This is a genomic window from Ignavibacterium sp., from assembly GCF_025998815.1.
In the GTDB taxonomy this organism is placed as follows: Bacteria; Bacteroidota; Ignavibacteria; order Ignavibacteriales; family Ignavibacteriaceae; genus Ignavibacterium.
The window spans coordinates 3,171,932-3,212,500 of record NZ_AP026678.1 but is presented as its reverse complement, the minus strand read 5'-3'; the positions used below and the strand labels follow the sequence as shown (position 1 = coordinate 3,212,500).

Here is a 40,569-nt window from a genome sequence, read left to right as displayed (position 1 = left end):
AGTGACTAAAATTGTTTTCATATTAAAAAGAAAAAAATCCTCCAAATATTCCAAGTTGAATAAAAAATGATTTACTGTTAAGATTATCAGGTACATTACTAATTGCCTGATTATTATTTGCTTTCCAGTTGCCGCCAAAGGTAAAATGATATCCGGCTCCTAACCTTAAAGCAATAAATCTGTATATAGGATAATCAATGTTCAGAGTTGGTGATAACATCCACGAGGTTCTGGATATTCTTAAAAGATTATTTCCTGAGGCTATCGAGAAAATGTTATTCCAATCGTTTGATTGACTATTCTGAAAAATTTCCATAGTTAGTGAACTAGCACCGATAACAGCACCAAGTGAAACCCCAAAATCTTTAACAAAAGGCAAAGTATATTCAATTGTTACTCCACCTCCACCTATAGAATAATCGACCTGATAATTAGCTATTGAATTTGAAAATGAATTGCTAACCAAACCTCCAAATCCTAAGCCACCAATTCTTAGATATTTAATAAAACCTATATAAATATAACCACCACCACCTGTTGTAAATATTCCTTTGTCAGAGAATTCTGGAAAATTATTCTCAGTAAGTTTTGAGTTAATAGCATCAAAATTTGTAAAATAAAAAGATGGCGTAAATCCTCCTCCTCCTCCAAATGGTGCATCAAAAAATTTTTGCGACTGTGAGAATGATTTGCCAACTGATGCTATTACAAATAATAATATAAAAATCTTTTTCATAATTATATCTTTATTATTCTTAAATTTACCAAAGTGATTTCAATTAGCAAAGAAACTAATTCTTCCATATCGCTAAATATTAAGTTTGAAAAATGAAGATATTCATTACCGGCGGAAGCGGATTTCTCGGACAATATCTGAACAGAGTTTTATCCGAAAAACATCAGATACTTACAACATTTTACAGTCATACTGGTAATTGTAAAAATTATAATTCTCTACAGTTAGATTTAAGAAACCTTGCAGAGTTAAGAAAAATTTTTATAAACTTTTTGCCAGATGTTGTTATTCACACTGCAGCAATTAGCGATACAATTTTGAATTCGAATGTTTCAACCAAAGAAGTTTATGAAATAAATGTTAATGTAACTGAAGAACTAGCAAAACTTTGCCAGGAGTTTAATGCTAAAATGGTTTACACTTCAACTGATTTGGTTTATGCCGGCTATCGTGGTTCATATCTGAAGGAAGATGCCAAGTTAATTCCGGTTTCTCTTTATGCCGAAACAAAGCTTATGGGCGAAGTAAAGATAAGACAGGTCTTTAATAACTACATAATATTACGAACAGCATTACTCTTTGGTTTTGGATTAAATCATTCACGTAGTCATTTTCAATATTTGTATGAACAACTTCGCAATAATAAACCGGTTAAGGTTTTTATTGATCAATTCCGATCACCGATTTCTGTGATTGAAGCTGCCAGATTGATAGATAATATGTTAGATAGAAATATTAACGGAGAAATAATAAACTTTGGAGGACCAGAGAGGGTTTCGAGATATGAGCTTGCTGAAAGATTATGTGACATTGCAGGATTTGATAAAAAGCTTCTTATTAAAATTAAATTAGATGATATGCCTGAACTTCCAAAGGTTGAAGATGTTTCAATGAATATTGATAAACTTAAATCATTCGATTTAATACCAAAACAACTTGATGAAATGATTAAGGAAGTGATTAAAAACCAAAATTAAATTTCATTAGCCCGCAGAACTATTATTCCTGTGTGCTTTTTGATTTTTTTAACATAACCTGAAATTGAATCCTCAGAAATTTGAACTTTGCTTCCAACCATTGGTGCATGCATAAAATGAATTTTTCCATCAGCCATTTTTACCGCGATACCAACATGTCCAATATCCAATCCTTTGTCACTTGTAGTCAGTGCAATTAAATCGCCATTCCGAATTTTGCTTTCCACTTTTGCAATTTCATTTTCAGGAATGTAATGATACTGACGACTATTGATTTCCTGTTCCTGCTTTTTTATTTCATTAACAAATTCAGGATTAGATTTTAGATGTTTATACAAATGTGGATTTTCAGACATAAAATTTACTTTGAAATTTATTGGTTTGCCGCCAATTTCTTTCGTTACATCTTTTATCAAACCTTTGTTAGTGTTATGGTAAATCCAATCAGAAAAGTAGTGAAGTCTTGAAGTATAATCGTTAATCTTTCCATCACGATATCTTATTAATTGTAATTCATTCCTAAAGTCTTCAAAAGATGTTTTGTTTTGTTTAATGCATCGTGCAAGACTGAAAGTAGTCTCCAGAAATGTTGTACAGTCTAACCCTGAAAAATTAATAACAAGTTGTTCTGTATCTGTAACTTCTAAAGTATGTGCTTCATAGGGAGTGTTTAAGAATGTTTTTCCAACTTCTGCAATTACATCACCAATTGGTTTCTGTGAAAGATTTTTTTCAATTGCAAAAGTGAATCTGCTTTTACATTCCGAAATATCTTTATCCGAAAAAACCTGAGCAAAAGTGATTTGTACTACGATAAAAATAAGCAAAATAATTTGGGAGTAATTTTTCATTTCAACTTTCAAAAAATATTTATCAAATAATATCTTCCTCTGGAATTGGAGAATATTCAGCTAACTGACGAGCGTGAGCCAGGTTTTCAAATCTCGCATACTCTTTTATGAATGCAAGTTTAACCGTACCGGTTGGACCATTTCTTTGTTTTCCTATTATCACTTCTGCGACGCCTTCCAAAGATTCACCGTTCTCATCTTTTTCAATACCATAATACTCCGGACGATTAAGAAACATAACAACATCCGCATCTTGTTCTATTGAACCTGATTCACGAAGATCTGAAAGTTGTGGTCTTTTATCAGAACGGGATTCAACTGCACGATTCAACTGAGCAAGAGCAATTACTGGTATATTTAATTCTTTTGCCAATGCTTTTAACGATCTTGAAATATGAGATATTTCTCTTTCACGACTTTCTGCTTTAGCCGGTCCTTGCATAAGTTGAAGATAATCTATAATTATCATTCCCACCTTCTTTTCTGCTTTAAGTCGTCTTGCTTTTGCACGAATTTCAAGAACAGTTTGTGAAGGAGAATCATCAACATAAATCGGAGCAGAAATTAGTTTATGAGCATTCTTACTAAGCTTAGCTCCTTCTGAGTGAGGGAGTTTACCTGTTCTAACAAGATGTGCATTTAATCTGCCTTCAGCACAAAGTAATCTGATTACCAACTGCATTGTTGACATTTCAAGACTGAAAATTCCGACAGGCACTTTATGATCTATTGCTGCATTTCTTGCAAGAGTGAGTGCGAATGCAGTTTTTCCCATAGAAGGTCTTGCAGCAATAATTATTAAATCTGATTTCTGAAAACCACCAAGTATTTCATCAAGTTCATAGAAACCGGTTGGTACAGCAAAATCGCGATGAGTTTGTGTGTGTATTGCTTCAATGTATTCAATCGCATTTTTAACTGCTACATCCATTCCCTGATAGTTTCTTTTCATCTGAAGTTCAGATATCTCGAATATCTTTCTTTCTGCTTCATCGAGTATTTCAAACGCATCCTGATTTCCATCATAAGCTTCTTTTGCAATCTGATGAGCACTTTGGATCAATGATCTAAGTATCTGTTTCTCAACAATTATTCTTGCGTGTGTTTCGATTAATGCTGCAGAGCCAATGTTTTGCGAAAGCTGACTTATATATGCTGCGCCACCAACTTGTTCAATCTGATTTCTCTTCTTTAATTCTTCATAAACAGTTACAACATCAACAGGTTCGCCAGCTTCAAAAAGTGAAATCATTGCTTCGTATATCAACTGATGTTCTCGCTTATAAAAGCTTTCTGTGTTAAGTATTGCGATCGCTTTAGCAATAGCTTCCTTCTCAATAAGCATTGCACCAAGAACTGCCTGTTCAACCTCTGGTGCAGATGGAGGAACATTTCCGGCAGGTATAATCTGCTGTGTTGAGTTGTTATTCTTTTTAGTTGTCTTTGCCATTTTTCAAAATCAATTTATTATTCATTGAACCATAACTTAAATCTATTAGAAAATATTTTATCAATCCTCTGCTGGAAAATCATAATTTGAAGTTTCATTGTCAATATTTTAAGTAAATTACTTTACAATTTCATCATACATTTTTCTGAATTTTTTAACATCCTCCCAGCAATCTTTTTTCCAGTTTGGATTTCTTAATAAAGCTGCTGGATGAAATGTTACCATTACTTTAATACCTTCATAATCAAAAAATTTTCCACGCAAAGCAGTAAGTGATTCTTTCTTTCGTAACAGACCTTTTGCCGCTGTTAATCCAAGACATAAAATCATCTTTGGCTGAATAAGAGATATTTGTTTTTTCAGATATGGAATACAGGTCTCCATTTCTTCGGGCAAAGGAGTTCTGTTTTCGGGAGGACGACATTTAACAATGTTTGCTATATAAACTTCATTACGTTCAAATTTTATTGCTTTCAAAATATCGGTTAACAGCTGTCCGGCTCTTCCAACAAATGGTAATCCTTGTTTGTCCTCTTCAGCTCCAGGACCTTCCCCAATAACCATTACTTCCGCATTTGGATTGCCAGAACCAAAAACGAAATTATTTCTGTTTTTGTGCAAAACACATTTAGTACAGTCTTTTATAAGTAAATTCAACTCATCAAGACTTTTTGCATTTTGCCAATCTTCAGATAGTTCAAAAAGATTTTCTGATTCATCAGCTGGTTCACGAACAACTTCAATCACTTCAGGAATTTCATCATAGCGCGTTTTTGGTTTTGGTAATTTTTCTTCAAACAGATAATCACCAAAAATACTTTGCTGATCTTTTAGTGCTTCAATTATTTTTTTCTTCGGGATAGATTTCATAATCATTTCAGAAAAATAAAAAGTCATCCTGCGCTTAATCGAGGATGACGATAAATTAAAAAGAACAAAATATTTTTTACTATTCAGTGATTATTTTGTTGTTTTATATCTGTACTCGATTTTTCCTTCGAGCAGTTCATTTAATGCCTGAAGATGCGGTTTTTCTCTCTTCTCAAGTTCGAGCGCAAGTTTCAATTGCTGTGGGTTTGTAACATCTTCAGCATCATCATCTGTTGATGACTGTGGTATTGAATTAATCAATGCATTGAATTCAATTTTATTTTCATCATTTAACTGACGAGCTCTTTTTGCAGCAACTATTATTGCTTCGTAAACATTCGATGCTCTTTGATCAATTTGTCTTAAATCAACGGGACTGATATTCATATTATTTCTCCTTTTTTAATATTTCATTTATTAAACTTTTTATTTGCGAAGTTACTTCTTCCAAATCTTTGTTAACGAAAATATAATCAAATTTATCTTTGTAGCTCAACTCCATTTTTGCTCTATCAATTCGCTTTTGAAGATCAGCTTCACTTTCTGTTCTTCGTTTTTTTAATCGGTTTACTAATTCTTCAAATGATGGTACATCTATAAAAATTAAAATAGAATCAGGAAACAATTTTTTTACCGACAGCGCACCTTTAACATCAATTTCAAGCAAAACCGTTTTCCCATTTTCAATATTATCCAATACGAAAGTTTTTAATGTTCCATAGTAATAATCATAAAACCTTTCCCACTCTATGAATTCATTATTTTTTATTTTCTCCTCAAATTCTTTCTCGGATAAGAAAAAATAATGAACACCATCAATTTCATCTGGTCTTTTGGGTCTTGTTGTAGCTGAAACCGAAAAAACAATCTCGGGAAATTCAGAAAGAATTCTTCTGACAATTGTAGTTTTTCCTCCTCCGCTGGGCGAAGAGATAACAATTATTTTTCCCTTTTTATCACTCACAACTATTCGATATTCTGAATTTGTTCTCTTATTCGCTCAATCTCTTCTTTAATAAACACTGTATTATGTGTAATGTTTACAGATAGAGTTTTTGAAGAGATTGTATTTGTTTCGCGATTCATTTCCTGACAAAGGAAATTCAATTTTCTTCCAGGTTCCTGTTCTTTATCAACAGCTTCGATGAAAAATTTCAGGTGACTTCTAAGTCTTACACATTCTTCAGTAATATCTGCTCGCTCAGCGAGTATAGCTAATTCCATCTGCATTCGGTCATCCAAAATTGACTGAGCTTTATCTTCCAACAACAGCTTTACTTTTTCCTGGTATTTTATAAAATGCTCATTAACACTGCCCTGACTCAACGATTCAATTTCATCTAATTTTTTTTCAATTAGTTTAATTCTTTTCTTTAAATCTTTTTCTAATTCTTTGCCTTCTTTTTTCTTCATCTCGAGAAGATTATCAATTGCGGAATTTAAAGCGTTAGTAACAACTTTAAATTCTTCTTCAGATATTTCCTCAATAGTTGATGTAAAAATATCTCTGCTATACAGAATGTGTTCTAATTTTATTTTATCAGAAATTTTTGCCGCTTTTTTTACCTGCTTAAGAAGCGATAAATAATTTTTAAGTTTATGTTCATCTAAAGCAATTTCATCTTCTGCGAGTCCGTTTTTCTTTAGAAGAATAACAACACTCAGTTTTCCTCTTTTGATTCTGTTCTTAATTAGTTCACGAAGTTCGTATTCTTTATTCTGAAGTAATTGAGGAAGTTTCAGAAATAACTCGAGATAGCGACTATTGATACTCTTTATTTCAACATCAACAACAAATTTTTTATTTCCGGCAGAAGCTCTGCCATAACCTGTCATACTTAAAATCATATAAACATCCTGATTAAGAGTGCCAAAAATAACTAATTATAATACCGCAGCCAAGATTTAAGTGATTAATAACTTAGAATGCCTCGCCAATACCGAAATGAAATTCCAGATTTTTCAAAAATTTCTTCTGAAAAACAGTTTTTTGATCATCAGGATTGTATAATTTGAATCCGAAATCCAACCTGAATGGGGCAATTGACGAGTAATATCTTATTCCAAATCCGGCAGCAACAGCAAACTGATTTATCACAACTTTTTCATATCCGTTCCAAACATTTCCATAATCAGCAAACAAAGCCAAGCCAAGACTCTCAGCAAACTTTCTTCTGAATTCAACTGAGCCCTCAATTAAAAAAGTTCCTCCACGAGGAGTATTATCACCTCTCGTTCTTATTCCGAAATATTCAACAGTGTCTTTTGGTAAAAGCTCTCTTGATCTCCAGCCACGGATTGAGTTACTACCACCGGCGAAGAAAGTTTTGTTAGGTGGAATCAAATCGTAAGAACCTGAGAGAGATTGAATGTATCCGGATTTTATTTTGAATCCAACAATTCCTTTTCTATCCCTCGAAATACTCTGAAAGAATGAAAATGATGTTTGAATTTTCCAGAATCTTCCTGTTTCATTTACTTCGCCTTGAACATTGTCTACTACCAGCTTTGCATCAGTTTCTGATTGAAAGATTTCAGGATAAAAATAAAGGTTATAACCTTCTGAGGGAAATAAAAAGTTATCGGTTTTGTAAGAACCAGTTTCAACACCAAATGCAGGTGTTATACTTTTCGCGTTGAAAGATATTGTTGATTGGTTATCTCTTGCCTCATAATCAGCAACTTCAATTGAAAATTGTGGTTTAAGTAGTGTAATAAATGTATAAACCGGCATTTCAAAATCGAATGCCTGATTTGCACCATAAATTCTTTCTGTCTCTCTTAGTAATGTTGATGCCCGATAATATGCTTTTGTTGTAGTCAATATCGGCTTTCCAAAAAGATAAGGTTGCTCTAATCTTAATTCGGTATCAAGCACTCCCTGATATGTTGAATCACGATTTTCGGATGATTTAAAAAGATTAGAGAAGTTAAAATTGAGAATATCAATTAATCTGAATGAAGTTGACAGAGTTAATTTTCTCGCATCACCGAATAAATTTTTTCTGATGAAATCAATTCCCAAACCTGTATTAAATGAACTGAATTCATTATCAGCTTTTATTTCAGGTGAAATTTCATTCAATGTTCCTATCTGAGTTGTAACTTCGATTGGAACCTGAAAGTTGGCTGTATCTTTTATAACCGGATTAATTGCAACAGAACTGAATAATCCTGTCCTTAATAACCTTATTTCACTTCGCTCCAATCGTGATTGATCATAATTTTCTCCTGAAGGAATGTTCACTATTTCTTTTATCAGTTCATCCGTTATCTCTTCGGCTCCAATTCCGGATTTGAAAATTCGCATTCCATCAATGTAATATTTATCACCGCTTTGCAAATAGATATTTACATTAGCAGAATGAGAAACGCTATCTTTCAGAACAACAGTGCTATCGTATTGAGCAAACAGGTATCCATTGTTTGCAAGATATTTCAACATTGAATTTATATTCGATTGCACTTCTGATTGAATATATCTTTTTTGTGGTTCAATAGTAACGGAGTTTATTACTAACTGATTCTGTTCTTCAGGTGAAAGTTTTTCCAATCCAAAAATTTTTATTTCGCCGAATACGGCTACTTTTCCTTCGTTAATTTTATAAATCAGAATTGCTGATTCAGCTGAAGTATCAAAGATAACTTCGTGTGTGACCTTTGTATGGAAAAATCCGTTGGCGAGATAAAAATCAACGATAGCTTGTTTATCGAGTGGTATTTTTAATGAATCGAAATACTGCTTCTCACTTCCGAGTGGTGTGAATGTATAAAGAAATTTCCACAACCAGAAAGGAGATTCCTTACTTTCAATCTGCGAAAGCAAATCTGTTTTGCTGAAAGAGTTATTCCCTTCAAAACGAATTTCTGCAAGTTCAAATGAGCTGCTTCTCTGTGCAAATGAGAATACAGATAAAATGAAAAATGAAATGATTATGGTAGTTCTGAAAAAAATCATTACAGCTCAGTTTAAAGAAAAAAGTTTGTCAATCAATTTTAATATCTTCTTCAACAATGCGTAGTTTCGGATAATCTCTTTTGAAGTAAGAATAGAAAAATTCCCTTATATACCTATCCTGTGTATTTGGTGATATGTAAAGTGAAGGAGGAATTTCGGGATCTGCAACAAGATGAGCGTAATAAATTTCTTTTTTACCAAAATCGATTATGTAAGAAATAACTTCTCCTCCACCGCTTCCCATAAAATAACCCTGGGAGTTATAATAAATCATCTCATAATTTCTCATTGGAAATTTTATTTTATCAACAAGACTTTCCTTGAATGAACCGTCGAGTGCTTTTGTTTCAAACTTTATTTCAAACTCATTATCTATTTGCTGTAGTTGATAAAATTTAATTCCCCATTCTGATTTATCATTTTTCTCTATTCCTGCAATAATCGTCTCTTTATCCGATTCATCGAATACTCCACCAAAAGCAACTGAAACATTTTCATCAAAAAATTTTTTAACAACATCAAGAACCTGCTTTTTGTCTTCGTAATTTATTACAGGAATTTTTTCACTTTTATCAGAGCAACTGATAAAAATTAGAATTAACATAAAAAACAGAAGTTTAAGATTTTTACCTGATAACAATTTTCGTCCCTACCTTTACTACTGATAATAGTTCATCTATGTTTTCATTACTTAAAGCTATTGAGCCATCCGTCCAGTTAAAAACAAACGGAAGGTTTTTAAAGAAAAAGTTTAATCTTCCAATTCCGTGAATGCCAATGTTTCCACCGAGTGCAGTATCATCACTAGTGCAATCACCGTAATAAAATTCAAATTTCAGTTTGTTGAATTCACGCTGTGATATTATTCCCTTTCTTAAAGCTTCTGCGGCATCATCAAGATTCGGATAATTTATCTTAATGAACTTATAATACTTATACTGTGGAATAATCTCGCATATTTTATATTCACCTACCGGAGTTGCGCCGTCATTTGCAAGTTTCTTTTTGTCTGAAAGATTTCTGCCAAAACTTGCTCTGTAACTCTTTATCAGCACATTACCTTCATAGAGTTCAAGTGTAAATTTCTTTCTATCAACAATAATACTCACATCATCCAAAGAGGTAAAACCCTTTTCAAGCATTGCCTGTTCGAGCGGAATCTCTCTCTGGTTTAGCAGAATTCCATAAGCAAGAACACCCGCCAGAAAAATAATTATTGTAACGATAGTAAGAATAATATTTCTTATCAAAATACCGTCAACAAATCCGAATATTTTTTTCTGTCCGTTCAGTTGTTCCAATTGCTAAAAACTTCACTAAAAATTATTTGGAAAAATAATTAAAATAAGATTAACAGTGGGTGATTAAATGAGGTGAGCGGTTCAATAAGGTGAGGCGAGGTTTACAGGAATAACGTATACGGATTTTAAATAAATTGTAGGGACTTGATATGGCAAGTTTCTTCATTTATTCATTCAATTTTACCTACAAAAGATAGGCACTCAGTCATTCAATTAATGTGTAAAGTTTTTCATTCAAACTATTTTGTCAATATCATCTTCTTCACTTCTGTAAACTCACCTATTGTCAGTTTGTAGAAATATACTCCGCTGCTAAGCGCTGACAGACTAAAAGTCTGTCCTACATTAAACTCAACCTCATAATTCCCTGCTTCTCGGTACTCATCTACTAATGTGGCTACTTCTCTTCCCAATACATCATAAACTTTTAGTGTTGTTCTTCCACTTACAGGTGACCGCCAGCTGATTTTGGTTGATGGGTTGAAGGGATTGGGATAATTATGGAAAAGTTGAAATGACTTTGATAAATTATTTACATCCTCATTCATTGAAGTAATTATATCAATTTCATACAGGCCTGTTCTTCGTGTTCCAAAAAATAATTTATTACTTGCATCTTCTTTAATATCTGATAAATAATTGTTTAGACCAATTTCCTTATCAATCCCTATCCAAGAATTACCAAAGTTCGTTGAAATGTAAACACTATCAGTTTGGCCCCCAAAACTTGCCCCATCTGTAATAACTAATCCATTATCTTTTGCAAATACAGAATAAGTATACTTATTAAAAAGAATTTGTTCAAAATTATTACCTCCATCAGTAGAGCGCAAAATGCCTTTCAGAAAAGGATCGGAAATAAAAACATAATTATTGTCAGTAATAGCTATAACATTATTTTCATCGGGCAAATTGAAGCCAGAAAATAATGAATCAAATGAATTCCCCAAATTTTTTGATTTATAAAGAGTCTCATTATTTGAAATAAAGTTAAAACCAGTACAAAACAAACTTTTATTTTTAATGATTAGAGTTCTTGAAAAAAAGTGTGTTATTATAGGAAGGATATTCCAAGAAATCCCTCCATCTGTTGATTTTCTTAATTTAAATTCAGTTGAAGCAAATAGTGTATCATCACTTGCAACTAAAACATTATAAACAGACATTAATGTATCGGCAGTAAGATTTGTTAGTTGCCAACTTTTTCCTAAATCAGTTGATTTAAACAAACCCTCATCAAAAGTTGCAGCATATAGATAATTAGAAGGTGACATTGAAATTGCTTCAACATTTTGAAGACCCATGTTTGTCCATCTTTTTGTTATCCGATTATATTTCTGAACTCCAGAAGGAGTTGAAGTAAAAATTAAGCTGTCACCACTAAATACAATATTTTTTACTCTCGAAATTGGCAAACCAATATGCTCAAAAGAATTACCATTATTTGTTGACCGGAAAACACCTTCATTTTCTGACCCAATAAAAATATCACCTTGTTTGTTGAGTTTAAGACGAAAAACTTGTTTTCTATAAAGTCCTCTTTTGTATTGTTCCCAGGTTTGACCTAAGTCTGTTGTTTTATATAATCCATCTTCTTTAGTCCCCGCATAAAGATCCCCTTTTGAATCAAATGCTAAGGATAAAACAATTTTTCCGGCTAATCCCAGTTGAGTCCAGTTTTGTCCTCCGTCTGTTGAATAAAAAACACCATTTCCATTATCATAATATCCGGTGCCACAATAAATATTATTAGCTGAATCAATAAGGATTGAGGAAACAGGAATAGTTGAGAGAAAATTATTCTGAGCCCAGGTTAAACCATTATCTGTTGTGGCAAATAAACCATTGTGTGTGCCAGCATACACTATATTATTTGAATCAGTTGCAAAAACCAATGGCCTGAGATTGGCAGAAAATATCCAATTATTGCCATAATCTGTTGAACGATATAACTTCCCATATTGACCATCTCCAGCAAACATTACTCCATCTTTGCTTTGTCCAAATGCCCAGCACTCGCCTGTATTATAACCGGTTCTTCTGTTCTCCCAGGTTTTGCCATTATCTGTTGAGAGGTATATTCTGCCTTGAAAATTTGTTCCCACCCAGATATGATCTTCCTTTGTTATATAAATTGCATAGACTTCAAAGTCTTCAAATTGTGTTTCAATCTTAAACCAGCTATTCCCATTATCGGTTGATTTATACAAACCGGAGTATACATTCCAATCAGGATATACTCCGGCATAAATTTCACCCAAGGAATTAATAGCCAAATCACCGACAATACCGCCCATTGGTCCGCCGGTATGTTTCCAAACCAACTGCTGTGAATTAGAATAATCCTTAAATAAACAAATAATAAAAACTAATGTAAGTATTCGCTTCATTTTCTATCCTCTTATTGTTAGTTAAAGTAAATTTTTTATTAACAATGACACATTAAATAAATTGACCTATGTAAAATCAGTTGTATAATCTTTATTTGTTTTGCAGCAGAAGAGATTGAGGAAGTTGTTTTTGTTGTGTTTGTTATCAGAAGCATTGTATGCTCCATAAAGCTCTGTGTTGTTCTGGATTGCATACTTTAGCCATTCCCGCTCCGCCCAACAGAGAGAGAGAGAGAGAGTAATCCGTCGGCTGACGGATCGTGCCAGAAGAATTTTTACTTTAATAATTTTCGTGCTAATTATTCCCACTGTCCACACAATAAAAATCTCTAACCCAAATAGCAAGAATTTTTTCTTAAAGTCAAGTTAAATTTTAATTAATAAGGGACGGAGGAATTAGATATGAGAAATATGGAAATAAGTGTAAATGTTTTGAATATTCGAAGCATCAATCTTTAAAATCAAAAAGGCGAGTTGATTAACCCGCCTTCAGTAAAATTTTATTTTCCGATTTATCAAACTTCCATAATTTCTTTTTCTTTGTGCTTCAGCAAATCATCAATCATCTTAATATGCTGATCCGTGAGTTTCTGAACTTCTTCCTCAGCAATTTTTAATTCATCTTCTGACATCTTTTTATCTTTTTGTTCTTTCTTTAAATGTTCATTTGCATCTCTTCTAACATTACGGATGGCAATCTTTGCATCTTCACCAAACTTTTTAACAATCTTAACAAAATCTTTTCTTCTCTCTTCAGTTAATGGCGGAACAGGAATTTTAATATTTGTTCCATCTGAGATTGGATTAAAACCTAGATTTGCTTCAAGAATAGCTTTTTCAATTACAGGGACCATGGATTTGTCCCAAGGAGTGATTGACAATGTATGCGCATCAAGTACAGTAAGATTTCCAACCTGATTTAATGGAGTCATATTACCATAATAGTCAACTTTAATTCCGTCAAGCAGTGCGGTTGTAGCTTTGCCTGTTCTCACCTTCGCTAATTCTGCTCGTAATGTTTCAAGAGTTTTGTCCATTCTGTTTTTGGCATCTTTAATTATCGGATGCATATATACCTCAAATTGTTATTAGCTTTTTTTAGAAAGAGAAGTTTCGGTATTGTTGATAAAAGTACCAACTGTCTCACCCAAAACAAGTTTCAGCAAATTATCCGGTTTATCCATATTGAACACCATCATCGGAAGATTATTTTCCTGACAAAGACTAACAGCAGTTAAATCCATTACACGAAGATTTTGTTTTAAAATTTCGAGATAAGAAATTTTATCAAACTTAAGTGCTTCAGGATTTTTTTCAGGGTCAGAATCGTACACACCATCAACGCGAGTTCCTTTAACAATTACATCAGCACCTATTTCCACTGCTCTTAATGATGCAGCCGTATCAGTAGAAAAATAAGGATGACCAGTGCCGGCACCAAAGATAACGACTCTACCTTTTTCAAGATGTCTGATTGCACGACGACGAATGTATGGCTCGGCAATTTCATCCATCTTAATAGCACTCATCAGTCTTGTATGAATTCCTCTTTTCTCAATTGCATTTTGCAATGCAAGAGAGTTAATCATAGTAGCAAGCATTCCCATCTGATCACCGGTTGCTCTGTCAATTCCCTGAGAGTGTGCACTTAACCCCCGATAAATATTCCCTCCACCAATTACAATTCCGAGTTGTACGCCGGCATCGTGAACTTTTTTAACTTCATCAGCAAAGAAATCTAGAACTTCAGCAGAGATACCAAAACCCTGCTCACCCATCAGTGATTCACCGCTAAGTTTAAGCAATACTCTTTTGAATTTTAATTCAGCCACGCTCAACCTACTATTATGTTAAACTTTACTTTCAAATATAAAAAAAGGTCTTAACTAAGTTAAGACCTTGTTAAAAGAATTATTTATTCTCGTCGCCGAGATGAAACCGTTTGAAGTGTGCAATTTTTATTTGACTGTTATACTTTTTATTATAATCATCAATTAAAGCTTTCACAGTTTTGGAATTGTCTTTAACAAATGCCTGCTCAAAAAGACAATTTTCCTGATAGAATTTATTCATTCTTCCCTGTGCAATTTTCTCAAGCATATTTTCAGGTTTACCTTCCTTGCGGGAAAGTTCCTTATAGATTTCCATTTCTTTTTCAATAATATCTTTTGGAACTTCTTCTCTGTAAACACAAATTGGATTCATTGCTGCGATCTGCATTGCAATATCTCTTGATAATGTTACTAACTCATCATTAACTGTTGCAACATTATCGAATGTAAGTAACACACCAAGCTTTGAACCGAAGTGAACATAATCCATTATAAAGCCATTTGGAGCTTCAACTTTGGCTAATCGTTTAATTTCAACTTTCTCACCTACTTTGCCCATAACATCAGTTACAAGCACATTCAATTGCGGTTCTTTTGAAAGAAGTTCATCGACAGAATTTGGTTTTTGCAGATAAGTTTTTTCAAGAACTTCCTGAGCTAATTTTACAAAGTCTTCACTCTTTGCAACAAAGTCAGTTTCGCAGTTGAGTTCAACTATAACACCATATTTATGATCTTCCGAAACTTTTGTTGCAACAATTCCTTCATTAGCACTTCTTTCAGCCCTTTTAGCTGCAACAGCAGCACCTTTTTTTCTTAAAATCTCTATTGCTTTTTCAAAATCGCCATTAGCTTCAGTCAGTGCCTTTTTGCAATCCATCATACCGGCACCGGTTTTCTGTCTTAATTCATTAACCTGAGCAGCAGTTATAGCCATAATAACTTTCCTTTCTGTTTCTTATTCCGATTTAGGGTTTTCGTTTTCTTGTTTAGCTTCAGCTTCCTGTTTTTTCTCTTTAGCTTCAGCTTTTTTCTTTTCTTCTCGTTTAGCTTCTTTTTCTTTTCTTAGTCTTTCCTTTTCAGCGTTTTCTTCAGCTTTCTTTTCTTTAAGTTTTGCTTCACCTTCAATAATCGAATCAGCAATTTGCTTGGTGATTATTTCAATCGTTTTAACTGCATCATCATTAGCTGGAATTACATAGTCAATTGGGTCAGGGTCACAGTTAGTGTCAACAATTGCAAATACAGGAATGTTCAATCTGTTTGCTTCTTTAACTGCGATATCTTCTTTCTTCACATCAACTACAAACAAAGCTCCGGGAAGTTTATTTAATGATTCAACACCTTCAAGAACTTTTTTAAGTTTATCTTTTTCTCTTGAAAGTATGAGTCTTTCTTTTTTGGTAATCTTATCGAAAGTTCCATCAGTTTCCTGTTTTTCGATGTTATTCAATCGCTTAACACTTTTACGAATTGTGGAAAAATTTGTAAGCATTCCACCGAGCCATCTTTCACTGACCCAGTTCTGTCCGGCTCTGCGAGCTTCGGTCTCAATAATATTTTTTGCCTGCTTTTTCGTTCCTACAAAAAGAACCTTTTTCCCATCAGCAGCAATTTTTGAAATTTCTTCACATGCAACTGTGAGTAGCTCCTGAGTTTTTTTAAGATCAATGATGTGAATCCCGTTCTTTTCCATAAAAATATATGGTTTCATTTTGGGATTCCAACGGCGGGTTAAATGCCCGAAGTGTGCACCAGCTTCTAAAAGCTGAGTAAGTTCAACTTTCTTCATATTATATCTCCTGTTTTTTCTTCTACTTTCTTCTTCTTTACCTTCCATCCCTTTTTATGATGGGACACAGGCGGTAAATCAGAAAGTATGATTATTTGATTAAGTTAAAGTTAAAGTTTAAGTTCAAGTTTAAGTTAAAGCTTAAGTTCAGGGTTAAAATTCAAATTTTTATTAAACTTTAACCTGAACTTAAACATAAAATATTATCTCTTCGAAAACTGGAATCTCTTTCTTGCTTTTGGTCTTCCGTATTTCTTTCTTTCAACCATTCGAGGATCTCTTCTGAGAAATCCTTCGGCTTTAAGAGCAGGTCTGAAATCAGGATTTATGTCAATTAATGCTCTCGAGATTCCAAGTCTTACTGCTTGGGCCTGACCAGTTGTTCCACCACCATCTACATTCACAAATACATCATACTTACCTTCAGTCTGAGTTACTTTGAATGGGGCGAGGATATCTTCGCGGCTTAAAAGCTGCGGGAAATAATCTTCGAACTCTCTGCCATTAACAGTTACTTTTCCACTTCCGTTTTTCAGTATAACTCTTGCAACTGAAGTTTTTCTTCTTCCGACATAAATTTTATCTGCCATTCAACTACTCCGTAAAACTAATTGGTTCAGGTTTCTGAGCACTGTGCGGATGAGATTCGCCAGTGTAAACTTTTAATTTTTTAATAAGCTTTCTTCCAAGACGATTTTTGGGTAGCATTCCTTTTACAGCATTTTCAACCAGAAATTCTGGTTTGGTTTGCTTTATTTCCCGGATTGATCTGATTTTTTGTCCGCCCGGATATCCAGAGTGACGAATATACTCTTTCATCTCAGGTCTTTTACCGGTAAGCTTAACTTTTTCAGCATTGATAACTACTACAAAATCGCCGGTATCCATATTGGGAGTAAAGGTTGGCTTGTTTTTGCCTCTGATAATTTTAGCAATCTGAGAAGCCAATCTACCCAAGACCTGGTCTTTAGCATCAACCAGATACCATTTTTTATCAGCGTCTTCTGACTTTATAAATTTAGTCATTTTTTCTTGTTTCACTTAAATTCCTCCGAATCCTATAAGTCATAAATAAAAAGAGTTTCAAAACTAAATTTTTATGTCTCAAAAGTCAAGAAAATCAGACCTTTAAATATTCAGGCAATATTATTATTGCTCAGAATCATTATTTTTTGGAGAAAAAGTCAAAAAATCCCTTTTCCAAACTCCAATGATTTTACAATAGCAAAGAACTTTGACTGAAATGCTCGGAATTGATCTTCCCCTTTCATGATGAGCTTGACTGAAAAATCTTCAGCGTCCTCCGTTTTTATATAAATTTCCTGCGAAATTTGTCCATCGAGGTTTACAGGATCGTTAAAATACCATTCGCAATTGAATTGCTTTACTTTGTATTTATAACGATTTGGGTTGAATAAATATTTTTCAACAACTTCCAGATGTATGTATGGCGGAGGATTATAAACTCCTTCAACAGACCAGAATGTTACTCCATCCAGTTTATTCTTTTTCGTCTGGTCAATAAAGGTCCATCCCTTTGGGTATTTAATTGAAAGATTCAAAGTTTTCTCGGAATATATCTGATCGATATCGGTTGTATCAGCAATTAAATCTTCAGGATTTACCAAGATTAAATTATTTTCAGTCTGGTCTTCGGTTGATTGATTATTTTGTTTTTTTATTTCACTTTCCTCAGCGATATTATCTTTTTGAATGTCAGAATTAACATCTTTATCAATCTGAATTGATTCGAGAGTTATTAACTGTCTGTTAATTTTAGGTATTTGATTATTACTTATGCCTGAAATTATAATCAAAGCAAAAAAAACAGTGTGCAGCAATAATGATGAAATCAAACTTAATATTCTTCTTCGTTTATCAGGTGTTAATTTTTTCATAAAAATAAATTCAAATCAAAATTGTAAGCCGCAGGCGAAATTACTAATTTTGTGCGTTAATTTTTTAATAAACTTCGGAGAAAAATGAAATACCTAATCACTGGAGGTTCCGGTTTTCTTGGAATTAATCTTATTCGTTATTTACATCAAAGAGGTCACGAAATTACTTCTCTCGACATAGCTGATTTCACTTATGCTGATATGAAAGATAAAATAAAAATCATTAAAGGAGATATTCGTGATAAAAAAATTGCTGAAGAATCAGTTAAAGGGATTGATATTGTAGTTCATACTGCAGCAGCTCTTCCGCTTTACAAACCTGAAGATATTTTTTCAACAGATGTTGACGGAACAAGAAATATGCTCGAAGCAGCATTCGGTGCTGATGTAAAAAGATTTATTCATATATCTTCAACTGCTGTGTATGGAATTCCTGATCACCACCCTTTGTATGAGGATGATGAACTGGATGGCGTTGGTCCCTATGGGAAAGCAAAAATTCTGGCTGAAGAAGAATGTTTGAAGTTCAGAGCAAAGGGCAAATGTGTCCCGATTATCAGACCAAAATCTTTCATCGGTCCTGAAAGACTTGGTGTGTTTGCTTTGTTTTACGACTGGGCAAAAGACGGTAAAGGATTTCCAATGATTGGTAGCGGAAAAAACAGATATCAACTGCTTGATGTTGAAGACTTATGCGAAGCAATTTATCTCTGTGCAACATTAGATGAACAAATTGTAAATGATACTTTCAACATTGGCGCAAAAGAATTCACTACAATGCGGGAAGATTATCAGGCAGTTTTGGATTATGCCGGTCACGGAAAGAAAATTGTTGGCTTACCTGAAAAACCGATTATCTGGACACTAAGAATTCTCGAAGCATTAAAACTTTCTCCACTTTATAAATGGGTTTATGAAACCGCTTCAAAAGATTCATTTGTTTCGATAGAGAAAGCTGAAAGAGTTTTAGGATTCAAACCAAAGTATTCTAATAAAGATGCTTTGATAAGAAATTATCAATGGTATCTTGATCATCTCGATGAATTTAAAGATCAGACCGGTATTTCACACAGAGTTCCATGGAAACAAGGAATATTGAAACTGGCAAAGATATTTTTCTGATTAGGCCTAATTATTTATTTCTTATTTATTGGATTGTGAATGGTTATCGATTGAAGGTCTTTAAAATCAGACACATTATTAGTCAGTAACACTAAATCCAATAATTTAGCTGAAGCAGCTATAATCGAATCTCCAACTGTCAGTTTATACTTTTTTCTGATTTCAATTGCTGTAGAAATGATTTCTGATGAAACTGGGATTATATTCATTAAAGAAAACGCTGCATGAAAATATCTTTCTTGTTCTTCTGTTATATTACTATATCCTAATACTTCCAATAAAGTAATTTCAGAAACGAACACATTTTTTTCTTTAAACATTTCCCTTAAATAGGAATATTCTTCAAGTGCAGAGTAGATAACAATATTACTGTCTATCAATTTCATAAAATTTTAATGGTCAGATTAATCTCCTATCCTTTCTAACTTTTCTTTGCCAACTAACCGGATCTCCATAGTTAGAAATATCCGCACCTTTACTAAGTACTTCTTCAAGTTTTTCTTTTTCAACATCAGATGGAGAGCTTTCAATTCTATATTTTATTTTTAATCTTTCTGCAAGTTCGGTAATCAGTAAAAGATCTTTTTTATTTTCAGATTCCAAAATTACTCTGGTCATATTTTCCTCATCAAATTAAATACTTTTTAATGTAAATCTATTTAAAAAAGATTATTTTATCTATCAAAAAAATAATAATTAATAGGGAGATAAAAATGGCAACAAAAAAAGATTACCTGAAAGAAGTAGTTAAACATATTGACATCAAAGAGCATAATGTAGTAAAACTTGTTGATGATATGGGCGAAATGGCTTTTTCTGCCCGCGACCTGAACCGTGCTGCAAAAATTTATGAAATGATGCTCAAAGATGATAACTGCGCTGTTATTCTTACTCTTGCAGGAAGTTTATTCAGTGCCGGATTAAAGAAAGTTGTTTACGATATGGTTATGAATAATATGGTTGATGCAATTGTTTCAACCGGTGCAATTATGGTTGATCAGGATTTCTTTGAAGCGCTTGGTTTCAAGCATTACAAAGGAACAAAATGGGTTGATGATAATGAATTGAGAGATTTGCACATTGACAGAATCTATGACACATTCATCGATGAGGATGAGCTTCGAATCTGCGATGATACTACAGCAAAGATTTTTGATAGTATGGAACCCAAAGCATATTCATCAAGAGAATTTATGTGGGAATTTGGTAAGTATCTCGAAGAAAACGGCGGACCGAAATGCGATGATTCCGTAGTATATGCTTGCTATAAAAAGAATGTTCCGATTTTCATTCCAGCTTTCTCAGATTGCTCTGCAGGATTCGGTTTAGTTATTCATCAGCATAACAATCCTGAAAAACATGTTGCAGTTGATTCCGGAAAAGATTTTTATGAACTGACAAAGATTAAACTTCACAGCAAAGAAACAGGAATATTTATGATTGGTGGCGGAGTTCCTAAAAACTTTACACAGGATATTGTGGTTGCAGCAGATATTTTGATGGAAGAAGCTGATATGCACAAATATGCAATTCAGATTACAGTTGCAGATGAAAGAGACGGCGCTCTTTCAGGTTCAACATTAAAAGAAGCAAGCTCGTGGGGAAAAGTTTCCACAACTTACGAGCAAATGGTTTATAGCGAAGCAACCATTGCAATGCCTTTAATTGTTGGATATGCTTATCATAAAGGAGTCTGGAAGAATCGTAAAGCGAGAGAATTCCAGAAAATTTATCAGAAAGAAAATGTAACTGCTTAATTCATAATTTGAACCTTACAGACCCTCTTGTTCTTATGAATGAGAGGGTTTTTCTTTTTTAGATAATCAAAGTATGGAATGTTCGTTTTCATAATAACCAACTTAGTTAATTTTAATAAACTTTGATTAAGGATTGGATTTTAGAAAGATTTCTCCTCCGATAAATGGGAGTCGAAATGATATTAAAGAATTCTCATTCAATCATTCAACCATCCATTCAATCATTCATTCAAAAGTTTTTTCGTTTTTGGTTCAGCTAATTTGTGTTGAAGGATTTCTCCTTCTGGTCGAAATGACATTAAAGAATTTTCATTCAGCCATTCAATTAAAAAGTCATTCATCCATTCCGCAAATCAATTTTTAATAATTCTGGTTTTAGTGTTATAATCATTAGTACATTCGACAATTCTAAGAATCGGAATAAATCAATTGTTTTTAATGTGTTGTTAATTAAATTTTGATTAACAAAGAAATAAATTTTGAAAATATATTATGCGAGTTATTATTGCAGGGATGGGTGATGTTGGTTATCAGTTAGCCAAACAATTATCAAGTGAAAATAATGATATAGTTGCAATCGATCTTGATCACGATCGACTTCACTATACTGATCAGATGGCAGATATTCTTACAATTGAAGGTTCATCAACTTCTATAGAAATACTTGAGCAAGCTCAGATTGAAAAAGCAGATCTTCTGGTTGCAGTCACTTCTTCTGAAGAGGTTAACATCGCAACAGCAATCATCGGAAAAAAACTTGGGGCTAAAAAAACTGTTGCCAGGATTTCAAATGCTGAATATCTGAATCCAAGACATGGTGTTAATTTTTCTGAGTTGGGAATTGATTTTATGATTTATCCGGAAGAACTAGCCGCACTCGAAACTGTAAATCTCATCAACAGAACCGCAGCTACTGACATCATTGAATTTGAAAATGGCAAACTTCAGGTGATCGGTTTAAAGTTAGATAAGAATGCGCCTGTAATTCACAAAACCCTTTCCGAGATAAGCAAACAATATGCTTCATTTGATTTTCGTGTAGTTGCTATTTACAGAAACTTCAGAACGATAATTCCTAAAGGAAATGATAAATTTCTGCCGAATGATCAGATATTCGTCATATCAAAATCAGAAGCTTTGGAAACTGTTCTTAAACTTGCGGGTAAAGAAAACATAAAATTCGATAACATAATGATCCTTGGTGGTGGAAAGATTGGTCGTCGTGTTGCGTCGCTTCTAAGTAATAAAATGACTGTAAAGCTTATTGATTCAAATCCTGAAAAGGCATTCGAACTTGCTGATGAACTTCCGAATACTTTAGTAATTCAAGGTGATGGAAGAGATATTGATTTACTTGCTCAGGAAGGAATTATTGATGTTGACGCATTCATTGCTGTTACAGAAGATGCGGAAACTAATATCATCACTTGTCTGATGGCTAAACATCTTGGTGTAAAAAAAGTTATTGCACTTGTTGATAAAGTAGAATATGTACCGCTTACACAAACTATCGGACTGGATTCACTGATAAATAAAAAACTTATTGCAGCAAATAATATTGTACGTTTCATAAAGAAAGGTGAAATAATTTCTTACTCATCATTGGAAGGAATTGATGCAGTAGTAATGGAATTTGTCGCTCAGCCCGGTTCAAAAATTACGGAAGAGACTATTGCGGATTCAGATTTTCCGAAAGATGCTTTAATCGGTGGCTACATCAGAAAAAACGAAAGCTTTATTGCTTTGGGAAATTCAAAGATTAATGCAGGTGATAAAGTTGTTGTGTTCTCTTTGCCCGAAGCTGTGAGTAAGATCGAGAAATTCTTCAAATAATTTCAGATAAGTTTTGAATTACAAACTAGTCTTTAACATAATCTCGTTTCTGCTCATCTTAACAGGTGTGTTTATGATGAGCGGAATTCCTTTCTCAATCTACTATCAGGATAATGATATCCTGGTGCTGTTACTTTCCGGAGTGATAACCTCTGCCATCGGATTATTAGGTTGGTTTATAACGAAAGATGCGGACAGAACTGATATCGGAAAAAGAGAAGGTTATCTGATTGTTAGTTTGGGTTGGGTTGTTATGTCATTGTTTGGTGCAATTCCATTTGTCATTCACGGTTCAATTACCTCTTATGTTGATGCTTTCTTTGAAGTGATGTCAGGTTTTACAACAACCGGTGCAACAATTCTTGTTGATATTGAATCATTGCCCCACGGCTTACTATTCTGGCGCTCAATCACTCAGTGGATTGGTGGTATGGGGATAATCGTTCTGTCCCTTGCAATACTTCCATTGTTGGGTATTGGCGGAATGCAACTTTATGCTGCTGAAGTACCTGGAATTACAAAAGATAAATTTCATCCGAGAGTTAAAGAAACTGCAAAACGGCTTTGGGGTATTTATGTGATATTCACAGCGCTTGAAACAATTTTGTTAGTGATTGCCGGAATGAATTTTTTCGATGCAATAAATCATTCATTTACAACATTGGCTACAGGAGGATTCTCAACTAAGAATTCAAGCACTGCATATTATTCAAGTCCATTCATACAATATATTTTTATTGTTTTTATGTTTCTTGCAGGAACAAATTTTACTCTGCACTATTTCGCTCTTCACAGAAATTTCAGCTTCCTTAAAACAAATGATGAGTTTAAAGCTTATTCTTTATTTATTCTTATTTCATCAATCCTAATCATGATAATACATCATCCTCATTTGAATCTTTCATTGGAAGAAAAGTTTCGTCAATCGTTATTTCATGTCGTTTCACTAGTTACAACAACTGGTTATGTCTCTTCCGATTATGAAAGCTGGGCAATCTTTTCCAGAATGATTTTCTTTGTTCTTCTGTTTATCGGTGGATGTGCTGGTTCAACCGGTGGCTCTATTAAAATTGTAAGACATTATCTCTTGTTTAAAAACGGATTTCTTGAATTAAAAAGATTAATTCATCCACGTGCAGTTATTCCTGTAAGAGTAAATGGCAAAGCGATTCTTCCTGAAATTATCTCGAATGTTCAGGCATTTTTCATTCTCTACATATTGATATTTGTACTTTCATCAATAATACTTTCAATATTGGGACTGGATTTTCTTACATCAATTGGAGCGAGTGCAACCTGTCTTGGAAATGTTGGTCCTGGAATCGGGACTGTTGGTCCGGTTGCAAATTTCTCTCACTTACCTGATTTAGCGAAAATTCTCCTATCGTTCCTGATGCTTATAGGAAGACTTGAACTTTTTACAGTTCTTGTAATTTTCTCTCCTTCTTTTTGGAAGAAATAATAAAATAACCGGTTAATTATTTTCTTTTCAAATAATGCTTGATGGCATCTGTTTTTCACCACAGTTTCTGCAAAGTATTTTATTTATATTTACAAACAGATGTGAAAGTAACTTTCTATGAATGCCAAAGAATTATTGAAAAAATACGGTAAACCAGAAAACTTTATTAACAGAGATTTAAGCTGGATTGAATTCAACAGAAGGGTTCTGCAGGAAGCTCTGAATCCTGATTTACCATTGCTTGAAAAAGTAAAGTTCGTTTCAATTTTCTCATCAAATCTTGATGAATTTTACATGATTCGTGTTTCAGGAATAAAAGAGCAAATTGCTGCAAATGTTCTTGAACCTTCTATTGATGGACTTACTCCAAGAGAGCAATTGCAGAAAATTGAAAAATGTCTTCAGCCATTACTGAAACAACTTTATGATCTCTGGACCAATAACATTGTTCCATCATTAAGAGAGAATAATATCATCCTTCACGATTATGATGAGCTTTCAAAAGAAGAACAAAAAATCCTGACCGAGTATTTTAAGAAAGAAATTTTCCCTGTTTTAACTCCGCTTGCTTTTGATCCTGGCAGACCTTTTCCATACATCTCAAACTTAAGTTTAAGTCTGGCTGTTCTGATCCGCAAACCAAACGGAGAAAATCATTTCGCCCGGGTAAAGGTTCCAAATATTCTTCCCCGTTTACTCCAGATTGATGATATACTTGAACCCAACAAGAGAAAATCTGTTAACGGCGGATTTAAAGCAAGGTTTGTATGGCTTGGTGATTTGATCAAAGCGAATATTCATCTTCTGTTTCCGGGAATGGAAATAATTGAAACTCATAAATTCAGAATTACACGGGATACGGATATCGAATTACAAGAAGATGAAGCAGATGATTTATTAAGTGTTATTGAGGAAAATATAAGACAAAGAAGATTTGGGAATGTGGTAAGATTGGAAGTTGAAGGAAAAATGCCTGACTTTATGGTTGAAACACTTATGGAAAACCTTCAGATTACAAAAGATGATGTTCATCAGTTTGACGGTCCGCTGGGTTTGAGTGATGTTATGATTCTTTATAAACTTCCTGTCCATCATCTTAAAGAAAAACCTTTCTATCCTGTTATACCAAAAGAGCTGAATGAAGAAGAAGATTTATTCTCAGTAATTCGTCAGCGTGATATATTGCTTCATCATCCTTTTCATTCTTTTACACCTGTGGTTGACTTCATAAAAAAAGCCGCTGAAGATCCGGATGTACTTGCAATCAAGCAAACTCTTTATCGTGTCGGAACTGATTCACCAATTGTTAAAGCTTTGATTGAAGCCGCTGACAGAGGTAAACAGGTTGCTGTGCTCGTAGAACTCAAAGCCAGATTTGATGAAGAGAATAATATTTATTGGGCTCGCGAATTGGAAAAAGTAGGTGTGCATGTTGTTTATGGTTTGGTTGGATTAAAAACTCACGCAAAAATGACTTTGATCGTAAGAAAAGAATTCGATGGAGTGAAAAGATATGTTCATCTTTCCACTGGCAACTACAATGTGGTTACAGCAAAATTATATACAGACATTGGACTGTTCACCTGTGACGAAGAAATCTGCAGTGATGTAACTGATGTTTTTAATTATCTGACAGGTTACTCACAACAAAAAGAATTCAGAAAACTTTTTGTATCTCCACTTAACACCCGTGAAAAAATTCTGAAACTCATTGCAAGAGAAATTGCGAATAAAAAGTCCGGGAAACCCGCGCACATAATAATGAAAATGAATTCGCTTGTCGATCCGCCAATTATTGCAGCTTTGTACGAAGCTTCTAATGCAGGAGTTAAAGTTGATCTGATTGTTCGTGGAGTTTGTAGTTTAGTTCCCGGTGTTAAAGGTTTAAGTGAAAATATTCAAGTAAGAAGTATTGTCGGACGATTTCTTGAACACAGCAGAATTTTTTATTTCAAAAATGATGGAAACGATGAAGTATATCTTAGCAGTGCTGATATGATGCAAAGAAATCTTGACAGAAGAATAGAAACAACTTTTCCCGTTGAAGATAAAAAACTAAAAGATGATATAATCAATAATGTTCTGTCTGTTTATCTGAAAGATAATGTGAAAGCCAGAGAGCTTCATTCGGATGGAAGTTATCATTTTGTAAAGCCACAAGATGGAGCTGCAAAAATAAACAGTCAGGAATGGTTAATGAATTATGCTACAAAAGAAACTACTCAGGTTAAGAAAGCAATACGAAATAAGTAATTGAACCAATTCTAATTTATAAAAGTTATATTGATTGAAAATTTTAATAAGGGATAATTAAATGAGTGATATTACAAAAAGTACAATTCTAAGTTCTCTAAAGAAATTAAATTTCGATGGATTCGATCCGAACATTCTAACACTCAATTCTATTCAATCTCTTGAAGTGAATGATGATGAATTAAACATCAAAATGTCTTTTGCTGCCCAAACGAATCAGGAACTGTTAAAGCAAAAGTTTGAAGAACAATTAAAAAAGGATTTTCCGTCGTTAAAGAAAGTAAAAATTGAATTGCAGACGAGAAGTATTTCTTCCAACATTTCCAAGCATAACGACCCTAAGAAAGATGCAATTCTGCCGGGCGTAAAAAACACTATTGCAGTTGCAAGTGGGAAAGGTGGGGTTGGTAAAAGTACAGTTGCCGTTAATCTTGCAGTCGCATTAGCTAAGGATGGCGCAAAGGTCGGATTAATTGATGCAGATATTTATGGACCAAGTGTTCCGTTGATGCTTGGTGTTAAAGACAAACCAAAAGTCTATCAGGCAGAAAATTCTGTTCGAATGCTTCCGCTTGAAAATTATGGTGTTAAATTTATTTCAATCGGCGTACTCGTTGATGATAAAGCGCCGATAATCTGGCGAGGTCCGATGGCAAGTGGTGCAATTAAACAATTCATGACTGATGTTGAATGGGGTGAACTTGATTATCTGATTTTTGATCTTCCTCCCGGAACCGGCGACATTCAATTGACTTTAGTTCAAACAATTCCTTTAACAGGAGCTGTTATTGTTACTACTCCGCAGGAAGTATCTTTAATTGATGCCCGCAAAGCTTTAATGATGTTCAACCGTGTTAATGTTCCGGTGCTTGGAGTAATTGAAAATATGAGTTACTTCATTGCACCAGACACCGGAAAAAAATATGATATTTTCGGGAGCGGTGGTGGAGAAAGAATTTCCAAAGAACTTAAAGTTGAATTTCTTGGCGGTATTCCAATTGACCCAAGAATCAGAGAAGGTGGAGATAACGGAACACCGATGGTTTATGATCAACCTGATTCTGAATATGCAAAAATTATGATGGATATTTCCAGAAAACTTACTGAACAAGTGAATATCCGTAATGCAAGTCAGGATGATAAGATTGAAATTATACTTTGAGTGACAGGTTAACCTTTAACCGGATTTAGCTATTTTTCGTATAAGAACAATTTATTTTTCAGAACATTTTCATTCATTACAATGATTTCGGAAAGCTCACTACAAAAAGCTCTCAATTCTATCAGACCATTTCTTCAGGCAGATAATGGAGATGTTGAATTGGTTGAAATCAGTCAGGATGGAATTGTCAAAGTCCGTTTAATCGGAGCTTGTGAACAATGTCCTCTTTCTGTTATGACATTAAGAGCAGGCATTGAAAGAGCTTTGATGCGTGAAGTTCCGGGCATAAAAAGAATTGAGGCTGTCTGATGTCTGAAACTGTTCTTAAAAAATTTTCAAGAACATTTCTTCTGATACTTGCAATTGGAATACTTCTTTATTTCGCTTATCTGATAATTGATATTTTCATAATTCTTGCGATATCAATTTTGCTTTCATTGATACTTGAACCATTTGTTCATCAGCTGGAAGAACAAGGTATTAACAGAACTTTTTCCACTTTGATTGTATTTATCGCCTTTGGTTTTATTATTTATCTTGCTCTGTCGGTAGTAATTCCGAAATTAATTTATCAGATGGATCAATTGATAACATCGTTAAGAGGATTCTCTTTCAATGAAGAATTAAAAGTTCTTGAAGCTAAAATTCTCAGAGTATTTCCATTCTTTAGTAAAGGCGAAATTTCGAACCGAATTCAGAATTTTATATCGTCTCAATTAGCAAATACTGTTTCTCATTTTTATGAATATGTAAGTGGATTGGTCTCCATTGTTGCCGTACTTGTTATAGTACCTTTTATTTCTTTCTTCTTATTAAAAGACAGCAATAAGATTAAGAGAGAATTAATTCACCTTGCACCAAATAAATTTTTTGAACCGGCTTACTGGATTTTGAAAAGAGTTACTTTGCAGTTGGGCAGATTTGTCCGCGGTTGGATTTTTGACGCTACTTTTGTCGGTGTTGTTTTGGGATTTGGTTTCTGGTTTATCGGAATTCCTAACGCTTTGCCTCTGGGTGTAATAGCCGGACTTGGTCATTTAATTCCTTACTTCGGCCCGGTTATCGGTGGTGTTCCGGCAATGATTATATCTGTTATTTACATAGGTGATCTATCTCAGATTCCGTTAATAATTCTTCTTGTGGCTCTGACTTATACAGTTGATAATGGCGTTGTTCAACCTTATGTTTTTTCAAAGAGTGTTGATATGCATCCTATCGCAATTATCCTTTTGATTATAGCAGGTAGTCAGTTATTTGGATTATTAGGAATGTTGCTTGCTGTTCCGACCGCAACAGTAATCAAAACTGCTGCTAAAGAAATTTATTTTGCTTTCAAAAATTATAAGCTCGCTAAATTATAATTTTTACTTTCTGTATTAATCCAATCATTCACCGATTCATCCATTCAATCAATCATTCAACAACTCATCAATTCACTCATTCAATCAATCATTCATTTAACCTTTCATTCTTTCAATCCGGAATTATTTCTGCAATTAGCATTGTAAGAACTGTTTTCTGATCCAGCGGACTTGTTTTAATAGTAAGATCTGCATTAAACAAAGCTCTGAAAGCATTTGTAATAGCATTGAGATCGTATCTTTTGCGGGCTTCAACATAATTTTTATAATAGAAAGGATGAGTACCAACAATTCTGGCTGCTTCCTGATCCGATATTTTTAATGCATTAAGTTCATCAATCTTAGCAAGCGCACTGAAGTAACGATTAAGCATTCCGATAATCTGAATCATATCAGTACCTGATTCATAAAGATTAAAAGCTATCTCCAGAGCTTTGGATTTTTCTTTTCTTCCAATTGAATTTATCAAATCAAAAATATTGAATTGTTTTAATTCAGTTGCAAGTTGTTGAATACTTTCAAGTGTAACTTCTTTTTTATCATTCAGGAAAAGAAAAATTTTCTCCAACTGTAATTCAATCAGAGAGCGATTTTCACCAACAATATCAATTAATAACTGAGCGTTCTCATCAGAAATATTTCTTTGATTTTCTTTAACATAAGATTTAACCCATTCAACTAAAGCATCACCTTTCATTTCTTTTGATTCAAATATCTCACCTAACTTGTTAAGAGTTTTATACGGCTCAGAATCAGGTTTTGTTATAGAACCTTCATGCAGAAGTAATATAACAGTGAACTCAGAAGGAGACGCAGCATATTCAGCAAGTTTGTCTTTGTCTTTTGGTTTCTCAGCATTTTTTACGATTAAAAATTTTTTACCATCTCCAAAAGGAAAAGTTGATGCAGCGGATAAAATTTCTGTAAAAGAATTTTTACTACCGTAGTAAGTTTCTTTGTCAAACTCTGAAGCAAGAAGCGGTGTTACTGCTTTTTCAATAACAGATTTAGCATAATCAAAACTGAATGTGTCTTCGCCAAAGACATAATAAATTGGTTTAAGACCGTTTGTCTTAATATCTTTTGGAATATCAAACACTGATAAGAATTTAGTCTTTGCCATTCAGTGATTTCTGTCTTTCATAAAATAATGCTCTGCGAATAAAATAAATCAATCCGCCCCAAACAATACTAAGTACAATAACTGCTGTGATGATAGTTTCAATTCTCATTTATTATTCTCAACGGTTTTATGATACATACGCTTATTAAAAATTAAAAAGACTGTTATAACAATCAACCATTGGAATAATGCTGTGCCAGCATTTTCTGTGTGGAAAGGATTCCACCATTCAGGGTCCCACGATACTGAAGAAACTAACCACCAGCTCACCAAGGCAATAACCTGCACTGGAACCAAATATTTTATAACAATATTATACCACTTACCAATTTTAACATCACTTCCGATTCCGTTAATAACTTCATTTCTGAATCTGTTTACTCCAAACTTAATTATTGCAAAAGCTATAAAAGCACCGCTCAATAAAAGTCCAACTCCCCAAACCCAATCCTGATTAATCAAAAAGTCCATATTTATTGCTGAAGGCAATCCAAATAAAAATGCAATTACTGAAACAAAGATGATTGCTTTTCTTCTTCCAACACCAAAATCAATTAGCGTTCTGGTTGCAAGTTCAACCATCGAAATAAGAGATGTGAGAGCTGCAAAAAACAAAGCAAGAAAAAATGCTGATGCAAAGATGGAATTGATAAAAACACTTTCTGATAATTGCCCGAATAATTTAGGAAGATAAATAAAAGTTAAACCTGTATTTGCTGGTCCGCTCTGAGAAATTTGTTGCAAAGCATTCGAATTTCCATCAACAGTACTAAGTGCAAAGACTGTAGAGAAAATTGTTATGCCTGCCACAAGTGAGATACTATTATTTCCAAAAGCAATTAATGAAGCATTCAGAGAAATATCTTCTTTATGCCGCATATAAATTGCATAAGTCATAATCAAACCCCAACCGGCACCTGTGTCCCAGGCATTTTGTGTCAGAGCATTCAACCAGACTTTATAATCGAGTATGATGTTTAAATCCGGAGTAAAAAAATATTTTATTCCTTCAATTGCACCGGGAAGTGTAATTGCACGAACAAATAATCCAAATAAAATAATCAGCAGAGTTGGAACAAGTACTTTGGAAAACTTTTCTATTCCGTTTGTGATTCCCCTGAATACCACAAAAGAGACAATTCCAATTGCAATCAGATGAAAAACCAAAGGAAGATAACCGGAAGCAAATTGATTCCAGTAATCAAGATGGTTATCCACCTGCATCAGATTTCCGGAAGCCGCAGAAAGGAAATATCTGAGACACCAACCGGTTACAACGGAATAATAAAACATTATTCCGGTTGCGACCATAACAATAAAGGCTCCCATCCAGGAAAAATTTTTTCCGGCAATTTTCCCCATCGCACCGATTGGACCTAGCCGACTATATTTTCCAATTGCAAACTCTGCAATTATTAAAGGCACTGACCAAAGCAACAGAAAAATTACCCACGGAATAAGAAATGAACCTCCGCCGTTCTGAGCAACAACTCTCGAGAAACGCCAGATATTACCTGTACCAACAGCGATTCCGAGAACAGAAATAATTAACGCCCATCGTGTTGAGAAAAATTCCTGTTGCTTCATTCTTACAATCTTTTTTAAGTATGATTATTTCTTTGGAGCTTGCTTCGGTCTTTTTTCAATCGTTACCTTTTCCATTACAACATCTTTCAACGGTCTGTCTTGCTGATTTCTCGGAACCTTACCAATTGCTTTTACTACATCCATTCCTTTAATTACTTTTCCAAATACGGTATGTCTGCCATCGAGCCAGGGAGTTGGAACAAGTGTGATGAAAAACTGACTACCATTTGTATTTGGTCCGGCATTAGCCATTGAAAGAATACCTTCGCTATCGTGTTTAAGTTCAGGAACAAACTCATCTTCAAATTTTCCGCCCCACAAACTTTGTCCGCCTCTTCCTGTTCCTGTTGGGTCACCGCCCTGAATCATAAAATTATCAATAACTCTGTGAAATATCACACCGTTGTAATAACCTTTATTTGCAAGACCAACAAAGTTCTCAACAGTTTTAGGAGTTTTATCCGCAAATAATTCAAGTTCAATTGTTCCCATATTAGTCTGAATAATTGCAACAGTCATTGAGTCAACCATTTTCTTTTTATCCTTTTTTTGTTGTGAAAATAAAATTTGATTTGCCACAAAAATTAAAACAAGAGCAAAAATTATTTTTTTCATCTGACCTCCTTATGGTTTAATTATATTTTGCGATATTAAGATTAAAATAGATATGCCTAAAATTATCCGGTAAATTATAAAAACCATTGTGGAATTTTTTTTAAGGAACTTTATTAAAAAATCTATTGCAATGTATCCGCTTACAGCACTTACAATTGTTGCAATTATCATATTTAAAATCATTGCATTATTAATAAAAGATGATGCTTCATATAATTGAAGTAAGCCACTTGCTAGCACAGCGGGCACACTTAATAAAAAAGAAAATCTGGCAGCAACATCACGCTTTAATCCAAGGAATAAACCGGCCGTAATGGTTGTTCCCGATCTTGATGAACCTGGAATCAAAGAAACTGCCTGCGCAATTCCTATCATAATAGAATCAAAGACTGTGACATCACTTATATCTTTTTTAAACCGCGAAATTTTTTCTGCAACAAATAAAATAAGAGCCAGAATAATCAGACTTGATGAAATTACATAAAGATTTTTTGTAAACGCACCTTCAATCTGATCTTTGAATAATAATCCAATTACTACAATCGGAATTGTTCCAACTATAATTAACCAACCTAACTTTGAATTTAAATTCTGACTGATAAATTTTTTTCTGTTAATAAGATTATCATTTACAAAATCCCTTACAATTGCAATCAGGTCATTAAAAAAATAAATCAATACAGCCAGCAATGTTCCTAATTGTATTACTGCAATAAAAGCTGTCCAATGTTCAGGATGTTCTTCTGAAATTAGATTAAGTAATTTTCCTGCAAGTGTTAAGTGCCCTGTTGAGCTGATTGGTAAAAATTCAGTTAAGCCCTGGATAAGCCCTAGAAAAGCTGCATCAAGAAAATTCAATAAAACCTCCTAAAAGAAATATGAAACTCCCAGTTTGATTCCAACTGAAAGCGAATTGAAATTTACATTTTCATTAAGAACATTATTACGCAGATTACCTGGATTTCCGCTTGGTTCTCCATTTAAATCATATCTTATATCAGCAATAACATTTGCATATACATTTCCACTCAGTAATGTATTTCCTTCTGCGCGAATTATTGCACCAAATCCTGTTGAAGTATATTTATCTGACCTTGCTGAAGCCGGTAATGTTTCATCAACTGAAATGAATCTTAAACCAGCACCACCACCAAATTTAAAGTTATAACCTCGCCCACTTAACACATAAAACGCAAGAACTGAAGGCATCATTAAATCATAAGAAATATCATATCTACCATTGATGTTACTTGCATTATAAGAATAAATCAGATAAGCCAGTTCAAATGAAAGCTGAAAGTTATCGTTTAGTAGTCTTCCATACTCTCCGGAAAAATTAACTGCGGTATTAAAAGTCGGTAACTGACTTCCATCAGAAGCAAAATTGCTTTGATTGATATAATCAATGAGAGAAGGAGTATTAATAAAATCAATTCCCATACTTGCACGAAGTTGGTTTTGCTGAGCACTGAGAAAAACATTTGAATAGAAAATTATTACAATAAAAAAAACTCTCTTTAATTTCATAATTCCTCAATCTGACTTTTCGAGATTTCTGCAAGCGAGTGGTTCTTTTTGTAAAACAGAAAGTATATGACCACTGATGTTAAGATAAATAAAATGTAAGATATGATGTGAGTTAAAAATGCATAAGCTGCACTTACTGTTTCGCTAAATCCATAAAGAAGAACTAAAGTTGATTTTGCCAATGTGTGATATGACCCTGTGCTGCCCGGAGTTGGGATTATTACTCCGATTGAACTGATACTCATCAGAACCCAACCCATTGTGAATGTAACCGGTTGAATATGTTGCATATTTAACATCAGCAATCCGACATAGGAAGTAAGAGCATAAACTATAATTATCAATGCTGAAAGCAGAAAAGTTATGTAATAATTTTTTCTTCCTTTAAGACTGAAAAACCCTTGTGTAAGCATAGAAAAGATATAAGCAACTTTGTCAGCCATTGAATGAGAAAACCGATTTAAAAGTTTTATTATCCATTTAGAAAATTTTTCTTCATACCTTAAAATGAAATAAAGAAATAAAATGAATATGAATATCAAAACGGCTGAAACATAAAGTGTTGTAAGAAGCCAAGGAAAACTTTCACGGATATTTTCCGTTGATATTATGATTGCAATCAAAACCGAAGAAGCTAAAGCTATTATATCAATAATTCTTTCAAGTATAACCGTTCCAAACATTGATGAACGGGAAAGACCTTCCCACCTTCCGAATAATACTGCTCTGGTTACTTCACCAAGTTTTGGCGTAATGCAGTTTACTCCATAACCAATCATAAGTGAACCGAAGAGATGAGAAAATTTTGTATCCGGTTTTACTGACAGAAGAATAAACTTCCATCTGTAGGCGCGAAGTAAATGGCCAAGATAGAATAGTGAGATAAAAATTATCATCCAGAAAAGATTTGCATTACTGGCAATCTCAAGAACTTCATCAAAATCAACATCGTGAAAAGCGATATAAAGAAAAATCACCGCAAGCAAAAATGAAAGGAAGTAATTAAGAAAACTTCTGAACGACAATATTTTTTTTGATTTATCTGAGGTCAATTATTTTGGTTCCTTCGGGTGGATTGAATGAGAATAAGGAATCAGAAATCTTTTGATTCAGCTTGTAGTTACTCAGATTGATTTCATTTGTATTATTGTTATAATCACTGAGAACAATTTTTTGAATAAGATTATCTGAGTTTATCCATAAATCAATCTTCCTGAACTGAAGATTTGTTGTTTTTGGTGTTAGCTCAAGTACCTTTACATTACCTTCACTTCGAGCCGAGAGAATGCACTCATTCGGTAACTGATAAACAAGATAGTTAATCGAGTATATTGAATTATTCTCACTGTCGTAATTCGTGATTACATATTTTTTCTGGGATGCGTTGTAATTCCAGGCAGAATTTCCATCACTTCCGATTACCTGATTTTTATTTTCAATACGGTATTTGTTTTCTTTCTTAAAAATTATTTTACCTGAAAGAATAACTTTTCCACCAGCGTTTTGTGAATAATCAACAGACAAATCTGATATTGAGTTATATTTATTCTGCAATTCTCTTAAAATAGAATTTGCATCTGATTGAGAATAACTTAACACGCTGAACACAGCTACAATAACCGCTACAACTATTTTTTTCATCATCATTCCTTTTTTAACTCTTTGGACTATAACGTTCTTAAAATTGTTTCAAGTTGTTCTTCATTTTCAACTAAAATTGTTCTTGCTTTACTACCGTCATTCGGACCAACAATTCCCGCTTCTTCAAGCTGATCCATTATTCTTGCTGCACGGGAATAGCCAAGTTGCAATTTTCTTTGGAGAAATGAAACTGAACCTTGCTGATATCTTACAATAATTCTTGCAGCTTCTTCAAATCTTTCATCAAGGTCATCAGCAAAACTTGAAGCAGCACTTTTCTTTTTATCATACAATGATGGCAATTGATATGGTTTTGAAAATGCCGGCTGCGAATAAATATAATTAGTGATTCGTTCTACTTCTTCCGTTGAGATAAATGCATTCTGAATTCTAATCGGTTTTGGAGAACCCGTTGGAAGAAACAACATATCACCTCTTCCAAGAAGTTGTTCGGCACCATTCATATCGAGAATAGTTCTTGAATCAATTTTAGTAGCAACCTGATAAGCGATTCGTGCTGAGAAATTTGCTTTAATAACACCAGTGATAACATTAACAGAAGGTCTTTGAGTTGCAAGCACAAGATGAATTCCTACTGCACGTGCCAATTGAGCTAAACGAGTAATTGGTTCTTCAACTTCTCTTCCTGCAGTAATCATCAAATCCGCAAGTTCATCTACAATAACAATGATATATGGCAATGGATAATGCTTCATCGTTTCAGTGTCTTTTGGTTTTGTTGCAGGATCGGAAACTTTCTTGTTATAATCAACAATGTTTCTTACTGCTGCTTTTGAAAGTTTATCATATCTTCTTTCCATTTCATATTCAACTGCTTTCAACATCAACACTGCATTTTGTGGTTCTGTTATTATTTCTTCGTTTAAGTCCGGTGAAGCAGCAAGATAATGTCTTCTTAATTTATTGTAGAATGAAAGCTCAATCTTTTTCGGATCGACAAGACAGAATTTAACTTCCGATGGATGTTTGGTATAAAGTAAACTTGTGATAATCATATTTATACCAACACTTTTACCGGAACCTGTGGATCCGGCAATTAACAAGTGTGGCATCTTTGACAAATCAGCAACATAAACATCACCGCTGATTGTTTTACCGAGCGCAATTGGTAATTCAGCTTTGGTATCACCGATTTTTCCAAGAACTGATCTTGCATTAACCATTGATGCCTGGGCATTTGGAATCTCAACTCCAATTGCACTTTTACCAGGAATAGGAGCAATAATTCTTATTCCTTTGGCAGCAAGTGCAAGTGCAATATCATTCTCAAGTCCAACGATACGGCTTATCTTAACTCCCGGAGCCGGAACAATTTCATAAAGAGTAACAACAGGTCCTGGAGTAACTGAAATATCTTTTATTTCGATGTCAAAAAGTTTCAGTTTGTCTTTTAGCAGTTCTGCATTTCGTGTAAGTTCTTCTTCAGCAACTTTGTAATTTTCTTCAGGAATCGGATCAAGTAAATCGAGTCCGGGCATTTTATATTCAATTTTTTCTTCCCACTGATTCGGAAGAGTTGATTCATCTGTCTGATTATCTTCTTTCTTCGGAAGTTCTCCGGTTTTTTCTATATCAACTTTTTTAACTTCTTCTTTAATAACTTCGTTTTCGGGAATTTGCTGTGGTGTTTCATCTTTCTTGATAATTCTTATTCTTGTTTGCTCTTCAGCTTCCTCTTCCATCAATTGTGCTGCAGTGACTTCTTCTTTTTCTTCTTTTACTTTTTTCTTTTTCTTTTCAGAGGTAATCTTTTTAATCTTTTCAAGATTATCATCTTTTAATTCAGGTTTTATTTCTGCTTCAGCTTCTTTTTCTTTTGTAAACAGATTGAACAGATAGATTGCAAGATTTTTTAATCTCCTTAAAAGTTCTTCAATCTTAACATCGAAAGCATAAATCAATAGCACTGATGATGCAAGAACGAGAATCAGAATGCTGCCCAACCCTCCGAAAGTTCTGCCAAGAAAAGCGCCGATAAAATCACCAACAAATCCCGACAATTCATAGATCCCCTGAATCATTTCATAATGTGACCTCAACAATCCAAAGAATGATGAAAGTATAATTGCGCTGATCAGAAGGAAATTAAAGATGTGAATAACTTTTTTCTTATCGTACTTTTTGAAATAAAGTGTGCCCCAAATAAAAAGTAATACAGGAAAAACTATTGAAAAATATCCCAGTGTGGCTTTGATAAGAAAAAGTGAAATGTGTGCTCCAACAACTCCAAGCCAGTTATGAATTTCTAAATTTTGTTCGAAAGAATTGTAAACATCATCAAAGAGAAAAGTAAGATTTGCTTCATCGGCTCTATTAAAAGTTACTATAGCAACTAAAAGAAAAACTGATAACAGCATAAGAAACAAGCCGAGAATTTTATTTTTCTTTTCCGGTGAAAAGGAAAAATACTCACGCTCCTTTGCATTACCGTTTGTTTCTTTTACTGATTTTTTCTTTTTCATTTTTTATGGACAATCGGATAAATAGAAAATCAAATTAATTCAGAAGTTCTAATCAATTTCTTTCATTAACTTAAGAACACCATTAACATAATACGGAATAGTGTTGTAAATATTTAATTGCGAACAGTAATTAATATCTTCTTCAAAACCATTTTCTAATAAAAGTTTGCCGTGATCACTTTCGTTTAACATTTTTAGCAAGTCGCTTCCATATTTATCATTCAATGCTAATGAAGCTGCAACTGAATCATTAATTTCTACTTCTGGCTCTAAAGACAAAATTTCCGAAACAAGCTTACCGGCACAAACAGTATCTTCTAGAGAAAAGAAATTATTTCTTCCTGCGCAGATAATTTCAACATTCTTTTTCAATGATACAAGATGTTTTGCAACAGTACTAAGATTAAGAAAAGAACAAACAAAAAGGTTCTCAGAAAATTTAGCTTTAGTAAGTGCTTTGGTTCCGTTTGTTGTATAAAATACAATTGATTTTCCGTTAACAATTTTTTCTTCGTACTCTAAAGGCGAATTACCAAGTGCGAAACCCTCAATTTTTTTTGTGTTACGTTCGCCACCGAGCAAAGTTTGTCCTCCAAACATTCCACCTGAAACTTTAACTGCAAATTCAATTGTACCAACCGGAACAACTTCTTTTGCACCATTATTCAAAGCCGTTATAATAGTTGATGAAGCACGCAAAACATCAATCACAACTGTGGTTTTGCCAGTAAAGTAAAGTTCATCAGCAACTATCGGAGAAAAAAGAACATTGACCTTCATAGAAAACTATTTTTTTACAAATGGAAGTTTAACAACTTTTGCAGGAAAATCTTTTCCTCTTACTACAAAATTAACTTCTGTATCTACTGCGGAAAAATCCTTTTCAACATATCCAAGAGCAATTGGTTTATCAAGAACCGGACTTACTGTTCCACTCGTTATATGTCCAATCTTTTTTCCGTTTGCCGAAATATCATATCCGTGTCTTGGAAATGTTTTTTCTTCTGAAATCATTGCAACAAGTTTTCTTGTAATATTTTCCTTTGCTTTTAATAATGCATTTTTACCCACGAAGTCAGATTTATTAAGTTTTGTTATCCAACCAAGTCCGGCTTCAAGTGGATTTGTAGTTTGATCAATGTCATTTCCATAAAGACAATAACCCATTTCTAATCTTAACGTATCGCGGGCACCTAATCCAACGGGCTGAATATTAAATTCTTTTCCGGCTTCAAATACTGCATTCCAGACTTTTTCGGCAATTGCTTCATCACCTTCAAAATAAAGTTCATAACCAAGCTCACCTGTGTAGCCGGTTCTTGAAACAATCATTTCAACTCCGGCGATTTTCATTTTTGTAAAATGATAATACTCGAGGTCAATTTCTATGTCAGCAATTTTCTGAAGTGTTTTAAGTGAATCAGGACCCTGAACTGCAAGCAGAGAAAAATCATCGCTGCGATTTATTATTTCAACACCGAACTTGTTATTCTTATTCATCCATTCAAAATCTTTCTGAATGTTCGATGCATTTACGACCAGAAGAAACTCGTCATCAGAAATTTTATAAACCAACAAATCATCAACTATTCCACCATCATCATAACACATTGCAGAATACTGAACTCTTCCAGGAAAAAGTTTTGAAGCATCATTAACAGTGATGTATTGAACGAAATCCAATGCCTGCTTTCCTCTTATAAAAATTTCACCCATATGTGAAACATCAAAAACTCCGACACTATGACGAACAGCTTTATGTTCCTGAATAATTGATGAATATTGAATTGGCATTTCGAATCCGGCAAACTCAACAATCTTCGCGTTAAGTTTTTTGTGAATGTTATAGAATTTTGTTCGTTTCATAAAAATTTCCTGAGATTATTTTTTGTTTTGAGTTTTTTTCCAATCGCTTAAAAACTTTTCAAGACCAATATCAGTTAAAGGATGATTGAAAAGTTTATCAATAACATTAAAAGGCATTGTACAAACATCTGCACCAATTAACGCGGCTTCAACCACATGCAATGGATGACGAATACTTGCAACAAGTACCTGAGTTTTATAATCGTAATTTCTGTAAATCTGAACTATCTGAGAAATCAGTTCCATTCCACTGGTACTAACATCATCAAGTCGTCCAACAAAAGGACTTATGTAAGTCGCACCTGCTTTCGCAGCAAGCAATGCCTGTGAAGGTGAGAAACATAAAGTTACATTCGTTTTGATTCCTTCGGCAGTAAGTGTTTTAACAGCTTTAAGCCCTTCTTTTATCAACGGAACTTTCACAACTATGTTGCGATGAATAGCAGCATACTCTCTGGCTTCTTTAAGAATTCCATCATAATCAGTTGAAATAACCTCTGCACTAACAGGACCATCAACAAGAGCAAGAATTTCATCAAGCAGTTTTCTGAAATCTTTTCCTTCTTTTGAAACAAGAGAAGGATTGGTTGTTACACCATCAAGAATTCCTAAGGCAGCGGCTTCTTTAATTTCATTAATATTGGCAGTGTCTATAAAAAATTTCATATCAAACTCCTTGTTTGTTATTTGAATAAATCTGTTAAATCATTGCCGGTTTTCTT

At 33.8% G+C, this 40,569-nt stretch carries 43 protein-coding genes (2 of these 43 only partly in view); 9 read left to right on the top strand and 34 right to left on the bottom strand.

Annotated features, from left to right (window positions below):
- Both rfbB and Q0X14_RS13920 read right to left on the bottom strand, forming a co-directional pair.
- Positions 1-21, bottom strand: the start of a protein-coding gene (rfbB, locus tag Q0X14_RS13925) for a dTDP-glucose 4,6-dehydratase (protein ID WP_297839873.1). The gene continues 993 nt to the left of window position 1, outside the view; the window shows 21 of its 1,014 coding nt (coding positions 1-21); it begins with the start codon at positions 19-21; the stop codon falls past the left edge of the window.
- A gap of 1 nt (position 22) precedes the next feature.
- Positions 23-736: a hypothetical protein gene (locus Q0X14_RS13920; protein ID WP_297839870.1), complete on the bottom strand. Its 714-nt coding sequence runs from the start codon at positions 734-736 to the stop codon at positions 23-25.
- Positions 737-828: 92 nt separating this feature from the next.
- Between Q0X14_RS13920 and Q0X14_RS13915 the strand changes: the two genes are divergently transcribed.
- The gene (locus Q0X14_RS13915) at positions 829-1,713 is read left to right on the top strand and encodes an NAD(P)-dependent oxidoreductase (protein WP_297839867.1); all 885 of its coding nucleotides are present in this window, start codon (positions 829-831) and stop codon (positions 1,711-1,713) included.
- Here Q0X14_RS13915 and Q0X14_RS13910 read toward each other — a convergent pair.
- The 17 genes from Q0X14_RS13910 to Q0X14_RS13830 all read right to left on the bottom strand — a co-directional run bounded on the left by Q0X14_RS13910 (position 1,710) and on the right by Q0X14_RS13830 (position 18,055).
- Positions 1,710-2,564 carry an N-acetylmuramoyl-L-alanine amidase-like domain-containing protein gene (locus Q0X14_RS13910; RefSeq protein WP_297839866.1) on the bottom strand — a complete coding sequence of 285 codons (855 nt, stop codon included), beginning with the start codon at positions 2,562-2,564 and terminating at the stop codon, positions 1,710-1,712. The two genes, Q0X14_RS13915 and Q0X14_RS13910, sit on opposite strands and share 4 nt — an antisense overlap.
- A gap of 22 nt (positions 2,565-2,586) precedes the next feature.
- Positions 2,587-4,014 (bottom strand): replicative DNA helicase, encoded by a 1,428-nt coding sequence (gene dnaB, locus Q0X14_RS13905; protein ID WP_297839864.1) that lies wholly within the window; start codon positions 4,012-4,014, stop codon positions 2,587-2,589.
- Between the two features lie 117 nt (positions 4,015-4,131).
- On the bottom strand, positions 4,132-4,884 hold the full coding sequence (locus Q0X14_RS13900) for a uracil-DNA glycosylase (RefSeq protein WP_297839861.1): 753 nt from the start codon (positions 4,882-4,884) through the stop codon (positions 4,132-4,134).
- Between the two features lie 90 nt (positions 4,885-4,974).
- A complete protein-coding gene (gene rpoZ / locus Q0X14_RS13895; protein WP_297839858.1) occupies positions 4,975-5,271 on the bottom strand; it encodes a DNA-directed RNA polymerase subunit omega in 297 nt (98 codons plus the stop codon).
- Position 5,272: 1 nt separating this feature from the next.
- Complete coding sequence (gene gmk / locus Q0X14_RS13890) at positions 5,273-5,848, bottom strand: guanylate kinase (RefSeq protein WP_297839855.1); 576 nt, start codon at positions 5,846-5,848, stop codon at positions 5,273-5,275.
- A gap of 2 nt (positions 5,849-5,850) precedes the next feature.
- Positions 5,851-6,732: a YicC/YloC family endoribonuclease gene (locus tag Q0X14_RS13885; RefSeq protein WP_297839852.1), complete on the bottom strand. Its 882-nt coding sequence runs from the start codon at positions 6,730-6,732 to the stop codon at positions 5,851-5,853.
- 73 nt (positions 6,733-6,805) lie between these two features.
- Positions 6,806-8,842 (bottom strand): BamA/TamA family outer membrane protein, encoded by a 2,037-nt coding sequence (locus tag Q0X14_RS13880; RefSeq protein ID WP_297839850.1) that lies wholly within the window; start codon positions 8,840-8,842, stop codon positions 6,806-6,808.
- Between the two features lie 28 nt (positions 8,843-8,870).
- On the bottom strand, positions 8,871-9,446 hold the full coding sequence (locus Q0X14_RS13875) for a hypothetical protein (RefSeq protein ID WP_297839848.1): 576 nt from the start codon (positions 9,444-9,446) through the stop codon (positions 8,871-8,873).
- Between the two features lie 22 nt (positions 9,447-9,468).
- A complete protein-coding gene (locus Q0X14_RS13870; RefSeq protein WP_297839846.1) occupies positions 9,469-10,143 on the bottom strand; it encodes a L,D-transpeptidase in 675 nt (224 codons plus the stop codon).
- Between the two features lie 239 nt (positions 10,144-10,382).
- Positions 10,383-12,533: a YCF48-related protein gene (locus tag Q0X14_RS13865; protein WP_297839844.1), complete on the bottom strand. Its 2,151-nt coding sequence runs from the start codon at positions 12,531-12,533 to the stop codon at positions 10,383-10,385.
- 515 nt (positions 12,534-13,048) lie between these two features.
- Positions 13,049-13,603: a ribosome recycling factor gene (frr, locus tag Q0X14_RS13860; protein WP_297839842.1), complete on the bottom strand. Its 555-nt coding sequence runs from the start codon at positions 13,601-13,603 to the stop codon at positions 13,049-13,051.
- An 18-nt stretch (positions 13,604-13,621) separates the two neighbouring features.
- Complete coding sequence (gene pyrH / locus Q0X14_RS13855) at positions 13,622-14,365, bottom strand: UMP kinase (protein ID WP_014559568.1); 744 nt, start codon at positions 14,363-14,365, stop codon at positions 13,622-13,624.
- A 79-nt stretch (positions 14,366-14,444) separates the two neighbouring features.
- The gene (gene tsf / locus Q0X14_RS13850; protein ID WP_297839839.1) at positions 14,445-15,302 is read right to left on the bottom strand and encodes a translation elongation factor Ts; all 858 of its coding nucleotides are present in this window, start codon (positions 15,300-15,302) and stop codon (positions 14,445-14,447) included.
- A gap of 21 nt (positions 15,303-15,323) precedes the next feature.
- Entirely contained in the window at positions 15,324-16,157 is an 834-nt protein-coding gene (rpsB, locus tag Q0X14_RS13845; protein WP_297839836.1) for a 30S ribosomal protein S2, read from the bottom strand.
- A 203-nt stretch (positions 16,158-16,360) separates the two neighbouring features.
- Positions 16,361-16,747: a 30S ribosomal protein S9 gene (gene rpsI / locus Q0X14_RS13840; RefSeq protein ID WP_014559565.1), complete on the bottom strand. Its 387-nt coding sequence runs from the start codon at positions 16,745-16,747 to the stop codon at positions 16,361-16,363.
- A gap of 4 nt (positions 16,748-16,751) precedes the next feature.
- Positions 16,752-17,183: a 50S ribosomal protein L13 gene (gene rplM / locus Q0X14_RS13835; RefSeq protein WP_297844757.1), complete on the bottom strand. Its 432-nt coding sequence runs from the start codon at positions 17,181-17,183 to the stop codon at positions 16,752-16,754.
- A 158-nt stretch (positions 17,184-17,341) separates the two neighbouring features.
- Positions 17,342-18,055 (bottom strand): hypothetical protein, encoded by a 714-nt coding sequence (locus Q0X14_RS13830; RefSeq protein WP_297839833.1) that lies wholly within the window; start codon positions 18,053-18,055, stop codon positions 17,342-17,344.
- Positions 18,056-18,139: 84 nt separating this feature from the next.
- Between Q0X14_RS13830 and Q0X14_RS13825 the strand changes: the two genes are divergently transcribed.
- A complete protein-coding gene (locus Q0X14_RS13825; protein ID WP_297839831.1) occupies positions 18,140-19,177 on the top strand; it encodes an NAD-dependent epimerase/dehydratase family protein in 1,038 nt (345 codons plus the stop codon).
- Between the two features lie 14 nt (positions 19,178-19,191).
- On the opposite strand, the gene Q0X14_RS13820 is transcribed toward Q0X14_RS13825, so the two are convergent.
- The gene (locus Q0X14_RS13820) at positions 19,192-19,557 is read right to left on the bottom strand and encodes a type II toxin-antitoxin system VapC family toxin (RefSeq protein ID WP_297839829.1); all 366 of its coding nucleotides are present in this window, start codon (positions 19,555-19,557) and stop codon (positions 19,192-19,194) included.
- A gap of 19 nt (positions 19,558-19,576) precedes the next feature.
- On the bottom strand, positions 19,577-19,795 hold the full coding sequence (locus tag Q0X14_RS13815) for a hypothetical protein (protein WP_297839826.1): 219 nt from the start codon (positions 19,793-19,795) through the stop codon (positions 19,577-19,579).
- A 95-nt stretch (positions 19,796-19,890) separates the two neighbouring features.
- Here Q0X14_RS13815 and Q0X14_RS13810 point away from each other — a divergent pair, with 95 nt between their 5' ends.
- From Q0X14_RS13810 to Q0X14_RS13780, 7 genes are all read left to right on the top strand, one after another.
- Positions 19,891-20,934, top strand: a complete 1,044-nt coding sequence (locus tag Q0X14_RS13810; RefSeq protein WP_297839823.1) for a deoxyhypusine synthase — start codon at positions 19,891-19,893, stop codon at positions 20,932-20,934.
- Positions 20,935-21,426: 492 nt separating this feature from the next.
- Positions 21,427-22,767: a Trk system potassium transporter TrkA gene (gene trkA, locus Q0X14_RS13805; RefSeq protein WP_297839820.1), complete on the top strand. Its 1,341-nt coding sequence runs from the start codon at positions 21,427-21,429 to the stop codon at positions 22,765-22,767.
- A 73-nt stretch (positions 22,768-22,840) separates the two neighbouring features.
- Positions 22,841-24,229, top strand: coding sequence for a TrkH family potassium uptake protein (locus Q0X14_RS13800; RefSeq protein ID WP_366522811.1), 1,389 nt, complete (start codon positions 22,841-22,843; stop codon positions 24,227-24,229).
- Between the two features lie 117 nt (positions 24,230-24,346).
- The gene (gene ppk1, locus Q0X14_RS13795; protein ID WP_297839815.1) at positions 24,347-26,482 is read left to right on the top strand and encodes a polyphosphate kinase 1; all 2,136 of its coding nucleotides are present in this window, start codon (positions 24,347-24,349) and stop codon (positions 26,480-26,482) included.
- Between the two features lie 61 nt (positions 26,483-26,543).
- On the top strand, positions 26,544-27,644 hold the full coding sequence (gene apbC / locus Q0X14_RS13790; protein WP_297839814.1) for an iron-sulfur cluster carrier protein ApbC: 1,101 nt from the start codon (positions 26,544-26,546) through the stop codon (positions 27,642-27,644).
- Positions 27,645-27,725: 81 nt separating this feature from the next.
- Complete coding sequence (locus Q0X14_RS13785; RefSeq protein WP_297839812.1) at positions 27,726-27,953, top strand: NifU family protein; 228 nt, start codon at positions 27,726-27,728, stop codon at positions 27,951-27,953.
- Positions 27,953-29,005 carry an AI-2E family transporter gene (locus tag Q0X14_RS13780; protein ID WP_297839809.1) on the top strand — a complete coding sequence of 351 codons (1,053 nt, stop codon included), beginning with the start codon at positions 27,953-27,955 and terminating at the stop codon, positions 29,003-29,005. Before Q0X14_RS13785 ends, Q0X14_RS13780 begins: the two co-directional genes overlap by 1 nt.
- A 112-nt stretch (positions 29,006-29,117) precedes the next feature.
- Here the strand turns inward: Q0X14_RS13780 and holA are convergent, their stop codons facing one another.
- The 13 genes in view from holA to Q0X14_RS13715 are tightly spaced (at most 48 nt apart) and all read right to left on the bottom strand, a layout consistent with a single transcriptional unit that may run on beyond the window.
- Positions 29,118-30,128 carry a DNA polymerase III subunit delta gene (gene holA, locus Q0X14_RS13775; RefSeq protein ID WP_297839806.1) on the bottom strand — a complete coding sequence of 337 codons (1,011 nt, stop codon included), beginning with the start codon at positions 30,126-30,128 and terminating at the stop codon, positions 29,118-29,120.
- On the bottom strand, positions 30,115-30,237 hold the full coding sequence (locus Q0X14_RS13770; protein ID WP_297839803.1) for a MetS family NSS transporter small subunit: 123 nt from the start codon (positions 30,235-30,237) through the stop codon (positions 30,115-30,117). The genes holA and Q0X14_RS13770 overlap by 14 nt, the downstream gene beginning before the upstream one ends.
- Positions 30,234-31,715: a sodium-dependent transporter gene (locus tag Q0X14_RS13765; RefSeq protein WP_297839800.1), complete on the bottom strand. Its 1,482-nt coding sequence runs from the start codon at positions 31,713-31,715 to the stop codon at positions 30,234-30,236. The genes Q0X14_RS13770 and Q0X14_RS13765 overlap by 4 nt, the downstream gene beginning before the upstream one ends.
- Before the next feature lie 24 nt (positions 31,716-31,739).
- Complete coding sequence (locus tag Q0X14_RS13760) at positions 31,740-32,330, bottom strand: peptidylprolyl isomerase (protein ID WP_297839797.1); 591 nt, start codon at positions 32,328-32,330, stop codon at positions 31,740-31,742.
- A 9-nt stretch (positions 32,331-32,339) separates the two neighbouring features.
- A complete protein-coding gene (gene uppP, locus Q0X14_RS13755) occupies positions 32,340-33,188 on the bottom strand; it encodes an undecaprenyl-diphosphatase UppP (protein WP_297839793.1) in 849 nt (282 codons plus the stop codon).
- A 9-nt stretch (positions 33,189-33,197) separates the two neighbouring features.
- Positions 33,198-33,857: a hypothetical protein gene (locus Q0X14_RS13750; RefSeq protein ID WP_297839791.1), complete on the bottom strand. Its 660-nt coding sequence runs from the start codon at positions 33,855-33,857 to the stop codon at positions 33,198-33,200.
- On the bottom strand, positions 33,854-34,909 hold the full coding sequence (locus Q0X14_RS13745; protein WP_297839788.1) for a lysylphosphatidylglycerol synthase transmembrane domain-containing protein: 1,056 nt from the start codon (positions 34,907-34,909) through the stop codon (positions 33,854-33,856). Before Q0X14_RS13745 ends, Q0X14_RS13750 begins: the two co-directional genes overlap by 4 nt.
- A complete protein-coding gene (locus Q0X14_RS13740) occupies positions 34,896-35,498 on the bottom strand; it encodes an outer membrane lipoprotein carrier protein LolA (RefSeq protein ID WP_297839786.1) in 603 nt (200 codons plus the stop codon). The genes Q0X14_RS13745 and Q0X14_RS13740 overlap by 14 nt, the downstream gene beginning before the upstream one ends.
- Before the next feature lie 26 nt (positions 35,499-35,524).
- Positions 35,525-37,981, bottom strand: a complete 2,457-nt coding sequence (locus tag Q0X14_RS13735; protein ID WP_297839783.1) for a DNA translocase FtsK — start codon at positions 37,979-37,981, stop codon at positions 35,525-35,527.
- Positions 37,982-38,029: 48 nt separating this feature from the next.
- Positions 38,030-38,761, bottom strand: coding sequence for a 2-phosphosulfolactate phosphatase (locus Q0X14_RS13730; protein WP_297839780.1), 732 nt, complete (start codon positions 38,759-38,761; stop codon positions 38,030-38,032).
- Positions 38,762-38,767: 6 nt separating this feature from the next.
- Positions 38,768-39,847, bottom strand: coding sequence for a glycine cleavage system aminomethyltransferase GcvT (gcvT, locus tag Q0X14_RS13725; protein ID WP_297839777.1), 1,080 nt, complete (start codon positions 39,845-39,847; stop codon positions 38,768-38,770).
- A gap of 15 nt (positions 39,848-39,862) precedes the next feature.
- Positions 39,863-40,513, bottom strand: coding sequence for a fructose-6-phosphate aldolase (gene fsa / locus Q0X14_RS13720; protein ID WP_297839774.1), 651 nt, complete (start codon positions 40,511-40,513; stop codon positions 39,863-39,865).
- 17 nt (positions 40,514-40,530) lie between these two features.
- Positions 40,531-40,569 carry the 3' end of an Rne/Rng family ribonuclease gene (locus Q0X14_RS13715; RefSeq protein WP_297839772.1) on the bottom strand. It continues 1,530 nt past the right edge of the window, so the window shows 39 of its 1,569 coding nt (coding positions 1,531-1,569); its start codon lies off the right edge, out of view — the gene reads right to left on this strand; it ends in the stop codon at positions 40,531-40,533.

Coding starts and splice junctions, on each gene's coding strand:
- Q0X14_RS13920 (WP_297839870.1), bottom strand. CDS start 736: ATGAAAAAGATTTTTATATTATTATTTGTAATAGCATCAGTTGGCAAA.
- Q0X14_RS13915 (WP_297839867.1), top strand. CDS start 829: ATGAAGATATTCATTACCGGCGGAAGCGGATTTCTCGGACAATATCTG.
- Q0X14_RS13910 (WP_297839866.1), bottom strand. CDS start 2,564: ATGAAAAATTACTCCCAAATTATTTTGCTTATTTTTATCGTAGTACAA.
- dnaB (WP_297839864.1), bottom strand. CDS start 4,014: ATGGCAAAGACAACTAAAAAGAATAACAACTCAACACAGCAGATTATA.
- Q0X14_RS13900 (WP_297839861.1), bottom strand. CDS start 4,884: ATGAAATCTATCCCGAAGAAAAAAATAATTGAAGCACTAAAAGATCAG.
- rpoZ (WP_297839858.1), bottom strand. CDS start 5,271: ATGAATATCAGTCCCGTTGATTTAAGACAAATTGATCAAAGAGCATCG.
- Q0X14_RS13885 (WP_297839852.1), bottom strand. CDS start 6,732: ATGATTTTAAGTATGACAGGTTATGGCAGAGCTTCTGCCGGAAATAAA.
- Q0X14_RS13880 (WP_297839850.1), bottom strand. CDS start 8,842: ATGATTTTTTTCAGAACTACCATAATCATTTCATTTTTCATTTTATCT.
- Q0X14_RS13875 (WP_297839848.1), bottom strand. CDS start 9,446: ATGTTAATTCTAATTTTTATCAGTTGCTCTGATAAAAGTGAAAAAATT.
- Q0X14_RS13865 (WP_297839844.1), bottom strand. CDS start 12,533: ATGAAGCGAATACTTACATTAGTTTTTATTATTTGTTTATTTAAGGAT.
- frr (WP_297839842.1), bottom strand. CDS start 13,603: ATGCATCCGATAATTAAAGATGCCAAAAACAGAATGGACAAAACTCTT.
- tsf (WP_297839839.1), bottom strand. CDS start 15,302: ATGGCTATAACTGCTGCTCAGGTTAATGAATTAAGACAGAAAACCGGT.
- rpsB (WP_297839836.1), bottom strand. CDS start 16,157: ATGAAGAAAGTTGAACTTACTCAGCTTTTAGAAGCTGGTGCACACTTC.
- rpsI (WP_014559565.1), bottom strand. CDS start 16,747: ATGGCAGATAAAATTTATGTCGGAAGAAGAAAAACTTCAGTTGCAAGA.
- rplM (WP_297844757.1), bottom strand. CDS start 17,183: ATGACTAAATTTATAAAGTCAGAAGACGCTGATAAAAAATGGTATCTG.
- Q0X14_RS13830 (WP_297839833.1), bottom strand. CDS start 18,055: ATGAAAAAATTAACACCTGATAAACGAAGAAGAATATTAAGTTTGATT.
- Q0X14_RS13825 (WP_297839831.1), top strand. CDS start 18,140: ATGAAATACCTAATCACTGGAGGTTCCGGTTTTCTTGGAATTAATCTT.
- Q0X14_RS13815 (WP_297839826.1), bottom strand. CDS start 19,795: ATGACCAGAGTAATTTTGGAATCTGAAAATAAAAAAGATCTTTTACTG.
- Q0X14_RS13810 (WP_297839823.1), top strand. CDS start 19,891: ATGGCAACAAAAAAAGATTACCTGAAAGAAGTAGTTAAACATATTGAC.
- trkA (WP_297839820.1), top strand. CDS start 21,427: ATGCGAGTTATTATTGCAGGGATGGGTGATGTTGGTTATCAGTTAGCC.
- Q0X14_RS13800 (WP_366522811.1), top strand. CDS start 22,841: ATGATGAGCGGAATTCCTTTCTCAATCTACTATCAGGATAATGATATC.
- ppk1 (WP_297839815.1), top strand. CDS start 24,347: ATGAATGCCAAAGAATTATTGAAAAAATACGGTAAACCAGAAAACTTT.
- apbC (WP_297839814.1), top strand. CDS start 26,544: ATGAGTGATATTACAAAAAGTACAATTCTAAGTTCTCTAAAGAAATTA.
- Q0X14_RS13785 (WP_297839812.1), top strand. CDS start 27,726: ATGATTTCGGAAAGCTCACTACAAAAAGCTCTCAATTCTATCAGACCA.
- Q0X14_RS13780 (WP_297839809.1), top strand. CDS start 27,953: ATGTCTGAAACTGTTCTTAAAAAATTTTCAAGAACATTTCTTCTGATA.
- holA (WP_297839806.1), bottom strand. CDS start 30,128: ATGGCAAAGACTAAATTCTTATCAGTGTTTGATATTCCAAAAGATATT.
- Q0X14_RS13770 (WP_297839803.1), bottom strand. CDS start 30,237: ATGAGAATTGAAACTATCATCACAGCAGTTATTGTACTTAGTATTGTT.
- Q0X14_RS13765 (WP_297839800.1), bottom strand. CDS start 31,715: ATGAAGCAACAGGAATTTTTCTCAACACGATGGGCGTTAATTATTTCT.
- Q0X14_RS13760 (WP_297839797.1), bottom strand. CDS start 32,330: ATGAAAAAAATAATTTTTGCTCTTGTTTTAATTTTTGTGGCAAATCAA.
- Q0X14_RS13750 (WP_297839791.1), bottom strand. CDS start 33,857: ATGAAATTAAAGAGAGTTTTTTTTATTGTAATAATTTTCTATTCAAAT.
- Q0X14_RS13740 (WP_297839786.1), bottom strand. CDS start 35,498: ATGAAAAAAATAGTTGTAGCGGTTATTGTAGCTGTGTTCAGCGTGTTA.
- Q0X14_RS13735 (WP_297839783.1), bottom strand. CDS start 37,981: ATGAAAAAGAAAAAATCAGTAAAAGAAACAAACGGTAATGCAAAGGAG.
- Q0X14_RS13730 (WP_297839780.1), bottom strand. CDS start 38,761: ATGAAGGTCAATGTTCTTTTTTCTCCGATAGTTGCTGATGAACTTTAC.
- gcvT (WP_297839777.1), bottom strand. CDS start 39,847: ATGAAACGAACAAAATTCTATAACATTCACAAAAAACTTAACGCGAAG.
- fsa (WP_297839774.1), bottom strand. CDS start 40,513: ATGAAATTTTTTATAGACACTGCCAATATTAATGAAATTAAAGAAGCC.